Here is a 57,671-nt window from a genome sequence, read left to right as displayed (position 1 = left end):
GGAGCTCCTTCAGAAAGGCTCTCTGCTTATTAAAGGAATCGGCCTCGAGCTTGCCGTCTCCTTCGTCGGCCTTGCTTTCTTCGGCTTGGCCGCCACGAAACAAGTCATGATGTCCCAGTACAACAGAATCCTCGATCTATCGCTGGACAACCTTACGATTCAATTAGAATCGCATGGCGATCATGCCCATGTGGTATTCAAGATAAATGAATTGAAATGGACGGACTTACCTCTGGACGACAGGGAATCCGCGATCAGGACCGAATGGTCGAAATACTTCGCCGATACGATGAACCCGCTCATAGAAGCCGCAGCCGGAGCCGCAGGATTGAAGTCGGCTATGATCTGGAATCAATACGGTGCGCGTATAGCTTACTTAATGGATTACTTAAGGCAGATCGTTCCTGACGGACCCCTGCGGGAGCTTATAGAATCCGATTACAAGCTGCTTGCCGGTATGCCAGGGGAAACCTTTGATCGCAGGAAAAATCCTTTCGATTATACCCCTTGTTACCTCGACAGCCCTTACAAACCCGGCACGCAGATGATACTACGTTCAGCTTGCTGTATGTATTACAAACGCGAAGAAGGAGTAAAATGCTATAACTGCCCGATCCTCAAGGACGAGGAACGAGCCGCGTTTAGGCTGAAGATTGAAGCGGCGCGGCAGGATCATAGCGCTTAGCACAAAAAAAGGGCTCGTCAGGTTTACCTGACCAGCCCTTTTTTTGTGCGAAATCCGTATGGAATGCCCCTGCATAAATCCGCTCATAGAATGGAAAACTTTACGTACAATGCCATTTACGGAGGTGACTACAATTACTACGGATCACTTATTCAAACAATTAATCCACAATCTCCTTCGTCTTCAAGACACCTATCGGCACTGCAGCGACCTAGATATGGTGCAATGGCAATATGGGCCAGGGATGAAAAATTCGGCGGTTTCGGTCTATTTCAAATCGATTATCAATAACAAGAAGATCAATTACATGAAGCGATCCATGCAGGATTTAACTGAGCATATCATAGGACCCGGCACGGAAGTGACGCCGGAGATGCTGATTAAATTTTTCGATTCGCACGGCGCTTCGGCTGAATCGGCAACCCTGGAGAGCGCGTGGTCTCTTATTGACCAGCGCATTCTTGCAGGGTACGTCGTTATTTTCCTCGACGGTTGGGATAAAGCGATATGTTACGAAGCCAACGGCCTAGAAACCCGTCAGGTTATGGAGCCGGAAACCGAACCCGTCGTGCAAGGCCCGCGCGAGGGCACCGTCGAGAATATGCAGAAAAATATAGGAATGATTCGCATGCGCGTCAGAAGCACCGCGGTGAAATTCGAAGCTTTCCAAGCGGGCGGGTATTCGAACACAGCCGTAAGCTACGGTTACTTGGAAGGCGTGGTTGACACCGCCGTGCTCGAGGAGTTCAAGTCGCGAATTCGTACGGTTAATCCCGGGGAAATACTGGATACCTCTTACATAGAAGAGTTGATCGAAGACTCTCCTTACTCCCCTTTCCCCCAATTCCGCTACACGGAAAGAACCGACGTTGCCGCGGCCGCCTTGCTTAACGGGAAGATTATCTTGCTGGTGGAAGGATCCTGCTCGGTTCTGATATGCCCAGGGCTTTTCTTTGAGCTTCTTCAATCCAGCGAAGACTACTATCAGAGAGTTCTTGTCTCGAATTTCATCCGATGGCTGAGATTCATCGCTTTGCTGATCGCGATTTCTCTTCCTAGCTTATACATAGCCATTTCGACATTCCATACCGAGCTGATCCCCACCGTCCTGCTGCTGGCGATCATCGATTCGCGCGAAGGAATCCCTTTCGGCGCTTTTTTCGAAGCCGTAATCATGGTGTTCTTCTTCGAACTGCTCAAGGAAGCGGGAATACGGCTGCCGAAGCCCGTCGGATCAGCCGTAAGCATCGTCGGCGCCCTTGTTATCGGAGAGGCGTCCATCAATGCCGGAATCGCTTCTCCCATCATGGTCGTCGTCGTTGCGTTAACCGGAATCGCCTCTTTCGCCATGCCCCAATATAATTTATCCATTGCTTTGCGTCTGCTGCAATTTCCGCTAATGGCGTTAGCCGCTTTATTGGGAGGATTCGGTATCTTGTTAGGCTATTTGTTTATTTGGCTTCATCTCGTTACCTTAACCTCCTTAAACGTCCCTTATCTAACGCCGATAGCTCCGTGGAATTCACGCCAGTTCCGCGATACGCTCATTCGCAAGAAGCTGCCTGCTCTCATTCGCCGGCCGAAGCCTCCCCCATCGACTTGAAATCCGGTAAGCGAGGAGTTGTTCCTATGAATTACGGCTTGTTCTCGAGACATTTCTATCTCGCTTGCCTCCCTCTTCTTATGTTCAGCTTACTCCTAACCGCTTGCGGGGATCGGGCCGAGCTTCCGCAGAAGGGATTCGTAATGGGGATTGCCCTCGATGAATCCGACAAGGGAAACATCGAGCTGACCGCTCAAATCTTCAAACCCTCCCAAACCGTAACCAGTAAAGGGAAAGTAGGTAAAGCCTATATCAATATCCACACCGAGGATCAATCGGTCTTCGAAGCCATTCGGGATATTACGATCCATCTGGGTCGTAAAGCTCAATGGAGCCATATGAGGGCTATCTTAGTCAGCGAAGCGCTGGCACGGAAATTCCCTTTAATCAGCCTGCTTGAATTCTTCTACCGGGATCACGAGCCTCGCCTGACATCCCATGTGCTTATCACGAAAGGAAGAGCATCCGATTACTTAAACACCCCTCCTTATATCGAGAGCTCCGTCAGTCAGCAATACTTCTTAAGCGAGAAAGCCTCGCATGAGCTCACAGGTAAAACTTCAACTTTAAACTTGCTTGAATTGGCCCTCCAAGCTAGAAGCGAATCCGCCGTAGCTTTAATCCCCTATGTGTACAAAGATAAAATCGGATCGGAGGAAACCACGAATGTCGCGGGTTCCGCCGTTCTTGCGCAGGGTCATGTGAAGGAGATCGTTCCCGTTTCGCTTCTCGAAGGGATTCTAATGCTGAAAGACCAATATAAAATCGGAATTATCGAAGTCCCTTGCAAGAGGAATAAACCCATCGTCCCTACCCTGCAGGAAGACTCGTTGGAAATGGTCAAAGCGAGCAGTTCCATGAAGCTAAAATTGTACGGTGAGCGGCCTCATCTTATTTTCCGGATAAAAGCTTTTGTAGCCATATCCGAGTTGGTTTGCGGAAAAGTACTCATGCCCAACGAAGAGCTCGAACTCCGAATCAGGGTACAAAACACGATAAAGCAGAGGATGGGCGAGAGCTTGGACTGGATGCTTGAAAAGCATTTGGATCTTGTTGGAGCAGGCAATGCCCTCCACGAAAGAAAACCGAGGTTATGGAAGCAGTGGAAATCCGATTGGCCGATGAGATTTGCGCGTTCAAGCTATGAAGTGCATGCGGATGTTACTATTCTGACGTCAGGCACGAATATTGGTAAACCCATTAATTCAAAATAGGTGAGTCTCATGATGTATTTCTTGCTCGGAATAGCATCCGTCGCTTTTCTCGCCCATGATTGGTTCATAGAAAATCTGAGGGGTGCCCTCAATCGGGTAAAGATCGCCTATTCGATCCTATTGCTGCTGTCCGCCTATCACCTTCTGATCTTCAAGAATTGGCTTCGCTCTTTCTCCTTCTACGATACGGCAAGTCTTATATTCGGCCCAGCCGCAAAAGCCATTATCGCCTATTTGAATCCGAAAGGGTGACACCAGCTTGAGAAGTACGCTCACCCCTAACCAAGCCGCCGTGCTATTCTTCATTTTCCTGACAGGTTCTTCAATTATCAATATACCTGCGCCCCTCATATTGTTCAGCCATAACGGCGCTTGGATCAGCCTAATAGCAACAGGCATGTTCGGGCTGCTGCTGTTAATCCCTATTGTCAGTCTGGCCCGCCGTTATCCCGGCATGACTTTCATTCAGTATACTTCTAAGCTAATGGGTAAACCGGCAGCTATTTTTCTTGGCGTTATTTTCCTGTCGTATCAAATCCAAATGGCAGCCGGCATTGTGATGGATATTGCCATGTTCCTCAAAAGCTCCATGATGCGTTCAACCGATTATTCAATATTCATCATTTTCTCCTTTTTGGCCATAGCCATAACCATTCGCGTCGGGGTAGGAAAATTTGTGGGGATGTTCGGATTGTTAATGCTAAGCGTAATGGTCTTCATCGTTTTCAATGTGTTGCTTTCTTCCGCCAATTTCAATTGGCATTTCTTATTGCCCGTTGTCGATGATGGCGTTAAGCCCATTTTGCATGGGATATACTTTATCTCCGGCTTTCCTTATGGGGAAATCGTCCTCTTCAGTATGATTCTTCCGTTCGTCAAGCCGCAATCGTCGGATCGGACCGGGCGCAAAATGGCTCTAGCGCTTCTCCTGAACACGGCGTCTTTACTTATGGTGACTCTCGCAACTTTGCTTACGTTCGGACCCATCGCGGGGGAACGTAAATATTCCATGTTCGAAGTTGCACGCACAATCGAGATTACGGAAATTTTCCAGCGGATCGAAGCCTTGATGGGTTACTCTTTGATTGTCGCTTCGTTCATGAAGGCCTCGATTGTCCTTTTCACCTCGCATATCACTCTTAACCACCTGCTTGGTTTACCCCATGAGAATCGGCAACTCATTTTCCCCCTCGCCTTACTATGCGCGATCATCTCCATATCGGTAGGCATCCGCGGTGAAGCCAATTGGAACTTCATCGTCTCCGGTATCAATCCGCTATGGGGACTAGCCGCTTTTGTAATTCCCATAGTACTCGTTTACTTCGTATCTTTACTGCGTAAGAAGAAAACCTGAAAGTGAACAGGGGCTATCCCATAGGGTCTATGAAGACCTGAGGGGTAGCCCCAAATTATGATACAGCATGGGAGGAAATAAATAACAGTAAAACTCCCGTTAATTTGATTAAATTAAAGCAGGTTTATCGTTTTCAATGTAAATGTCCAGTTATTACCCCATTTTTCTACCTTTACCCCATATCTTGTTAAAATAAAAGGACAATTGCAGTTATTTCCCCAATCATAGCAGGCAGCTATTACTTTACCTGTAGAAATCCCGTTATTTCCAATCGAGACGGTATCGTGCTTTGTTCTTCTCCCCCGCTACTGACTGACTGCGCTCATAAGCCGCCCAATCTCGGCCTGCAAATCCTCCGGTTCGTTCACATAGTTGTAAATGCCCAAGAAGGTCCGGGTTGCTTGAGGATCCGTTCCGACCAAGCCATAAGCAGCTGTTATTTCCGGCGGCACCGGCGCGTTCTTGGTAAATTGGCAGCCATATAACGCGTCATGCAATCCTTGGCCGACGGCAGGATCCTTGAAGCTTACCGCGTCCCCAAGCAATGCCCAGCCCTGCCCCATGCCGGTAAACCAATCATTGTCGTAACCATGCAGTCCTCTGATAGGCTCAACAAATTCAACGCTCTTGAATCGGTCCGCAAAGGTCGTATGCGCAAACCCTTCCTCAATAAGCGCTCGCAGACCTTCTTCCGGCCCGGCTTTGAACCTGTCCATCCACGCTTGGTCATCGAGCGGGAACATATGACCAGTTACCACGGTCACCTTGGCAGTCATGGAAAATATACGCGAAAAAACCCGACGGGCAAGGTCGAGTTTCCTTAAAGGGGCAAAAGAAAAAGAGCACCTCTCGCGGTGCTCTCTTGCATGATCTTGGTTATCCGATTGAGACGCCCTTACGCAGGGATTTCTGATCTCGGTTTGTGTTCACAAGAGCAGGAAGCATCTTAGTTCCGCTTTCCATTGGTTTGTGACACAACCCGCAAGTCGGGATTGTTTCGAACGCGAAGTTATCCCTCATCCACCCATTGCAGCCTTCACTCGTGCAGGACCAGATCGCCGTCATTTCTTCAGGGATCTCCTCTAACGATTTCTTCCGTGAGTACATGGACGAGCCCCCTTTTCCTATAGCATAACCAAAAAAAACGCCCTTAACGTACGTTAAGGGCATTTTTGTTTGTGTTGGATTTACAGTTTAACAACGTTCTCCGCTTGTGGTCCGCGGTTGCCTTGTACCACGTTGAATTGAACGCGTTGTCCTTCGTCCAAAGTTTTGAAGCCGTCACCTGTGATCGCGCTGAAATGCACGAATACGTCGTTGCCGCCTTCAACCTCGATGAAACCGAAGCCTTTGTCTGCATTAAACCATTTCACTGTACCTGTTTGCATGTAATTCACCTCCAACTTCTATTGCCTCATGATCCTTTTTACTCATACGAATAAAAAATCCACAAAATGAAATAGGTTATGTTATACAAAATAATAACCCTTTCATTTGTGAATCCAGGTCACGATTTCGATAGGTCTTATCATAACAGGTTCAAGACTAAAAAGCAAACTGAAAGTCCTTACATCTTCATTTCCACAGCTCCTTTTTCTAAGAACAATCCCCAGCAATGCTTCAAAAACAAGCATTGCTGGATTAGGATAGCCAGTTTTGGATGTCTTATGCTCATTTATTGACTTAGATCAACCGAATTAGCCGTTATTGCCCAATCTTTCCGTTGTTATGAGCCGGCTCCCCCACTATTTATCATTTTAGAACCTACGAACGGGAGCCGCTAACGATTCCTGTCCGTCTTCCCCCTGCAGCATTTGCATGAAGAGAAAGGCGAGTCTCAATTGAAGGAGATCGTTCGATTTCTTGAAATCGATCCGCAGCGTTTCGCTGATTTTCTCCAGCCGGTAAGCCGCCGTATTACGATGAATGAACAACTGCTTGGCCGTCTCTCCGATCTGGGCATCGCTGAACACGTAAGTCTGGAGCGTCTGAAGCATTTCCTGGTCATACACCGATTCCGAGTCTAACAGCGGACCCAGCACGTAATGGCAATAACGCAGCATGGATTCCGCCGGCACGAATTGAAACAGATGAGCCATCTGGATCGTCTCGAATTGCAGCACCCGCTCTTTCATGTGAAGCCTTTCGCCGATCTTCAACGTCTCGAGGCACTCCGAGAAAGCTTCGGCAAGCCGTTCCGGCCTCGTCTTTACAGAACTCAATGCAAACACTTGCCGAGCGTTGCACAAAGCTTGCGTGAACGGAAGCCCTGTTTGGAACAACGCCGCGAGACTCTTACCTGTTCCGATTCCCTCAGCAGGATAAATCGACAAAATCCCGTCCTCCATCGTAAGGTGGTAGCCTTTGCGCTCTTTAATGGAAGGATTGAACTCCAGCTCTTGCCGAACAGCTTTCAAGTTTGCTTCCCGATCCTCGTCCGAAATGCCGTGCAGCGCGCAGATGACGCATTGGTACGCACCTTTCAGCACGTTCACTCCAGCTTTCTCGGCGTATTGAAGCACCGCGTCTATCGAGGCCCCTTTGTGCAAGTACCGCAGCATTATCGTGCTCAGATCGAGGTGGAGGAACGATTCCGTGCTGTTCACCAGCATATTCCCCAGGTAAAAGGCCAACATTTCCGAGGCTTGATGGAACAAGCCTTCCTCTGCCTTGCTCACGAGAGGGGTCGATGGCAGGAAAAGACCAAAGCCGATCGTTTCGTCCTGATAGGAGAGCGGAATTCGAATCAGTTGAACTCCTCCGCGGACGACCTTCTGCACCTGGGACTCCCAAGGCCAATCACTCATGAGCTCGCCGTCGGAACAAGGGGTTTCGTTGTAAAGGATATGTCCTCTGCCGCCTACGACGGCCATGGGAAACTCGATGACGGATGAGATGCGTTCGAAATAATTGCCTCCATCCGTTTGCCGGAGAGCAAGCTGCATTAACTTTTTTTGCTTATCTAAGATGGTATGGAGGATAAGCGTGCTGCGGGAAAGCTCATCTTGGAACAATCCATTGATCTGATCGGAAAATGTAAAGGGATAAGGAAGCTCGATAAGCGGAAATCCGAGCCGGTCGGCTTCTTCGATCAACTCCGCTGGCATTTCCGTCCAGAAACGGCCTAATTTGATGCCCAAACCTGCCGAGCCGCACATCTTCAAGCTGCGGATTAGCTTAATTGCATCGTCCAATCGATCTTTAATGACATAGGCGGTAGTGAAGAACATATCCCCTTCCTTCACCCAGTCAATGAAATCCGGCGCGTCAATGATGTTGACGGACTTGAGAATGCGGGACAGACCTGACTTCCCCGCCACCAGCTTGCCTTCCGAAAGCGGGTAGATTTCTAGAGCTTTTTCGACCGTGATGTGCATTTGATCCCCTCCATCGCCGCTGTTAAAGATTATGTCATATATTATAACGCATAATAGCAGTTTAAATGACGCAATTCGAGCTAACCAAAGTTTCGGCGATCAGTTTTCCTTTTTTGTATACTTTCTCCCTCTCCGAGCGGGTGTAAAGCAAACTTCTCACATCCGTCGCTTGGCATACGACCAAATCCGCATCCGCACCTATCCGCAATCCATAGGAATCGAGCTCAAGAGCGGTCGCGGCGCGAGTCGTGGCCATTTCCACCAATATTCCCGCGTCCTTCTCGCTGCCCATATGACTCGTTTGGGCAACCAATAGCCCAATATCCAGCGGATCCGCCGTCCCGAAAGGCGTAAACGCATTCTGGATGTTATTGCTGCCGAAGACGACATTAACCCCCTTATCCAACAACAACTGAACCGGAGTCAGCCCCCGTCCGGCGGCCTGCTCCACTCCACGCCCATTCAAGTAAAGGTCCGTTGCCGGTAAACACATGACATGAATGCCAGCTTCCGCGATGGCTTCCGCTATCGCTTCCGCACGAACCTTCCGCACTACGCCAAGGGACGTCAAATGTCCTACCGAAACCCTGCCTTGCATACCGAATTTCTCCGTCGTTTTCACCACTTCCAGAATGGCCAACTGCTCGGGCCGATCGGAAAAATCGGCATGAAGGTCGACGGGCAGGCCATGCTTATGCGCCAAACGGAACACGAAATCAAGGTGCTCTTCCAAGTTTCGGTCGTTATAGGTGATGCCTCCGACGACATCCGCTCCCATCGACACGGCCTGTTCCATTAACCCTTGCGTCACGCAGTCTCTGAAAATACCCTCCTGCGGGAAAGCGACGATTTGCAAGTCGATGACGTCCTTTAGCCGCTCTTTAAGAGCCAAAATCGTCTCCATCCCGATCAAGCCGATGACCGGATCGACCTCTACGTGACACCGCATCCGAGTAACTCCGTGAATGACCGCCTGTCTTATCACCCTTAAAGAACGTTCGTTAATATCCGCGGCCGTGAAAAACCGTTTTAGCTCGCCCGACTTGGCTATGGCCCCTTGCAAAGTCGTCACGTCGCCGGACAAACGATCGAGCAGCAACGCTTTATCCAGATGAATATGCGTCTCTACGAGCCCCGGAAGAAGCAGCTTCCCCTGAAGATCGACAACCTCCCTCGATTCGGGAAGCAGTCCATTCGAATGGTCTGCCAGATGAACGATTTTCCCACACTTTACTCCTACATCCCGTAAAAACTTATGGTCGATAGTGGAACATTGCGTAAATAACATATCTAGCATTCAATCACCTTTTTGGACTTCATTTTTGTTAACGCGACAGTAAGATTTAGTCCGATTATTAACCTAAAGCGAATGAGCGTCAAACTGTTATGTAATGTTTTGTTACATATAATAAGAATGCAACTCCTCTTTGTGCATAAAAAACTTTACTAGCCGGGACTGTCCGCAACGCAAATAAGCCCTCCTCACGATGAGAAGGGCGGAATTACTACTTATGAACAGTCCGACGACCTAGCCTACCCGCCAGACACCAGTTGCATAACAAACACCTTATCGCCAGCACGGAGCGGGATATCCAGGCTGTCTAACCAATCGATATTATCCTCGTTGTAGCATATAAGCACATGCTTACGTACTTTTCCAGGTTCGGCGTACACATGGTGCTTAAGCAAAGGATAATCGGCGAACAATCGGTCGAGCGCCTCCTGTAGCGTATCGGCTTCGAGCGGAAACTTGGCTCTTCCACCCGTGCAATCCGCGAGCAACCCCGGCACGCTTACTTCAATCCTCATCCTCAGCCTCAACAATCCAAGGTTTGACGGAGAGAATACGCGAAAGCTGCCCCGGCAACCGCTCCCAGCTTACGCCCCGATCCAAGGAACAGAACAACTCGCCTGAAGTGGTGCCGAAGTAGATGCCGTAAGGGTCCAGCGAGTCGACCGACATCGCGTCCCGGAGTACGCTGACATGCCTTTTCTCTTCGGGAAGAACGTCTCCGATCGGCAACCAACGCGATTCGTCCCTATGCCTGCGATAGACGATCAATTTGCCGTCTTTCATCGAACGCTGCTCCGAGCTTTCGAGCGGAATGAGGAACAAATCGCCCGTAGGCGAGACGCAAAAAGGAAATCCGAACGGCTCATCCCCCTCTTTCAAGGTCAGGCCTTCTTCATCCGGCGTCCAATTGTCCCCGCCATCCTCGGATTTGAATACGCCGCAATGTTCTTGCATGTACAGGATATCCGGATTGTCTGGATCCGGGGCCATTTTATGAATGCAATAACCGACCTCCTCGAAGGGCTGTCCTGTTGGCACGCGCGCAAGACCTGCATTTTTAGCTTCCCACGTCTCCCCTCCGTCTTCGGATCGGAACACGCCAACGGCGGACATTGCCACCCATATTCTCTCGGGACGGTTCGGATCGATGACAATCGTATGCAGGCACATGCCTCCGGCTCCCGGAAACCAACCTGGCCGCGATGGATGGCTGGTTAGTCCGCTTAATTCCTTCCACGTATGTCCGCTGTCATGACTCACGAACAATCCCGCTTCTTCGACGCCCGCGTACAGAGTATTCGGTTGGGACGGCGCCCCTTTGACCAATTGCCAAATCCGGTTCAACGAGAACCCGCTCTCCTCGGAGTAACGAGGTCCCTCTTCAATCTGCGTCCACGTTTCGCCGAAGTCATGGCTAACGCGGATAGACGGCCCGTAAGCCGCATGGGAAGTTCCGGCGAACAGCGTATGTCCGTTCCGGCTGTCCCCAAGAACGCTGTAAGCTTCCCAACCGCTCAAGAAAGGGCCGCTCAGCTTCCAATCCTTCCGGTCTTCATTCGTGGAATAGACAAATACGCCTTTGTTCGTTCCTACCAACAATTTCACTCGTTTGGCCAAGAAATTCCCTCCAGACAGCTTATTTGCTCTATACATAACTTCGGTAAAAGGTAGGAATTTCCTGTCTGCGCGAGTATTTCTGAGGAAAATTTTACTGTATACTTGTTGAATGGAATGCAAAGGAGCGTGAACTTTAGCATGCAAGCAATCGAAAGCAAGATCGTTCGGTCCGTCTGTCCTTTCGACTGTCCCGACACTTGCAGCTTAAACGTGAAAATAGAAAACAACCTTATCGTGTCCATTGACGGCAATCCCGATCATCCGGTTACCCAAGGCGCGATTTGCAATAAAGTACGGCACCTAAACGAGCGAGTCTATCATCCGGATAGACTTCTCTACCCGATGCGCAGAACTGGCCCCAAAGGCACACTCGAATTCGAACGGATTAGCTGGGATGAAGCTTATGAGGAAATCACTAAACGGTTTAAAGCTGCGATGGATGACAATCGCCCGGAATCGATTCTCCCTTATAGCTTCTACGGAAACATGGGAATCCTGAACGCCGAGGGAATGGACCGCCGGTTTTTCCACCGGCTCGGCGCAAGCCAACTCGAGCGCACGATATGCAATGCCGCGGGCGCGGCAGGCTATCGTTATACGATGGGAGCCGCCGCCGGAATCGATCCCGAAGACACGGTGCATTCGAAATTCGTTCTCGTCTGGGGCTGCAATATCGTCTCGACCAACATGCACCAAGTTATGTATTTGAACGAAGCGCGTAAACGAGGAGCCAAAATCGTTCACATCGACGTTCACCGGAACCGGACTTCGATATGGGCGGACCAGTTCATACCGATCTTGCCGGGTACGGATACGGCTTTAGCGCTCGGAATGATGCACGTGCTTATCAAGGAAAAGCTAACGAATAATGAGTTCATAGCCCAGTATGCGAAGGGTTACGAAGAGCTTGTCGCCCAAGCCGAACAATATCCTCCGGAGCGGGTTTCGCAAATAACGGGCATTCCGCCCGAGGATATCATCGCACTTGCTCGCGAATACGGTAACGCGACCCCTTCTTTCATCCGAATCGGCAACGGCTTGCAGCATCACGACAATGGCGGGATGGCTGTTCGCGCGATTGCGTGCCTGCCGGCTTTAACCGGACAATGGGGCATTCTCGGCGGCGGCGCGCTTAAAGGCAACAGTTATTATTCCGCGATGAACACCTTTAAGGTGGAGCGCCCGGACCTGATGCCCGATCGGAACGTCCGCTCCATTAACATGAATCGTCTTGGCGAAGCTTTGCTCGCTTCCGATCCCGCAGTCGACTTTCTTTTCGTATACAACAGCAATCCCGCAGTCGTCGCGCCCGATCAGAATCAAGTACGCCAAGGCTTGATGAGAGATGATTTATTTACGGTTGTTCACGATCTGTTCCTGACCGACACGTGCAAATATGCGGACTTGGTCCTGCCGGCTACAAGCCACTTCGAGAATCGGGATTTATTCTCTTCCTACTGGCACTTATACCTTCAATTGCATGAACCGATTATCGACGTGATGGGCGAGTGTAAATCTAATTTCACCCTTTTCAAGGAACTTGGCCTCCACATGGGGTTTGAGCCTGAGGTATTTGACATTACGGAGGAGCAGATGATCCGGCAAGCGTTGGATCGCAACTCGCCATTCCTAGATGGACTAACTTACGAGGAGTTGGAGCGTGACGGATGGGCGAAGATGAAGCTAGATCGTCCATCCCTTTTCCCGGACCGAATCCCGACGCCTTCCGGCAAAATAGAGCTGTATTCGGCTGCCATGTTACGAGCCGGGCTCCCCCCGGTTCCCGAATATATTCCGATTAACGAACCGGAAGAGTGGCCTTTCCTGCTCGTCACCGGCCCGAACCACAGCTTCATCAACTCGACATTCGGCAATCAGCATCGACTGAAAAAGCTGGAGAAACAACCGACGATCGACATGCACGCCGAAGACGCTGCGGCCAGGGGGCTGCAGCATGGGGACATCGTTCGTATCTGGAACGCGCGGGGCGAATGCCGTATAACCGTCAAAGTCGCGAACAACGTGTTGCCCGGCGTACTCGTAAGCCAAGGCTTATGGTGGGAACACGGCAACGACGGCGTTCAAGCGGTCAATGCCCTGACGAGCCAGCGCCTGTCCGACATGGGAGGCGGAGCGACCTTTTTCTCGACCCGCGTGGATATCGAGAAAGTTTAGCGTTTGTTGGACTATCTTACCTTTGAACAGGCTGCCGATTATGCCGGCAGCCTGTTATTGTTTGATCTTTTTTCTGCAAGGCTGTCGCGTTTTTACAATGCTACGTTTTCAAAGATTAATATAATAACTAATATCTAAATTCAGTTAGAGGTGATCCTATTGAGCAGATTCGGAATGTACGTTAAATTCACGGCTAAACCCGGTCAGCGAGACGCTCTGGTAAACATTCTGTTAGAAGGAACGGATTCCGAACAGTTGGGTAAGGAATGCGATTTATATATCGTCAACGTCTCGGATACCGAACCTGATACTATTTGGGTAACAGAGATGTGGAGTCATCCGGAAGCGCATGAGGCGTCCCTTGCTCAAGAAGCAACAAAAGCATCCATTAAACGCGCAATGCCGCTAATAGCAGGAGTCGAAGCAACCAAGGTAAGACCAGTTGGCGGTAAAGGACTTTAGTTTGATGTTATTGATTGACTAGAAAAAACGGCTTCGTCGTCCTTGACTAATTAGACCGCGCGACTCTGTAGGTCCAGAATCTGAACATATTGGTGTTTTTGGTGCTCCACGATTTAAAGCGACTCAGACGCTCTATTTCCACCACAAGTGCCTCATCCGACGATTTAAAGCGACTCAGACGCTCTATTTCCACCACAAGTGCCTCATCCGGAGATTTAAAGCGACTCAGACGCTCTATTTCTGCCAAAACGACTTCGTCGTACCTGGGGACAAAGATTGTCGTTTTTATCGGAGACGATTCAGACGAGGATAGCGAAAAAACGCAGACTTCAAAGCCTGCGTTCCACGCTTCTACATCATACATTCTTCAAACAAGAGGCGCCTGAATCAATGTCGCGAAATTAAATCGGTGCACATGACCATCATTTAATGTCGTTTGGCCTGTTACAAAATGGACGTGTTTGCCATTTCCGACCGGAATAGCCGGTCCTGTTCTTATCCTCCTCAGATTATGAAAATGGTTCAAGAAATCCGTTTTCGTGAGATCGATTTCATGGACATGACTATTTCCTACGCGAATCGCTTGCCCCGTAACGCCTGCGAAGCGATGGTTATGTCGATCTGCGCCTTCTTCAGCCAGTTTAGTGCTGCCTTCAAATTCATGCACGTGCCTTTGCGCCTGTCGGGAAGAAGCTGCTTTCTTGCTTATTGTAAGCTTTCTCCTTTGCATCCGTTGCTTGCCTCCTTAGAATGATGTGGCTTCACAACATTCTATTTAAGCGAATATAAGTGCTAGACACTATCCACGACCCGAATGGAAAAGGACTGCCCCCTAAGTCACCCTGAGGCAGTCCTTTTGTCGTACCGTATTATCCGATCATCGATTCGGCAATTTTATGCCCTTTTTCAATGACCGCCATGCGCTCCAACAGGAAAATTCCGCTTAATTGCGCGCTCAACGTTACCTTATCCGGGGAAGGCTTGGATGACCAGTCGGTGCTAAACAATACATTCCCTTCACCGCGCCCCCTGTCCCACATGGAAACGGCATTGATCCGTAGCGTCTCAATGGCTTCCTTCTCGTCCGGCTTCTCCGCCACCAGCTCTGCCAGGTATCGGACGAAGATGCCCTTGAACAGCCCGCCGTCGCCATCCTCTTCATCCGGAAGCAAGCCGGTTACGGGGTCCGTCAGCTCCGCGATTGCCGCCTTCGCGGTCCGCGATGCATCGTGCAAATAAGAGAGATCGCCAGTCACCCGGTACAGTTCGACCGCAGCTCCGATAAAGACGCCTTGGCAGTAAGTGAACTTCCAATCCTTGTCGATTTCTCCGTCTCCGTTGCGGTTCATTCCGTCCCAGACAAAACCCGTTTCCGGGTCGACCAGGTTATTCTTCAGCCACACATAAATTTTCTCGGCCCAGACGAGATCATCCGGATCTCCTAATTGACGCGCTAGTCTTGCCGCCAAAATGATTGCCGGACCATTGGCCGGCGTATTCTTATACCCCAACTGCTCCTTATGCCAAGCGATTCCTCCACCCATGGCGGGATTCCACCCGGTCTTGATATCTTCCCACAACTCCAACACCGTTTCTTTGAAAACCGCGTTGCCCGTAGACTCGTAAGCCCTTAACCAGGAGATCCCCATCCATTCCATGTCATCATACAGCAAGTTTGGATATGAACCGCCATTTTTGGCGCGGACGCCTGTATGCAATTGCACAAGACGTTCGGAATAACCCCTGTCTCCCGTTCGGTTTAACCCGTCTACTAACGCGTCGGCTGCATGCGCCATCCACCAATAATGAAATATCGTGTTGCAAACCCCGTTCGGACAAGGCACTTCGATGTCATACATGGAAATGCCGGGGTTCCAATAAAGGTTTTCCAATGCTTGCTGCGCTTGGTCTGCCCGGTTAGCCCATATCATGGTTGTCGCACTCTCCCTATTCATCCAACTTTCCATCTCTCTCTAACCGAGCCATCGTTTCAAGCAGCATTACGCCGCTTAGATAGGCGCTAAGCTGAACGGGAGACTCCGGCGTTTGCCCCCAAGAGCTTCCGAAGAAAGCCTTGTCTTTCTCTTTGCCATAAGTCCATAGGCTTTCCGCGTTCGCCCGAATCAGCTTGACCCATGGTTCGGGTTGCTTGTCGACCTGAATGAGTTCTCCCAAATAACGAATGAGAATGCCCTTGAACAACGCGCCGTCCCCGTCCCCTTCGGACGGAAGCATACCCGTCGTACCGTTGGCGAATTGCCTGACAACGAATGTCGCCGTCTTCTTGGCATCGTCCAGATAACGTTCTTGTCCCGTTGCCCTGAATAGCTCCACCCCGGCGCCAATAAACGTTCCTTGGTTGTATGAAAATTGCCATTCCTTATCGATATGGCCATCGCCGGTCCGGTTCACCCCATCCCATACGAGTCCCGAATCCGGATCCACTAACGACTTCTTTTGCCAATCGTAGATCTTAGTTGCCCAATCCAAATATTGCTGATCCTTAAAGCGTTCATACAGTTTTGCGGCCAAAATGGATGACGGCGCGTTGGCGGGCGTGTTTTTGTAATCCTGTTGTTCTTTTCTCCAGGCGATTCCCCCGCCTTGGCTATCGTTCCAGCCCGTCTCGATATCTTTCCATAGGATAAGCACGGCTTCCTTGTACCTATTGTCTTCCGTGACGTCGTACGCTTTCAGCCAGGCAAGACCCATCCAAGCCATGTCATCGTAATAGTCGTTTGGAAAAAAGCCAACATTTCGATCCAAAATCCCTTGGTACAGCTGGCTTAATCGTTCCTTATATCCTTCATCTCCGGTACGGCCGTAAGCATCGGCTTGGAGCTCGACGGCATGCGCTAGCCACCAATAGTTAAAAGGATGATCGCAAGTTTGAAGCAAGCACGGAGACGCATTGTTGTATAACCGGTGTTTCTCATCCCAGAAAGATTCGCTCAGTTGCAGCTCGGCTTCTTCGGCCCTTTCGCTCCACACCGTCGACTCAGACACTGGCTTATCCCAAATACGGTCTAGCCATCCGATTTTCCAGAAAACTCCCGCAAGGCAAATAACGAGTACGATTACGACCAACTTCCAAGCTTTTGCTGCATTCATCGCTTCACCTGCTTAACCTTTAACTCCGCTAAAGGCGATGCCCTGCACGAAATATTTTTGTAAAAACACGAACAGGATCAAAATAGGTAAAATCGCAACCATAGCCCCTGCCATTACGGGTCCGAAATCGGTTTTATGGTTATACGAGAAAGCCTGAAGTCCCATCTGAATCGTCGCTTTATTCGGATCGTTCAGTACGATCATCGGCCATAAGAAGCTGTTCCAGCCCGCCTGAAACGTAAAGATACCCAGTGTTGCCAGTGCCGGCTTGGTCAGGGGGAGATAAATACTCCGGAAAATGCGAAATTCGCTGCTCCCTTCAAGACGCGCCATCTCCATCATATCCGAGGGGAGCGTAAGGAAAAATTGTCTCATGAAGAACACGGCAAACGACCCGGATGCCCCCGGCAAAACAACTCCCCAGATCGTGTTCAGCAAGCCGTTGCCGCCCGCGCCGTACCAATCGTTTCCTCCAATGAAAGGAAAATGTTTCAGCACGTAGAAACTCGGAATCAAAGTAACAACGCCCGGTATCATCATGGCCGACAGCAGCACGAGAAACAATATTTTGTTCAGGCGAAAAGGCAGTTTGGCGAAAGCATAGCCGCTTAAGGAGCCAAAAAAGAGGTTTGCGATAACCCCCAAAACCGCCAAAACCAAAGTATTCCAAAAATAGAGTCCGAACGGAACGGTAGTGAAAGCGGTCCGATAATGCTCCAAAGAAATTTTAGAGGGTAACCAACGGATCGGCATTGAGAAAATATCTTCACTCGGCTTGAAAGAGGTGATCAGACTCCAAAAGAAAGGCAGGAACATGAACACTGCAATACCGATACTCAACACATAGAACAGGACATTCCATAACAAGCGAACCGTCAAGAAACGTCTTTTCATACGACCGACTCCTCGGATTTGTTAATGCGCATATTAATGAAAGAAAATATAAGAATCGCCACAGCGAGAATGAACGCCTGAGCGGATGCATAGCCCATTTGCAATTGGTTAAAGCCTTGCTGGTAAATCAGATACACGGGTGTTTTGGTCACGTTAGCAGGACCGCCTTCGGTTAGGACGAAAGCTTGGTCAAACAGTTGAAGCGCGCCGATAATGGACATTGTGCTCACCAAAAACGTCGTAGGCCGAAGCTGCGGCAAGGTGATGTACCTGAATCGGTGAAAAGCATTGGCGCCGTCCAATTTGGCCGATTCATACAAGTAATCCGGAATACCTTGAAGACCTGCAATATAGATGATCATATTGGAGCCGATGGATTGCCACAAAGTAACGAGTATGATCGAAAACATAGCCGTCTCCGTTTGCGCCAGCCATGCCGGACCGACGATACCTAAATATCCAAGCAATGCGTTGACCAGGCCGAATTCCGGATGTAGAAGCCACACCCATACCGTTGCGGCAGCTACCGCAGAAGTTAACGTAGGCAAGTAGTTCATCGTACGGAACAGCTTTACTCCCGTTTTACGAAAATTAAGAAGAAGGGCTATCCCCATTGAAATGATAATATTCAGCGGAATAAAGACGACCGTATAGTAGCTGACGTTCCTGAAAGTTTTCCAGTACAAGGTGTCTTTCCATAACCTTTGATAATTGTCCAAGCCTACCCAGTCCATTCGGCTCAGAACATCATAATTGGTAAAACTTAAATAGAAAGCCATGAACACCGGAATGACCGTAAAAATAAGGAACAATAAGATGGTAGGTGTTATGAAAAGGTATCCTGTTCTCGCTTGATGTCGGTACAATTTACCCATGGAAGCCATAAACGGTCCCCTTTCCGAAAGGTGGAAAAGGGAGGATCTCCTCCCTTTTCCCTGTCATCGTTATTTCGCTGTCGCGTTGTCTTGCAATAATCTATCTCCTTGCTCCTGCGCCTTTTTAAGCGTTTCTTCGGCGCTTTGCTTGCCTTGCTGGAACAATTGAAGGTTCGGCACGAGAGCGTCGCCTTCCATGATGGAGTAACCAGGGTGCTGCGGACGGATTTTCGCGAAACTGAGCGTATCGATGAAAGGCTTCCAAAGCGGATCGTCCTTGAAGAACGAATCTTCGAGCGCCGGTTTGTAGCCCGGCAAGTTCAGACTCATTTTAGCCCACTGAAGAGCGCCTTCCTTCGTACCCGTCCACCATTTGATGAATTCCCACGCTTCGGCTTGATGCTTGGAGCCTTCCGGAATGACGAGTCCGAAACCGCCCATGCCCGATCCTTTGTCACCATTCGGGCCGGCAGGAGGCGGTACGATGCCGAAGTCGAGATCTTTGCCGTATTTCTTGTAAGTCGTGAGCATCCACGGACCGGTATAAGTCATAGCCACTTTGCCGGTAGCGAAGGCATCCGTTCCTTCTCCAAGTCCTTGCTCGAAGCCGACTTTGTAAACTTTATCTTTATTAAGCAGGCGATCCCAGTATTCCAGAACGGCTTTGCCTTTGTCGTTGTTGAAGTTCGTTTTGCCGTCGTCCGTCAGGATTGTTCCACCTGCTTGCTGGAGGTACATATTGAACAGTCCGTTGTCGGCCAAGGAGAAGCCGGCAACTTCGAGCTTTTTACCGTTCCACTTCGTTGTCTTGATGGCAGCCTGCTCCAACTCATCCCAAGTGGTCGGAGGATTCGTTATCCCTGCATCTGCGAACAGTTTTTTGTTATAGAACAAGGCGCGGGCATCAACCGTAAGCGGCAACCCGTACAGCTTGCCGCCGCTGGAAAGCTCCTTCATCGCTTCATCGTAGAAGTCGCCAGCATTTACGCCGTCTTTAGCCATAAAGTCATCGATCGGATGCATGACGTTTTTCGGAGCGTAAAGCGACGTGCGCCAGCGATCCCAGAATAGGATGTCCGGGGAACCACCGGAAGTCGCGGCCGTCAGAAACTTGGTGATCATGTCTTGCTGAAGCACGTACTTAACCTTGATTCTATCTTGGGATTTGTTGAAGGCGTCTGCCATCGCTTCGAATTGCTTCTGGCCTTCGCCGCCCCAGTCACCCCAAAAATTTAATTCAACGACCTCGGCAGGTGCAGCCGGCGTCGTTTCGCTTGCTTTAGTCGTCTCGGAAGGAGCTGCCGTTGTTTCTTTACTGCCGGCGGAGCTGCTTGCGTTGTTGCCGCCATTGTTTCCGCCGCAAGCGGCGAGGGTTACCATAACGAGTATGGTCAGGGTTACGATAGAAATCCACTTTTTCACTCTTGTTGCCTCCCTTTTATTATTCCGTTTATTCATTATTTCAACGGGGCGAACCCCGGTTGAAAACCAGATAGATCGATTATGCCGTCCGAACGCGAATGCCGCAGTAGTCCATCAGAAGCTCGCAGAACATCATATTGGCCCAGGAGAACCATGGTCGGCTAAACTCGGACGGATCATCCGCCGAGAACCCTTCGTGCATCATTCCCGTACCGGCGTCCGTATCGGCCATCAAACGCAGAAGCCGAAGCTTCTCCTCCGGATCGGTTGCCGTCAACCCTTGCATCGCCAGAGCGATATGCCAGACGTATCCGTCCGGGGTATGCGGGCTTCCGATTCCCTGTGCGGCTCTGCCTTCATAGAAGTAAGGATTTTCCCGGCTTAGAATAAAGCTGCGAGTGTTCCGATAGATCGGGTCGGACTGTTCCGCGTAACCCAAGTAAGGAATGGAGAGCAGGCTAGGAACGTTGGCGTCGTCCATCAGGTTGTGATTGCCGTTGCCGTCGGTTTCGTAGGCGTACATCTTTCCATGGACCGGGTGTTCTACGATTCCATAAGCTTCGATGCCTGCCGAGATTTGCTTGGCAAGCTCGCTCGCTTCGGACTCCAGGTCGCTGTCCGCGAGTACTTCGCGGGCAATTTCGCCTAAATAGTTAAGCACGACAACGGCGAACATGTTGGCAGGCACCAAGTAGCCGTAACGACAGGCATCGTCGCTAGGCCTAAACCCGGACCAGGTCATTCCCGTGAAAGCAACTTCGTTCCCTCGCCCTTGCCTTGGCAACGTGTCGCTAGGCGGACAGTCGGACCTTTGGAAAGAATAGGCGGACTTCGTTTCGTGGTGCTGCTCCGTCTTCCAAGTGTCCAGGATTTGTCTGGCGGCGGAACGAAATGTCTCGTTGAAATGGGATGTCCTTCCCGTGTTTTTCCAGAGCAGATAACTTAACTGCAGCGGATAGCAGAGGGAGTCGATCTCGTATTTCCTCTCCCACAACCAAGGAGACATATTCGTTTCATCCGCTTGGTGTCCTTTGCCGCTTGGGCTGTCGTTAAAAGCGTTGGCATAGGGGTCCAAGAGAATGCATTCCAACTGTCGTTGTACCAGCCCCCCGATCATGTCCGCCAATGCCTGATCTTCGCCTGCCGCCACGAGGAACGGCCTGACTTGCGCGGCGGAATCCCGAAGCCACATCGCGGGAATGTCTCCCGTAATGACGAACGTCGTCCCGTCGGGCTTCGACTGAATGGTCGTATTCAAAGTATTGGCAAGCGCGTTGCGGTATATCTCGACCAGCTTCGGTTCGTTCGCCAGATTTGCCGATATTTTCTCCAGCAAACCGGATAGAACGGGCGAATTCGTTGTCGCGAATGTCATGGGTTAAACCTCTCTCCCCTCTTGTTGTTCATTCTTCTTTGCTAGAGATATGGGCCGGAAGAGAAGCGACCATCTCGATGAGCATCAACCCGCTGAGTTGGGCGCATAATTGCACTGCCGGTTCGACGGGCGCTTGCCAGGAGCGGCTGATCAACCCTTTCCCATCCCTGCCCGTGTTCCATAACACGCTAGCGTTATGGACAATCATGCGGCGTACTTCAAGCCGATCGGGACATAGTTCCAGCAGTTGCCGAAGGTACCTGACGTAGATCCCCTTGAACAATCCGCAATCGTCCTTCCCTTCATCCGGCAGCACGCCGCCGTCCGCGGGAACCAACCGTTTCATCGATTCCGCCGTCGTGCGAAGCGCGTCGTTCAAATACTTTCTGTTACCCGTTATCCGATATAGCTCGATGCCCGCTCCGATGAATACGCCTTGGCAGTAGGTATACTCCCACTCATAGTCGATCTTTCCATCCCCTAGCCGATTCATACCGTCCCATACGAAGCCGGTCTCGGGATCGACGAGGTTCACTTTGTTCCACTCGTAAATCTTCGCTGCCCAATCATAGTCCTGCCGCTTCCCGAAACGCTGATACAACCTAGCCGCCAGAATGGCAGCCGGCGCATTCGCCGGAGTGTTCTTGTAGTCGAGCTGGTCTTTGCGCCAAGCCATCCCCCCGCCCATATGGTCGTTCCATGCGGTTTGGATGTTTTCCCATAAGACAAGCACTTTTTCCATGTAATCTTCATTCTTCGTTACGTCGTAAACCCTTAACAAAGCTAACGCCATCCACTCCATATCGTCGTAAAAATTATGAAGGAGCGTGCCGCCGTTGAGTTGATGAACTCCCGCGAGCACTTGATCGACCTTTTGCAGGTAAGAACGTTTTTTCGTACGCTCGTAGCCGTCGACCAAGACGTCAATGACATGTGCATGCCACCAGTAAACGAAAGAGTCGTTACACGTTCCGTCTTCGCAGGGAGCGCATTGATTCATGATGCTTTGGCGCTCATTCCAGAAATTATAGAGCAACTCTTCTTGGGCGGTTTCCGCCCGGATGTTCCAGTCTGGTGCCAATTCCAAAAGCAGAACCCCCTTCTCAGGATGGCTGGACTTATTTGTGAAACGCTTACATGTCTAAATATAATGTCATACCAATTACATGTCAATATATTTAATTCGTTATTTATTAAAAAATTTTAGATTGACATATCAGTTAATAGGTTTTTTGGTCGGAATACGTCGACAACCCCCTGCCCGAAGAGCAAAAAAACCTGCCGTATCGTCCGACAGGTTCAGTTGTATCACGCAGGAGCAAGTTGATTTAACTTTGCGCTATTCTTTTTGCAGCAGGGCTTGAAGTAGAATCTCCCCGAACTAGCGAAGCATCCAGCAAAATTTTAGACGGCAAAGTTTCCCCTTCTTTTAATCGGACTACGTTCTCGTAAGCCAAACGTCCCATTTCCTCTTGGTTCTGCCTTAAATGGGTGAACGGATAATTCCCATCTTGTTCCGGACAGTCGAAGCAAATGATGGAAAGGTCCTCGGGAACTCTAAGCTTCAGCTGTTTGGCCGCTTCCCTGGCCAGAAGAGCAATATTATACTCCATGGAAAAGAGTGCCGTAATGTGCGGATGATCCTTCAGCAGCAGCTTGATTTTCAGAATATCTTTGGCTTTGTTCTCTTCGATGAATGCGGTGGGCAGCGTTGAAACGATATCTTCGATCCACAAGTCGCGATCTACGACGATTCCCTTTTCCGCATGCGCTTGAATAAAGCCTTCTATCCGATCCTCGATAGCCGTCGTATCAATAGGCGGAGGCGTCAACAAGCCGATATGTTTATGGCCCAAATCAATTAAATAATCCGTTCCCAGCTTGGAGCCAGCCACATTATCGGTGCTGATGGAACCGGCTGATATTCCCTTCAAATGCCTGTCCACCAGAACGAATGGGAATTTATCAATGACGAGCTTAAGAATTTCCGCATTAAAATATTCACCCTGGGCCGGAAAAATAATGAGTCCGTCTACGCCGAAGTCGAGCAACCCTTTGATCGCTTCTTCTTCATAAGAAGGGATGCCGAACGTACGCCTGACAATTAAATAACTGTCGAATTTACGGGAAGCCTCTTCCATGCCGTATATCAATCCCGTGCCATAACTATCCCCGAAATCGGTCATGATAAGTCCGACGAGCATTTTGCCGTCGTCTTTGCCTCTTCCGGAGGCATTCTTATTGACACCCGTTTGAGCGTTAGCGGCCGCAACCGCCGAAGCCGGATCCGCTACGAAAGATCCTCTGCCCGGCCGCCGAACGATCAAACCTTCTCCCGCTAATAGCTCCAACGCTTTTTTGCTCGTAATGCGGCTGACGCCGTACTCATCGGCTAATTCCTTCTCCGAAGGTACGCGGTCGCCGATCTGGTATTGCCCGGTTACAATTCCGCTGCGCAACGCATCGAATATTTTCTCGTACATCGGACTCGACATATCCATTGCCTCCCTGACGCCCATACAAATACGTTAAGCTTACATAATAATATATCATGATATAAAATTTATGCCAATATAAAAATGCTAATAATTTGGACAAGGGTTTAGTTCGGTACCAGAACTGAATGCTGCGTAACCGTATGCAAATCTCGCCATATTCGGTTAATCAAGTTATCTTCCATTAGCACAGCCATACCAAGCAGCGGGAAAATGGCATGAGCGCACGCCAAGGAAACTTTTGCAACATCTTGACTGCATTGTCCGACCTCTAGCTCATCTTGTTCCGAAATTCGACCTCCGCTCGTAAAATCTGCCCACGATCGTTCAACAACCTCGTAAAACTTCAGAGACACAGCTTCAAAAGATATTTCCTGTTCCTCAATCGCCTTAAATAATGTCGCGATTCGCTGAGGACGACTTTGCGTCCAATCCGCTTGGCGGGCAATGGCGAAGGAACGGGCCTCCTCCAGAAAATGCCGGCAAACACCGAGACACACTGCGGCGAACGAGGTTTGCGCAAACGGCAGAAACGGATAACGGAATATCGGATCGTCATAATGGGGATTGCTCATAATATCGAATGTGCGCTCCGTCGGAACAAAGGTTTGCTCCACGGAGATGGAGTGGCTATCCGTCCCCTTGAGTCCGAAAGAATTCCAATCCCGGATAATGCTCACCTGCTCAGGCATGAACGCAAACGAGCGGATGATCGCTTCTTCTCCAGGCTCTCCTTCTATTCGGCAGTTCGCGGTAAACAGGCTGGCGTAAGTTGACCCGCTGCAATATTTCCATTGCCCGCTGACGATATATCCGCCGTCAACCGACCGAGCGATCCCGTTCGGATGACCGCTGCCCGCTACGACGGAATTATCGTTTCCAAACAAAAGCCGAGACTGCTCGGGCGGCAAAGCCGCGGAGAAAAAACCGCCTCCGGAGCCAATCGTAACAAGCCATCCGAAGCTTCCATCGATCTGCGAAGCCCGTTCAAAAACACGCAACGCTTCGGGAAAAGGAAGCATTAAACCGCCCAAATCCGACGGAACGAACAGTTTGAACAGCTTCGCCTCATACATATAGTCCAATATTCGCGTCGTTAACGTGCCTGCGGTTTCATTGTTATCGGCGTTCGCCCTAACCTCGTAAACGATCTTTTCTGGAATAATCGGCATTTTATTTCTCCCCTTCATAGACATTTGTTTAACATATGGACATTTGTTTATAAGTGTATTATGCTATCTCTGTACTAAAACGAAGTAATGTCTTAAACATCCAAAGGAGCGGGCGGAAAATGGATCGCGAGCAGCAAATTTTAGACCTCATACGCCACAATCCTTTTATTTCCCAGAACGAGATCGCCAGCAGCATCGGCATCTCGAGATCCGCCGTAGCCGGCTATATCGCCGCTTTAACTAAGAAAGGCGTCATTCGCGGACGGGCCTACGTGACGGCGGAAGAGAACTCGGTTCTCTGCATCGGCGGCGCCAATCTCGACAGCAAAGCGACCAGCAAGCAACGAATCCGTCCCGCCTCCTCCAACCCGGCTACCGTTACGGAATCCTGCGGAGGCGTCGCCCGCAACATCGCGGACAATCTGGCACATCTCGCTTGTACGGTTTCTCTGCTGACGGTCGTCGGCGACGATCAGGCCGGGCAATGGGTACTAAAGGAAAGTGCGCGCAACGGCGTTGATACCGGCTTGTCCTATGTGCTGCCAAACGAGAAAACCGGCAGTTACACCGCACTGCTAGATGAGTCCGGAGAAATGTTCGTGGCCTTTGCCGATATGGACATTTACGACAAATTCACCCCTCGCCTCATCCAGGAAAAGTGGCCGCACATCGCGGCTTCCAAGCTTGTCGTCGCGGATACGAACTTGCCGGCGGAAAGCTTGGACGAACTCGTGAAACGTTGCCGTGACAGCATGCTGCCGCTTTTCATCGATCCCGTATCATCGGAGAAAACGAAGAAGCTGCCGCGGAATTTATCCGGGGTAACCGCCATTTTCCCGAACTTGGAGGAAGCGATTGAACTAGCCGGAGTCGGTGCTGGTGCTGGTGCTGGTGCCGGTGCTAGTGCCGATACGTCGAACGTACCGGACTTCGCCAAGATAGCCCAGGCGATTCGCGAACGCGGCGTGTTGAATGTGTTCATCACCTTAGGCGAGTCGGGCGTTCTGTATTCAGGAGAAGAAGGCAGTTTCCTTCTCCCTCCGATTCCGGCCGACATTATCGAAGTGACAGGCGCAGGGGATGCGTTCGTCGCCGGAGTTGCCTATGGGTTTCTTCATAATCAACCTTACGTTGAAGCTTGCAAACTCGGTTTAGCCGCTTCTTATCTCACTTTGCAAACAGCCGAGTCCGTATCCGGGCTCCTAAACGAACAAACGATACGACAAACCGCCAAGGAGAGATTATCATGAATAACTATTTAACTTATACGGAAGAAGTCCAAGAAGCTCTCGCGAACAACAAGCCTGTCGTCGCGCTGGAAACGACGATCATTTCACACGGCATGCCTTACCCGCAAAATATCGAGATGGCTCGCAAAGTCGAGCAAATCATTCGCGAGAATGGCGCTGTTCCTGCCACGATCGGGATTCTGGACGGACGTATCAAGATCGGTTTAAACGAGCAAGAGCTGGAAGCATTCGCGACGACCAAACAGGTGGAAAAAGTAAGCCGCCGCGACTTCCCTTATATTTTGTCATCCGGCAAGATCGGAGCGACAACCGTAGCCGCTACGATGATCGGCGCGGCATTAGCCGGCATCGATGTATTCGCGACAGGCGGAATCGGCGGTGTGCACCGCGAAGGCGAGACGACAATGGACATCTCCGCCGACTTGACGGAGCTGGCTCAAACAAATGTAGCTGTAGTCTGCGCAGGGGCCAAATCGATACTCGACATCGGCCGGACTTTAGAATTTCTGGAGACGCACGGCGTACCGGTCGTTGGATATAAGACGGACGAGTTCCCGTCCTTCTATGCCAGAGAAAGCGGATATGGCGTAGACTTCCGATTAGATGAGCCTTCCCAGGTCGCCGATGTTCTCCGGACGAAATGGGAACTGGGTCTTAACGGCGGCGCCATCATCGCCAACCCCGTTCCGGTCGAAGCGGCGCTTCAGCAAGAAGACATCGAAGGCGTCATTCAACAGGCGCTCTCCGAAGCCAAGGAACAACACGTTACAGGGAAAAAAGTAACCCCGTTCCTGCTTGCCCGCATTAAAGAGTTAACGGAAGGTCGCAGCTTGGAGACGAATATCGCCCTTGTATACCATAACGCGAAAGTCGCCGCACAAATTGCCGTGGCTCTTAAAAACAAATAAGGCGAGTGACTATAGCAGGGGGCTTCGGCCATCCTCTTTGCTAATAGTTGCTTTTTCCGACTATAGCAAGGTACTTCCGCCTTCCTCCTTGCTAATAGTCGCTTTTTCCGACAGCATTGTCCGGCATTAAGGTGGGAGTGTTAGCCCGCAGATATGATTCTAGACTGAAAAGTAGACACAGGTCAAACTGATGAAATGAATCAGAATCGGAGGACTGTGTCGGAAGTCGCCCGCGAACTGAAGATCAAGGACAATAGCTCTACGGCTGGATGAATAAATATGGCGGAGAGCCGGAGATCGTTGCCTCACAAGCTTTTAAGTCCGACGATCATCAGCTCAGGGAATTGCAAAAGCAAATACGTGATCTGCAAGAGGAGAACGAAATCTAAAAAAAAGCGATGCACTTCTTCGCGACGTTCAACCGCGAACACCGCTCCGAGTACCGACTGGAGAAGATGTGCTGCGTGCTCCAGGTTTCTCGTAGCGGATACTACAAATGGAAGGATCGCCCCGAAAGAGATCGAGCCCGTCAACTCAGAGAATGGACCGATCAGGTCAAGGGAGTCTACGATCAGTCCAGTCAGCTCTACGGCAGTCCCAAGGTCGCCGAGAAGCTTCATCAGCAAGGGGTGAGCGTCTCCACGCGAGCCGTGATAAGGATTATGAACAAGCAGCAGTGGCGGTCTAGGACCATCAAGAAATACAACGCCACAACGAACTCCAAACATCATTTTCCGGTACAAGTAAACGTGCTCAATCAGGAATTTACGGCCAGTAAGCCCAACGAAAAATGGATAACGGACATTACCTACGGTACGCCCATCTAACAAAGTTCCTAATCGGAACTTTGTTACTTGAGCATGTTTGGAATGCATGTCCAGGGAAGCGGCTCGCATCACTCTCGCTTCAAGTGGAGCCCGAACGCCGGGCTTAGATGGCTTAGATAAGCGCAAGCTGGAAGAAATGCTTGATCTTGAACCGGAAATGTTACGCTATGAATTGCTGACCGGAAATTACTGTCCGCAACCTGCCCGTCGAGTATAATGCTGATGGCAATGGAGCCGATATGGGAAAGTGATTTCCATCCGGTATCTTATGGTTTCAGACCGGCGCGGAGTGTTCATCATGCAATTAGAACTGTCAAAATGCAACTGCAAGATGGAAACGAACAAACGAACGCAACTACCGGCCGTTGGGTCATTGAAGGTGACTTGGCGCATGAAGTATTTGTGCTAAAGAACCAAGCGAGGCAAAAGCTCCGCAGCAAAGAAGGTTATGCCATAGCCGTGAGGCGCATGATCAAGCCGGAGCCCGTGTTTGGTGATGTGAAGAACAACTGAGTCTTTAAAAGATTCCTGATTAGAGGCTTACCGAAAGTAAGCCTGGAGGTCAGCGAAGCGATATCCTTGCTTGTTCGTTCCACCTTTTCATGATTGATGATAGAATACACGTAAATACCCGTAACTAACATCGGAAACAACACAATGACCACGGTCAGGACAATGAAACGCTGTCTTAGAGAGTATTTAACTGAGAAAGACTCCTTCATGGTATCCTAGCTCCAATCATGCAAATGCAGATAGCGTTTGACCCGCTGTACCAATTGCAATCCGCAGTCGTTATAATGAATATTGTATAAGATACTGCCTCGCTGCGGATAGAGGGTGAAAGGAATGATGCCAATGTTTATTCGCGAATATGAGAAAATTACTTCCCTGCGTTCTAAGCAAATTATGGGCGGCGGCATTCACCCCTATTATGAGCTGCTCTACATCTCCGAGGGAGCATTTAAAATCCAATGGATTGACAGCGCATTCACAGCAAGCGGCCCCGCCCTGTTTATTGTTACACCTTCTTCGCCGCATCAGATTGAACAGCTTTCTCCGGTGCTGGACTGCTGGTTTGTCGAGTTCCGGCTTCAGCATGCAGAATTCGTCCCCTCGCTGGACGTCCTGCGAATTTGGAATACATCGCAAAGCCTTATGGATTGGAATGCAGACAGTTTATCCGACTTGCGAGACACCTTGCAGTCGTTGGACAAAGCGATTTGTGCCAACCTCCCCAGAACGTCAGGCGATATTTTTTACCGGATCATGGCCTGCGATATCCAGAAGCTGATGCTCCAAATCGACCATTACGCGACGACTACCCTAACGGCAACAAAAAAAGCAGTCCTCTCTCCTCCTTCGGAAAAATGGTCTGCTCATAGTCATATTTACGGGCTGATCCGGTTTATGGAAGATCATTATATACAGGAAATTACGTTGGACGAGCTCGCCAAGCGTTCGGGCTATACGCCTTCTTACATCATTCGCTTGTTCAAGGAAATGACGGATTCGACGCCATTCCAATATTTGAACGAGCTTCGCATGTTCGCCGCCACGTCCTATCTGCAATCGGGCGAGAAGAGCATTCAGAATATTGCCGAGTCGATCGGTTTCCCGAACATTCATTATTTCAGCCGTATGTTCAAAAAGAAGTTCGGCGTCAGCCCGACGGAATGGAAAAAAACGCACGTTTGACTTCATAGACAAAAGACGGCTGCACCAATGCGATCTCATACGTCCCTGCGCCGTTCGAAAGGATTTCCCCTTCGTTCGTCTCGGGAACGGAGGCGCTTCTGAATCGCAGGGTCCCGCTTCCTCCGGCACAGGTCGCGACCCGAATGCAACCCTTGTCGGCATAAACAGATATAACGCCATGAGGCGTCGGCACCGTTCCTTCCAGCCATTCGAGATCGCCAAGCTCCGGTTCGAGCAAGTAACGGGAGTACCCGGGGCCAACGGGTCGGACGCCGATCAAATATTTGCCGATTAAATAAAGCGGCGCAGCCCCCCAAGCGTGGCATAAGCTTTTGCGATATTTGTCGCCGTACATGTCATACTGCGCTTCGGCAGGCAGCTCGGGGTCAAATTGCTCCCAGAAGGTAGTCGCCCCCAAATCAAGCATGCCTCCCCAATATTCGCGGATTTCACGGAGTACGCGCTGCTTTTCTCCAAGCTCGCACATGGCTTCCAGTTCGTAGAAGCGCATATACGGAGTCGTGATTTTCTGCACCGCCTCGTTAAGCATGACGTTCCGTTTCACCGCCTCGATCCGGCTCTCGTTCAAATAACCGAACCGCAGCGCGAACATGCTCGGATATTTCAAAATTTGCCCGATCCTGGTGCCCTGAAACGTGCCGGAAATAAAAGCGCCTTCCTCCTCGTCCCAGAACCGCTCCATAATCCGTTCATGCATTTCCGTCGCAAGCTTCGTAAAATTGCTCTCGTTGTCGAGGTCGCCCAGTTCCTTAGCGAGCAACGCGATCGTTTCCAGGCTGCGGCAGAATAGAAGCTGCTCCGTGCTCACCTCGCCGCGCAGCTCCATCGGCGCCCAATCGATAAATACCCAATCTTCCGGGAAGCCTTCCATCATTCCTGCGTCGTTACGCCGTTTCAGGCAAAAATCGATCAGTGACAGCATTTGCGGATAGCAATGCCGGATAAAAACAAGGTCTCCGGTATACATATAGTAATCGTAAAACGCGATGAACCAGTAAAACGTATAGTCCATAATCGTATTGATGTGCATCTCGACCGGCTCTTTGCCCCGCAGCGCAATCAGCGTCCGTTTCGTGACGTTCTGATCGAAAAACACGTAATTGTTCATCAGGAAGCTTTGATAGGCGTCCCCGCTCCACACCCAGCGGTCGCGCTTTAACCCGTCGTACATAAATTCGCGGGTATTCATATGCAAGGTGCGCACCGCTACATCCCAGATTCGGTTCAGACGTTCGTCGGAGGAGCGGAATTCACCCGACTGCGTCACAGGCAAATATTCGTAATCGTGTACAATCTCAGACCAGACGAGCCCGGGATCCGCTTGCACGTTCACGTAACGAAAGGCGCGGGTTACGGTCGTCTTAACTGTCTGCGGAAGCTCATTGTCGATCATCAACTCGTCGAACGTTTCCGCCATCTCGCCGGCCATCGCCTCCGGCAAGGACTCTCCGTAATACAAGCGCAGCTTGCCCCGGCCGGTCAATTGCAGCAACTGGACAAACCCGAATGTTTCCTGTCCGAAATCGACGACGACGCCCTCTTCCGTTGCGATCGTGTCCACTGGCCGTCTCGTCTCGTAGGCGAACGGGAAGTCTGCCGGCGGACTGGCAATGTCGTCAAAGCCGACCGCTGCCGCAGGAACCCATTTGCCGTTATGGCATGTCGCTTCCCAGGAGGCATCCGTAACGAATGACGGGCTTTCCGCATAGATGGAAGGAACATTCTGATCGTTGAACACCTTAACCAGAAGCTCGTGCTGTCCCGCGGGAACTTTAACCGACGTCACCCGAGTCTTGTCGTACGGAAGGGGAATCATGCTGCCGTCCAGGTGCAGCACAAATTCGCCCTGCACCGACAGCGTCACCGTCTCCTCTTCCGCGATTTCAAAGCTTTTGCGGAACATCACGTTCGAATAAGCGCCGTCCAGACGCCAGAACGGCGGACAGATGTAGCCGCGAAATTGGCGTTTCACGGATGCCTTGGCATGCAGCCAGTGCTCGTAGTCATTCGGATAACATATCCATGTCGCTTGGCTGTTCGTCATGTCATTGTCCCGACGGCAAGCCGTTTAGAAGAATCGAAAACCACTTTGAAAACATAGCGTCCGGAGCCGACTTGAAATTGCAAACGATGCGGCTGCACTTCGACGCCGTCCATATAAACGTGCGAATCGATCCAGGCAGGCAAAATGACTTCCGCCGCCGTATTAACGGGCACTTCGACATGCAGTGTGAACGTGTCATCTTTCAGTTCCCAAGCGCTCTCTATCCAGCCATACAACGTTTGGTAGCGGCATTTCGCTTCCGTGAACCCACCGCCCGGACAAGGCCGAATTAGGAATTTCCGGAAGCCGTACGCCTCTTCCTTCAGATCGATGCCAGCCAAATAACGATAAATCCATTCGCCGACGGAACCGAGTGCGTAATGATTAAACGAGTTCATCTCCGGATCCTGAAACCCTCTGTCGGTCGCCCACCCGTCCCATCTTTCCCAGATCGTCGTCGCCCCGTTCACGACGGGAAACAGCCATGACGGAAACGATTCCTGAAGCAGCAGCCGGAAAGCCGCATCGATCTCGCCTTGCTCGGTCAACACCGACAAGATGTAACCGACTCCCATAAAACCTGTCGTCAAATGCCAGCCGTTGCTGCGGATATCCTCCAGCAAATATTGCGTCGCCGCAAGTTCCGCCTCGGTCGGCAGCAAACCGATTTTCAGAGCCAGCACGCAGGCGGTTTGGGTACGGCTAGCGAGGTGTCCGTCCGCTTCAACAAACTGCTGCTGAAAAGCCGCTTTCAGCTTGGCAAATAAACCCGCGTAGTAAGCCGCATCCTCCGCTTGCCCGACGATGCCGGCCATTTCCGCCATCAATTTGACGCTATACGCGAAAAAGGCTGCATTAATGAGCGGCTTCAGCGTATCGGCGCCGAAGCTCAGATGGTCGGCATAACTTTCCGATCGTCTGCGTAGCTCCTCGTCGCAATCCGCAAGCAAAAACGCAATATACTGCTTCATGGAAAAATAGGAGTCCTGAATAAACCGCAGGTCACCGTATACTTTGTACATCGTCCACGGGATAATGACGCCGGCGTCCGCGAAAAATACGTTTCCTTTCCCGAAGTAGTCGAGGACGGGCGCAATATCGGTGTAAGCGCCGCTCGTCTGCTGCGCTTCCCGGATGTCCGCAAGCCACTTCTGATAGAAGCTTGCGCAATTCATGTTATAGGTGGCCGTTCTGGCAAAAACGTGCGCGTCCCCCGTCCACCCGAGACGTTCGTCCCGCTGCGGACAGTCCAGCGGAACGCTGAAGAAGTTCCCGCGCTGGCTCCAGCGAATATTGTCGAGCAAGCGATTAACGAGCGGATGGGAAGTATGAAGCTCTCCCGCTTCCTCTAAGTCCGAGCCGACGACGATCCCCATCACTTTGTCTGCGGTAAGCTCCCCCGGATAGCCTTCTATTTCTGCGTATTGAAAGCCGTGATACGTGAAGCGCGGCTCGTATTGCTCTTCCTGGCCGCCCTTCATCACGTAGACGTCCGTCGATTTGGCCGTCCGCAAGTTCAGGCGATACAGCTCGCCTTCCCCCGCGAGCCTCTCCGCATAACGAATGACGATGGTCGTTCCGGCAGCGCCGGTCGCTTGGAGACGAAGCCACCCGACCATGTTCTGGCCCATATCGACAAGCCAGACCGAATCGCTCCGGCGGGTAACAGCTTTCGGCGCGAGCTCGCGATTCGCCCGAATCGGCGGGCCTTCCTGCGCTTTCATTGCGCCTCCCGGCAACCGGTCCAGCGCGACCGCGCTTTGCCAGACGGGGGACATCAACTCCCGGCGCGCATCGTAATTCTCGCCCATATAGAAATCCGCGCTGACGACAGCACTAGCCGCAGCCTGCCACGTTTCATCCGAAAACAGAACCGAGCTGGACCGATCTTCGTACTCGATGATCATTTGCGCCCGGCAGGCAACCGTCGTTCCGTAATGATACGGTCCCATAATGCTCAAGTTGCCCGCATACCAGCCGGAGCCGACGAGCACTTCGATCCGGTTGTCTCCGCCCGTTAAGTATGGAGCGATGTCATACACCCGATACGGAATCCGCTTCCGATAATCCGTCCACCCCGGCGCAAACAGCTCGTCGCCGACCGGGACGCCATTCAGCGCGCTTCGGTATACGCCCAGCGCCGAAATGTACAATCTCGCCCTCGCAACCTTTTTCTCCACGCGAAACGTCTTTCCGAAGACAGGGTTGGGACCGTAAGCGGTATTGACCGGATACAGAATGCGGTTATACGATTGCCAGTCTCCGTGCCCGAACTTTCCGATTGCCACAACAGGTCGCCAGTTCCCGTCATCCATGGAAAGAGAAATCCAGTCCTCACCCGGAAGATCGGTCGTTTTCCAGCCGTCTGCGGTCGTGAACGATTTCGTTCGTCCATCGGCATACGTCACGTATACGGCGACAATAAATCCTTGTTTCTCGCCGTCCGCCCGGCAGGCGATCACATTGCGTCCGGCTTGCAGCCACAAAGCGATATCGAGCGCGACCGATTGGGAATAGGGAAAAATCAGCCCTTCATCCTGCCCGTTGACGTGGATATGCACGGCGTCCGCAGCGTAGATTTGCAGCTTGGCATCGGCGAGCGGTTGATCGTCCAGTTCGAAAACGAAGCGGAAATAACGAACAAGTTGTTCCTTGCGCTCTGCCGGGCCGGCATAACTATCCCACACGACGGGAATATCCCGCAGCATATCCGGCTCCGGCTGCGGGTCCAGGAGGAAGGGCGCCGTAATCCATTCCGCCTGCCATGCGGACAGTTCCAGCAGCCCCGTTTCCCAAAACCCGTGCGCGCTCCATGCTCCTTCTCTCCCGTGCTGATCCCATGCCTTGACTTTCCAGTAGTAACGCGTCCCGGCAGCCAGCTTAGCGCCCTCGTAAATGACATGCTGCGATTGGTCGGACGCGACTTTACCGGTGTCCCACACATCCCCGACATCCTCGCGAAGAAGCTCCTCGCTCCGGGAAACGATAATATGATAGGCCGTCTGGCGGCTATTGCGCTCCGCCGCCTGCAATTGCCAGCCTAATCCCGGCTGCTCCCGGTCGTTACCGAGCGGATTTTCCATGTACTCTACTGTTAAACGTGTTGCGGTCAGCACATTCTCCACATCCTTTTATCTTTCTACTGCACAAGCAAACCCGTGATGAATTGGCCGTACCAACGCGACAAGAAGTCGTTCGGATGGTTGACGTTGTTGCCGGTCATGTCGCGAAACGGCTTCGTTTGCAGCAACGTCTGGTGAACGCCTGTCATATTCGCGGTCACAACGCCCGTTTTCTCAGCGGCAATCTGATCGAGCACGGTAATGTATTGAGATTGCAAGGAAGAGAAGTTCGCAGCCTCGGAATTGGCCAGCGTCGTGCCGACCAGAATAAACTCCGCTTGCGGCTTCGTCGCGCGCACCGTGTCGATTATTGAAGCGATGTTGCTTTTGAACGTGGCGGGCGACACTGCGCTGACCGCTGTTCCGTCGTTCATGCCGAAGGCGATAATGACGAGATCAGGATTTTCACTTGCCACATAGGTCGCCGCATTGTTTTTACCCCACAGCGACTGCTCGCCTCCGACCGAAGGGTTGACGAATGAAACGTTCGAGCCATAAACTTTCTCGAGCGAACGTGCAACTTGCTTACCCCAGGACGCCATATAAGGCACTACTTTCATGAACGCGCTTGTATTGGCTCCGACCGAAATGCTGTCCCCGTACAGAACAAGCTTCAAGTTGCTATGATTGTTCAGCTTACTCATCGTATTAACGAGCGTGCTGCCGGCGAAGGTCGGCGTCGGGCCGGTCCACGCGTTAGCCGCATGCGTATAGGTGATGACAATCTGCTTATCGAACCAGAACGTGTCGCCCCCGTACCGGATATATCCGCCTCCTGTTCGCGGTTGCGTATACGCGCTCGAAGTTGAAGGGTACATATCGGCGTAAGTCACGTATGGGATGCGGGAATTGGCCGTGCGCGTCAACTTCCCGTTGGCATACGTCCAATCCACATTTTCCAAGTATTCAATGTCCAGCCTGCTGCTCTTAACGGAGATAATGCTTGTTGGTGCGAATAGCAGCGGCGCGCTGGCCGGGCTTCCGTCGGGAGAATACAGGAGCAGCGTCTCGTTGTTCATCGTCGTACCTTGCCAGAGCGGCTTGGCGGCCAGTTCCTCGGGATCATACGTATACTTGAAAACATCCAGATCGAAGCCGATGCTGCTCGAAGCCGCGTTTTTCTGATTTTTGCAGACGATTTTGATTTTATGGGTTCCGCTGGTCGTCCACGTCTTGGTGAAGAACACGTACTGCCATTGACGGCTCGAACCGTACGTATCCACCGTGGCCGCGAACACATCGTCGATATACACGTCTACGAAGCCGTGATCCGTATTTTTGGTGCCGACATATTGAATGGAATTGCCGTAAAAAGAAAGCTCGGCTGACGCGTTCGCCGTTGTCGTCCAGTGCATCGAGCCGTTCAGGGGGCCCGCCAGCGCGGTAGAGCTGCTAAAAGCGCCGCTTGTGTACACGATGCTTTTGTTGTAATCGTCATAGAGCGATTGGGCGTCGTAGTACACTTTCAACGCATCTACCATCATGTACGTCCCGCCCGTCTTGACTGCCTTGAAAGTATGCGTGCCCGGCGCTAGCCCGACTTTGCTGTACACGGTCTGCTGCGCAAGCAAAGAGCCGTTGTAGCAATTGACGGTCGTCTGGAAGACGCCGTCGATGTAAATATCAACGGTGCCAAGCCCCGCGTCCTTCTCGGAAATGTAGTCGATGCCGGTGCCCTCGAACGTAAACTGAAAATAGTCGTTGTTGTAAATCGTGGCGTGAACATCGTTGTCGTAATCCCCCACGCCCCGGTTTTTGTAGTGCTGCCAAGAGCCGGTATACGCAATTTCATAAGAGCCGACAGCGACCGAAGTGGCATTGTTTACATACACCGAGCCGATCGGATAAAATTTCATCGCGTCGACGATCATGTAAGTGCCGTTCTTCTTAACTGCCTTGAGCGTATGCGTGCCCGGTGCCAATCCGGTTTTGCTGAAAACCGTCTGTTGCGACAAGCGCGTGGCGTTATAACAGTTAACAGTGGCTTGAAGGACATTGTCGATATAAATATCAACGTCGCCCAGCCCGCTGTCCTTCTCCGTCACATATTCGACACCCGTTCCCGTAAAAGTGAACACGAAATAATCGTTGTTGTAGATCGTCGCATGCACATCGTCGGCGTAATCTCCGACCCCTCTCGCGCTATATAGCTGCCAGGAGCCGGTGTAGGCGATCGCGCTCGTAACGGTGTCGTTGATGACGGTCGGTGTTGCGTACTGAGTGGCCGCCAACGCTGTACCTCCTCCCTGGAAAACACCCAACATGACAAACGCCAGCACATAGAAAATCGATTGTCTGATCATTTTCATCATGGGCCTCCTAGTAGATTTCCATTTCGCTCAATTGCAGACGATAGCTGTTGCTGTCGTTCGGATTCGACCGCAAGCTCGTCGCCTCAAGCTTCACATAACGGGCAGATGAGGCAGTGAACGCGAAGCTTTGGACGGCATTGCCCGGCTTGGCGTAGCCTGTTCGCGTCACAACCGTTGTCCAGTTCACATTGTCGGACGACACCTGGATCGTAAAGTCGACTGGGAACCCGTACCCTGTATTGACGCCGTCATTCCGCGGATACAGATCGACTTTGGCCACAGTTTTGCTAGCGCCCAAATCCAGCTTGATAGATTCCGTATGGTTCGTCGCCAGCGAATTTTGACTGGTGTAGCCGCTGGATCCGCTTACCGAATTCAGCTGACCGTCATTGATCCGGCTAATGCCCCAGTCGCTGCTTTCCCCTGAGCTGGAGGCGGTCGGAGTCGCGCCGAATGCCAGGTTGCCAAGCCGCTTAATATACGTTTTGGTCATATTCCAATACATGAAATTGTCGATAACACCGCTTTTGTTGTACCATTTCTCCGTCGTACCGGTTACATTCGAGGTGTCAGTTACGGCCACGATATTGTCTTCCCTGTACTCGTTGTATGACGTAATCATGACGATTTTCGGCTTCGGATTTTTCTGCATCACTCTGTCCCAAGCCTTCAGCGAATAATAATCGCCCTGCTCGCGAGAGATCGGCGTAAAACCGGACACATGGTTATTCCAGCCCGGCATGACGTTCATGACATTGTCGTCCGCAATCGTCCCCGAAGCCGGCGTATACCACCCGTAAAATCCGGCAGGGCTTTCCCCTTCGGCATAACGCACTGTAAATTTATTGGAATTGGTTTTGTTTCCCGTCCAGTTCTGCCATGCCGACCGGTCCGTGCTGTTGCAATACAGAATCAGGAGCGGCTTGCCGTCCAGGTAGAAATAGTTTTGCGTGCCACCGTTGGCCGTGTTCACGAATTTGTCCCATACTTCGCCCGCTTCGAATTCCACGGATGCCGGGTCGTGCGTATACTGGATGTCGCCGATCGCCAGCGTGTACTTGATCGATCGGTTGCCCGCGGTGTTGTTCCAATTATTGATTCTCGAAGTTACGGTTCGTGCGCGTTCGTAAATATACCCGTCGTCCACGTAAATGCCGTTCGTTTCGTCGAACAACAGGAAATCAATGCCGGCACCGGATATCGTCGCCAAATGCTCGTCGATCACGGCCGGGTCGTTGCTGTCGTAAGTTTGATAGGAGCCGAGTGTAAGCGGTCTGTACTTAATATCCCAGGCCGTCCAGCTATCATGAAGATTGAGCTTGAAATAATGGTAAGGTTCAACTTTCCACGTTCCCGTGGCGGCATAGTAGGCAACAGATGCCTTCCAGTTGTAGGCGTCTCCCGTTACATTCGCCTGGAACACTTTCGTCGCGCCATTGCCGAATCCGGAATTCACAACATGAGAGCTGCTTGATAAGCTCTGCGTGAACTTGTTATACGTAGCGGCGTACCAATCCCCGCTTTTCCCGTCCCCGTTCATATCCGAGTTGAAAAATACGTAAGCGTCGGCGTACCCATCGCCATTACCGTCGGAGACGAGTTGGGCTTGCGAACCGACCCCGTGCCCTGTCTTCCATTGCGTATACGATTGAAATGACGTTCCCGACGACCGGGCGGAGAACCAAGTGCCTGTATCGCCGAAGTACACGATCGCATCTTGTTTCCCGTCTCCGTTCACATCGCCGAATAGTTGATTGTTGGAGCCCGTGCCGTGCCCGGTGATCCACATCGTGTAGCTGTTAAATCCTGTTCCATTCGAGGTTGCGACATACCAGCTCCCCGCCGCATTAAAAAAGACGATCGAATCGGCTTTGCCATCGCCATTTACATCCGCCATGAACTGTTTGGCTGAGCCGATGCCGTGACCGGTAATCCATGTCGTCGGCGTATTAAAGCCGGTGCCGTTCGACAGCGCGACTTCCCAAGTCCCCGTAGACCCGGTATACGCGATCGCGTCCAGCTTGCCGTCGCCATTGGCATCGGCCAGAAACTGGGCAGTAGAGCCGGTGCCGTGTCCCGTTCTCCAAGAGGAACCCGTATTGAATCCGTTTCCATTCGAAAGCGCAACCGTCCACGTCCCTGTGCTTCCCGCGAAAACAACCGCATCATCCTTGCCGTCGCCATTGACATCGCCTACAAGCTGATTCGTGCTCCCGCTTCCTAGACCGGTCGCCCAAGTCGAGGCGACTGCCGGTTTCTTGGCGTACCAAGTGCTGTACCACATGCCGACTGTCGGTACGGCGGCGGCCGCACTTTGCGCTGCGGCGGCAATACCTACAATTAATGAAAAACTAAGCAGCACAGCCATTCGCATTTTTCTCATCATCATGAACCTCCTCGCAAAAATGTTTGGATAGCCATCACCTCCCCCTGCCTGGCGCCAAACGGCCAAAGCAGGGAGCGGTGCAAAACAGGTTATTGCGCTGTCTTCGAGGCTACGTATTCCGTGAGTTGGCGATTGATTTCCGTTTCGATTTTCTCAAGTCCTGCGGCTTTCAGCCTCGCGACGAGATCGTCAACCGCTTTGTCTACATCCTTCACCGCGCCAAGCTGGATCGGATAAGCATATTGCTTGATGACGCTTGTGTAGTTGGCGAGTTCGGTTTTGAACGATTCGGCATCGATGTTGAAGCTGTCGGGCAAATACGATACTGCATGTTCCTGCAGCGCTTTTTTCATGTCGATATAGCCTTGCGTGTAGTTTTCCAGCGGCGGCCATTGATCGCGGTTGTTGGCCCACCAGCCTGCTCCGTACATCGGATAAGGATTTTTCGCCGTGTCGATGCCAGGCCCGAGCGCTAGCTTGCCGTCGTCTTTGATGACATAGTTTTTGCCTTCAATACCGAACGCGAGCAGCATATTGTAGGATTTATCCTCGTTGAGCAGGTCAAGCGCCATGAGCGCGCGCTCGTAGTTTTTGGATTTCGGCGAGATTGAAAATCCGTTGCCTGTCGACGGCCGCTGCAGCGCTGTGCCCTTCGATGTTACTTGCGGCAGCGCGCCGACCTCCCAGCCTTTGCCCGCCATGTCGGTGGCATACTGCGGATAGTTCTCGAATGCATTGGCCCACATACCCGTTTTACCGGCTTTTCCGAGATCGCCAGACGACGTTTTTTGCGCGAATGCGTTTTTCGGAATATAACCCGCATCGCGGAAACGCTTCATCACTTTGCCGGCATTTTTGAAGTTTTCGACATAGTCGGGGTCCAAGAAACTTTTGACCGTGTTGGACGCATCGTCAGGGTTATACCAATACGTGTCTTGCTTGTTATTGCTGAACATGTAATCGCCCATAAACATCGAGAACAATCCTCTGACATCATCGGCGGTTCCGTCTACCGGAAGCATGGACTTCTCGTTGTCTTTCAGCGCTTTGAAGTACGCTTCCAAATCTGCCGGCGTCTTGATCTCGGGCACATTGTACTTCTTGCGAAGATCCTCCCGGAAAAAGATCGAGCCGACGCCAAGCTCCTTAAAGCTTTGCGGAATCATGTACAATTTGCCATTGACGAGCGCATCCCCCCATACCGATTTGGTCGATGCGGCAGTCGTAAGCGGCATGTACTTCTCGATATCGGCCATTGGAATTTCGCGATAAGCGCCCTTGGTCGCGTTGCTGCCGTAGTCGATGCTGCCGTAGATGACGTCCCAATCGCCCGGAGACGCCAGCACAAGCGGGTATTTCGTCTTAATGTCGCCGAACGGAATGTACGTCAGCTCGATCGTCGCATTGATGTCCGCCTCAAGCTTCTTGTTTACCTCAGCCATAACGGCCGCTCCGTCCTGGGGCTGCTCGCCTAACAGCGTAAACTTGAGCGTCACTTTCTCCAGCGACGCATCCTTCGACGACGCGGGCTCGCTCGCGCTGGCAGAAGGCTGAGTGGAAGCGGACGATGGCGGATTGCTGCTCCCGTTGCTGGCGTCGCCGCCATTGTTGCTTTTGCTGCACGCTGACAGCGCAAGCGTGGCGCACATGGCCGCCGCTAGCATTAGACCTAACCCTTTATTCATGCGATACTACCTCCCAAGTGTAAGCTGTGTAATATGTTAAACCGCCACGTTCGCGGGCTTAACCTTTCACTGCGCCGATCGTGAGTCCGGCGACGAAATGCTTCTGAACGAACGGATAAAGAAAAATGATCGGGCCTGTCGCGACAATCGTCAGCGCCAGCTTTAACGTCTCGCCCGGCAAATCGATGACGGCCACCGCTGCGTTCTGAGACAAAATTTGCTGTGAGAAACGGGCAAACGTTAAAATCTTGTAAAGCAAATATTGCAAAGGGATGATTTTATCGTTGGTGACGAAGAGCAGAGAAGTGTACCAATCGTTCCAATAGCCTAGCGCGATGAACAGCCCTATAGCTGCCAGCACCGGCTTCAGCAATGGTAGAACGATGCTCATGAAAATTTTGAAATCGTTGGCGCCGTCGATTTTGGCTGATTCCGAGATCGAATCCGGGACGCTGCCTGCGATATAGGTGCGGATAATCAAAATGTAAATGACGTTAAACATGCCGGACAGCAGCAAGATCGTAAAGCTGTTGTCGATCTTCAAATAATTTTTGATCATTAAATAATAAGGAACCAATCCGCCGTTAAACAGCGTGGTGAAAAACAGATAGAATGCCAGCGCATTCCGATATTTGACGTCCTTCCGCGCCAACACGTAAGCGGCCATCGAGGAAAAGTAGAGCGAGATAAGCGTTCCTGCACCCGTGATGAAAATCGATACGCCATAGGCGCGCAATATGGCAGCAGGGCTGTCGAAGACGTAACGATAGGCGGTGAAATCGAGTTGCTCGGGAATAAGCGAGAACCCGTTGCGCAGAACCGAATCTTCCGACTGCAACGAGCCCATGAGCACCATCAGAAAGGGGATGACGCAACCTGCGGCGATCACGCCGATCATGATATAAGCAAATACGTTCAGAATAATTTCGTCGCGTCCTCTTGACATCCGCATATCCTCCTTTGAATAAATAACGCGTGATTAAAACAGCGCGTTATCGCTATTTTTTCTTTTGACCAGCCAGTTGACAGAGACGATGATGATAAAGCTCAGCACGGATTGGTAGACGCCGGCGGCGGAAGCCATCCCGAAATCGTTCATTTGTACGAGCGAACGGAATACTAGAGTGTCGATAATATCTGTCTTTTCCAGCAGCAATCCGTTATCGCCGATCAATTGATAGAACATATCGAACTCGCCGCGCATAATTCTGGACAAGCCAAGCAGCAGCAAAATGACAATGGTCGGCCAAAGCATCGGAAGCGTAATTCGCCAAATGCGTTGAAAAATATTCGCGCCGTCTATTTGGGCCGACTCGTAGCTTTCATGATCGATGCCCATAATCGCGGAAAGATAAAGCACCGTCGTAAACCCGATTCCTTTCCAGACGTAGAACAGGGGCAGCAAATACATCCAGGCGTTCGGATTTCCGTATATATCGACCGGAACGAGATCCAGTTTTTTGAGAATCGTGTTCAGCACGCCGTAGTCATAGTTGAAAATGTTGAACGCGATCGCGGCAACCGTTACCCACGAGATGAAATAGGGCAGGAACATAAACGTCTGCGCTATTTTTTTGAAGTATTTCCCCGTCATTTCGGCGAGCAATACGGCAGCGAACACCGATGCCGCCGTACTAAGCGCAAGGAAAACGATATTGTATAAAACCGTATTTTGCGTGACCTGCCACAGCTTGCCCGATTCGTAGAAATACCTGAAGTTCGTCCAGCCGTTCCACTTGCTGCCGAATATGCCGCCGTTATAGGTGAACTCCTTGAAAGCGATCACAATTCCCGGCATCGGGAGATACGCCATCACAAGAAAATAAAGGCCTACCGGAAGAAACATCATATACAACACTTTGTTTTTCAATAGCTCATAGAGAAAGGCTGATCTTTTCGCTGATTTCATTACGGAGCCTCCAGTTGCACGTTATGGAAACGCTTAACCAAAGTGTATACGATCGCTTAGCGGATGTATTTAGCACATATCCGTTTCCAAGCACGCATATTTCTTAAGCCGTTCAAGAGTTTCCTCGCCGAATTTGCACATTATTGAAAAACCGCCAAGGACGATTCGCATCGCCTTGACGGTTTGTTACAGCCGGATCCGTAATCCGTGTATCCGAAGTTGTCGACCTGGAACCGCTATTGTTAAAACCCTTACTGCGCCGTTACCTTAATGTTGTCGATAATGCCTTCCTCGACAGCGGTGTCGACGCGGAAGCCAATGTTGCCGCGTGCGAACGTCGTATCGGTCGTTGTGTCGACCAGCACACCGTTCACATACGTCTTGATCGTGGAACCATTGGCTTCGATCTTGACGTTATACGTTGTGTTGGCGACGAAACCGGCATTCACTTCCTTGATGAGCGTCCATACGCCGTTCACCTTCTTATGCGGACGCAGCTTGCCGTTCGCCGCCACTTGCCACATATAAAAGTTGTTATCGTCCGTGCTGCGGAAGACGAGGCCGACCGCGCTCTTCGTGACCTTGACGTCGGACTCGAACGCGTAGTTCGTCCAATCGTAGCCGCCTTTCGCGTTGCGGATTCGCTCGTTGGCGGTTACACGGAATTCGCCGTTCTGGATAGCGCTGCTATCCGTGTATACCCACTTGCTCAAGTCTCCGCTGAAATCGTCGGAGAACAAGCCGGTCGTAGCGGTTTCAGACGTGTTGTGGTACAACTGGACTTCTGCAAACTGCATGCGATAGCTGTTGCTGTCGTTCGGATTCGCACGGAGGCTCGTTCCGTTTATCCTGACATAACGCGCTGCTTGTCTTCCGAACGTAAAGGCTTGAACGGCGCTGCCCGGATTGGCGTAAGCGGTGCGCGTTACGACCGGCGTCCAGTTCGTATTGTCGGCGGAAATTTGCACCTGGAAGTCGACGGGGAAACCGTAGCCCGCATTGACGCCGTCATTGCGCGGGAACATGCGGATTTCGTTGACGACGTTAAGCGCGCCCAAGTCGATAGTGACCCACTCCGTATGGTTCGACGTCAGGCTGTCGTTGCTCGACCAGCCCGCGGAGCCGGCAACCGTGCCAGTTTGTCCGTCAACTAACGCCGATCTGGACCAACCATATGCCTCGACTGAACTAGAGGAAGATACGCTGCGGTTCAACGCCAGATTGTATTCGGGGTTGAAGCCGACCGGCAACGCGTACAATCTGCCTTCGCCCGGAGCGTAGGTGGAGGAAATCACTCCCGTCGTCGCGTTGTAGTTCGTGGCCACTTCCAGTCCCGTCGATTTGGAAACTTCGGTTACTGTGGACGGCTTTGGATTCAAGTTGAAGGACAGCGACAGCGTATCCGTCAACGTTCTGTTGACAACCATCACATAGTGCCTGCCGTTCGGATGTTTGAAATGCGAGACGATGACGTTGGCGCTCGAGTTGGCAGGCTTCCAGAAGAAATTGTCCGGAATCGGCACGGCATTGCTCGCCATGACGCCGTTGTGGTAGACGCTTTGGGAAGTCAGCTTGACGAGCGTCGGCCCGAGCTGCTCGATTTCTCCGTTGATCGTCTGAATCGGCGCGTACAAATCCGTCTTATTGCCGTTCGGGTCGATAATGGCGTTGGTGAACGGTTCGGGGCGTCCGGTCGGGGTCCACCAAGTGAACCAGTACAGCGCCTTAATGCCGTAAGCTACGTTCGTGTATACGTTGTATCTCAGCTCGTTGACATTCGGCCTCCGTAGCGAGTTCGGGATACCTACCGATTGGAGGTAAGAGCCGGTGCGCACATTATATTTTAAGCCGGCTTGCCGAATATACTCCAGGTTCTGAAAATAATCCGCTCCGAACGACCCAACTGCAGCTTTCCAAGGATAGTTATCGTACGCCAACGTCTTCAGATTGGAGGCGCCTACCGCTTCAACCCACTGGTTCAAGTATCCCGGATAATCCACGAAGCCGTAGTAGGTCGGCAGCAAGTTGACGTAAGGCTCCGAACCGGGGTGGTTATACAAGAATCGGTTATATGCCCGGGCGAATCCGGCGAACGTAGATGGCAAAGGCTCGTCCTTGACGTAGTAGCCAAATGTGGCCGCGTTGCTCTTATAATCACTGGCAATCGCATCGATTTGCGCGTTCGTTGCACTGTCGAGCGAATGGCTTCGGGAATCAGCCACGGAAACCTGGATGCCTCTCGTGCTTGCGAGGTTCAGCATATTGATGTTCTCGGCGACCGTATCCAGATCCGTGGAATCCACGTTGTGGATGAGATTGATGTGCGCGTCGCGGATATAGTCGAGCTGGGTAGCGTTGGAATAGGCGCTGGTCGGCGGCCAGAAAATCCCGATTTGAAAATCCTCTGAAGCCGCGCTCGCGTTGGACGGTCCTGCGAACACGAACGCTGACGCCAATAGACATACGGCTAGCAGCGAGTTGATTTGTTTTCTCATTACGGATTCCTCCCATCATTTATTTGGGGCATGCTCCATGCAGACTTACGACAAGCAACCACTCGTTCTTCGATAAATGGCGACACCTCCAATCGTTAAATGAAACGAGTACAAGCCTGAAAGCGCTTTACATCCTTAATATGAGAGTATAGCGCGCAAATGAACAGGCTGCATAATTCAGAAATACCCCCTTTTATTCGGCATTGTTGCGCGCGGCAGGAAAAAACCAGGGAATACCGAGCCATTTTCTGTTCGAAGGCAACGGTTATTCCCTGGCGAAAGCTTCACCTCTTGAAAATTTCAAAACTGTATAAGGAGTACCCCCAGGCTGTGCCCCTTTCTATCCCGTACATCCTGACGTATCTGGCATTGGTGTCCTTCAGACGAATGACGTCCAGCCCGCCGTCTCCTGATACGTTCTGGTATACGTCTGTCCAGGTCGAGGCGTTATTGGACACTTGAATTTTGTAGTTTTTGCCGTAAGCCGTCTCCCAGAGCAGTCTGATTTCATTGAAGCTCTGCTCCGAGCCCAAATCGACATAGATCCATTGCGGATCAACACCATTCGGGCTTGACCACCTGGTCGTCGCATTGCCGTCGGTTGCATTGCTCGCCACCAGACCGCTGTCAACAGCCGAAGAGGTCGCAGGTTTGGAAAGCGCCATATTGGCCGGAGTCGGGTTGTCGCTGTATACGCCGAATTCATAAAGCGAATATCCGTATGCCGTTCCTCGTTCCGTGCCGAGCATGCGTACGTATCTGGCGCTCGTGTTGGCGAAAGAGATATCGTCAATGCCGCCGTTGCCGCTCGTCGTCGCATAGACGTCGGACCAATTCACCTCATCGGCCGATACCTGGATTTTGTACGATTTGGCATTGGCCGTTTCCCAATGGAGCTGCACCCGGTTAACGGTCATCGTTTGCCCCAGATCGATGCTGACCCATTGCGGATCGACGCCTTCCGCGCTCGACCATCTTGTCATCGCGTTACCGTCCAGTACTTTGTTAGCGCTTGTCGATGACGGAAATACGGAGGACGCTTTGGCTGTCTTGTTCAACGCGTAATTGTCTTCCATCGGCGGGTCGTAATATACGCCGAATTCCCAAAGCGAATATCCATATGGCGTCGCTCTTTGCGTACCATGAACCCGCACATACCTTGCCGTTGTCGTAGGCACAACAACTTCATCGATCCCGCCGTCCCCCGAAGCGGTTGAATAAATCGTGTTCCAGTTCGTCGCGTCGTTAGACACTGCGATCGTGTAGGCCGAGGCGTATGCGACTTCCCATTTCAACTTAATGCGGTTAAGGCTGGATGGCGACCCCAGGTCTACGTAAATCCATTGCGGATCAACTCCCTCCGCGCTCGCCCATCTCGTTTGGGCTGATCCGTCGACTGCCGCCATGCCGGGATAGTTGCCGTTCACCGTCGACGAGACGGTTACCGGTCGCGTCAATGCCAGATTGACGGACGGATCGTTGCCTAGCGTCGTCAGACCGGGCGCTGAACCGACTAACGCGGTACGGTTGATAAACGCCGGATAGCCTTCGACGGAACGCGGCCCGCCCCAAGTGAACTCGGCCACCATCTTGATCGGAGGAGCGATCACCTTGTCGATTTCAAGCTCCGTAAAGCCCTTGTTTAATGAAATGTCGTTCCAGTTGTTGAATTTCGCCCCCAGAATATGCGGGTCGCTCGGCGAAAGCTGGCTTGACGTGCCGAATGCGTCGAACATATACGGCTGCCAGCTCGGATACAAATTGACGTTGTTCGGCTGCCATTCCGTACCCGGCACGCTGTACAGGTTCGCGGCCGAGGAGTTGATGATAGAGAACCCTCGCTGCGATACGGATTGAATATTGGTTGCCAGCCAAGCGTCATAAACGATATCGGTATCGATCGGAATGTTGCCGGGAAGCGTGTCGAACCAGGCCCATACGCGCGTATGCTTCCCTTTGCTTTTCAGATAGGTGTTATAATCATTGATGAACTTGCGATACAGCTCCCCAGCGGTCGAATAGCCTTGAGACAACGCGTAATTATGCGTGCGCGGATCCGAGTCCACATTCGCGTCTCCATATGGGAACCCCCTGGCATCGTTCGGGGTTTCATCCGCTCCGATATGGAAGTCCGGAGCCTCGAACAGAGGCACAAATTCGTCAAGCAAATTGTTCACGAATGTAAAGGTTGCCGGAAGCGACAAGTCGATCACATTGCTCCAGGTTTGATTTTTAATCGCAGGGTTATAAGTCGTCATGGATAGAGCATGGCCAGGCAAGTCAATTTCTGGCGTGATCGTGACATGGTATTTGCGTCCTGCATCCTGTATGGCGGCAATATCGGCATGACTGTAGCTTTGTGCCGCAGCCAAGCCCGGATAGGTCGTGCTTTGTAGACGGAACGCGCTGTCATCGGAGAAATGAATGTGAAGATCGTTGATCTTGTGGAAGGATAGAAATTTGATATAGTCCTTAATAAAATCAACGGTGAAGTACTTGCGTGCAACATCCAGCATAAAGGCGCGTTCCGGATAAGCCGCATAGTCCCGGGCCGTCCCATTGGGCATGCTGATCTTGCCGGGGCTTTGATTCAGCAATTGCAGCGCGGTTCGCGTGCCATAGAAGACGCCTTTGGCGGTGTTGGCTTTAATGGTTGTGTACCCGGCGACCTGCAGAATATATCCTTCGTTCCCGATTCCGGTATCGGAATTGTTTAAGGTCAGGAATATATCCCCCGCCTGAGGAGTCGTCGTTGTTACAATGCTAAGCGTATGGCCGTTCAGTGCCAGAACATCATCGCGGAACGTCTGGGCCGTATCCGTCAACGCAGAAATGTAAGCGCTGTCAATAGCAATCCGAGAACCGGTTACAAGGCTGAAAATCCCCGTGGAGCTCGCCCATTCCCGCAAGCTTGGCACAACGTTCGGCGCTTCTCCTAATGTGTAAATTTCGGAAACATAATCATATCCCTGCAGCCCTGTCGTACTGCCTAGATAGTAGGCGGTTGCAGAATGCGTGCTGGCTGCATACGCCCATACGCCGACGTTCTCCGTCGCTCCGTTTAGCACCCACAAATACGAACCGGCCGGCAAATTGGCGAAATTCAGCGTCAGCCATGCATTGTCGGTAAAGTTCGTATACGTCTGGGCGGCGACCGGTGTTCCGGCGACCGTCGTCGCGTAATCGGAGCGCCACTTGTACAGACTTAACGTCAGATTGCCGATGTTGTTCGAATAACTCGGACACAATACCCTGAGCGAATTGAACGTTTGATCGGCGTTAAACTGCTCGCCTCTCGACTGACCTGACCCGATGGCCATCGCGGTGAACGTGCCGTCGTTTGAATAGAGCTTGCTCCAACCCGCTTGCCCTGCGGCACTACCGGTATCCGGAAACCAAAACAGGAGGCCCGTTAACAACAGAGATGCAAAGATAAGTAGCCGGAACGAGCCAAACAACTTGGACAACGCGCAACATGCCGAATTTTGCTTCATCATTTTCCTCCTTTGTGGTCGTGCGTGAACCTAATCATAACAGATAACGGAATATTCGAATTTATCAGATTTCTTCTTCTTTGTTTCTTCCAATTGCCTGAAATGACGGTATTAACCGGGCATGTTTTATATTAAAGTGAACAACCGTTGCCTTTCAAAACAAGATTGCCGGCCAGCAAAAACTCAGCGCCCCTGCTGCTTGACAGCAACAAGGGCGGCTGAGTAACAAATTATCGTTCGCGATACCGCCTTTGCGGTTCAGCATCCGTCTCATCAACTTCGAGGTTGATCGCTTGGACTCAACCAGCGGCTTCTGTCGCTGCCTGCTGATGGCCGGCATTATCCCCTGTATCAAAACCAGATCAACCCCAAGCGCCATAGCCAAAAGTATCATCAATCTCTATTCCGTTTTGGTAACGTAAAGTCCCTATGTACCGTTACAGCAATTACCTTATCGCACGCCTGTTGATTAATCAAAATAAGGTATCGAAAAAGTCTACCATGTTTACAACCATCGTTCAGACCCTTTTGTCCGAAGATGATGTATCCAGCATCCTGAAGGAGCTGAAGTATGAGCTTCTATTAATCGATTCGACGACCATCACCGTGGGAAAAACGCGCTTGCCATGGGCGCTGTTTCATGGCGAATGCGCAGGAATCAAGCTGCACGTTGCATTCGAAGCGGCTACCGAGCAGCCTGTTCACGTCATCGAAACGATCGGTACGGTACACGACAGTTCGATCGGCGAAAAGCCTTCGCTGGGTTCAAGACCTTCAAAGAACCGATGGTCTATCCCAGGTGAAAAACCCTAAGAACCGGAGGGAGTCGCTTTTTCCGATCATAGCAAGGCGCTTCGGCAATCCTCACTGCTCATAGTCGCTTTTTCCGACCATAGTGAGGTGCTTCATTTTCTGATAGTGCAACGAAAAACAAGCGGTCGGCAGGTTTCCGTTTACGACGGATTAACCCGCACGGCCGCTTGTTTGCCGCTCACTTGAATGCCCGTTTCCTTCTTGCCGCTCGCTGCCAGATCCTTGAGCAGGCGCTCCAGCAACTCCTTCGCCTTCGGTCCCTCTTTGCCCTGAATCTTCACGACCAGTTGGACGGCGTTCCCGGAAGCGAGAAGTTTCTCGGCTTGCCGCTGCTTCGTTTCGTAATCATGCTCCTCGATATTCGCGGTAAGCCTGATCTCCTTAAGCTTTAGTGGTTGTTCCTTTTTCCGCGTGTCTTGCTTCTCCTTGGCTGCCTCTTGCTTTGCCGCACCTCGCGCGACTAGCTTGCAAGGCGGCGGGCTGCTATACAAGGAGGTGCATACGAGATCCACTTTGTGCTTACGGGCAAGCGCCAAAGCCTCGTCCCGCGAGACAACCCCTAAATTTTCTCCGTTAATACCCGTCAACAAAACCTCGGATGCTTTTATTTTCTCGTTCATCACGATCATTTTAGTATCCTCCATGCGCCTAGTCACGGCAACCTGTAGATGATGCAAGTTCTTTCATCCGCTCTTTGCTAAACACGTTCGAGCACCAATTCTCCAGTATCCGCGTTGTTCAGTACGATACGAGCCTCGAACGCCTCTTCATCGCCATTACCTGCGAATTTCAGCTTTGATGTTTTGCCCTTCTCGATGAGGGCTTTAACCATTGTGTCGGTTAATGTGCGATCAAAGCTTTCCTTCCAGATGACGAAACCGCAGCCTGTCTTGTAGTTACTGCAGCCGTAACCTTTGCGGCCCATGAAAATTTGGCCGCCGCAGCCCGGTCTAGGACAGCTGCCGATCGTGCCGGGTTGAGCGGCAGACTGCGGAGAAGACGCCGTATCCGCCGCCGCAGAACTTCGCGCCTTCTTCGGCGCGGATGACTCCGCTTTGCCGCCGCTGTCTCCCGCCGGCTTCCTCTTCCCTCTCGCCTCTTTAGCGGGAGGCTCCGGTCTTGCAAAAGCGTTCTTGGCAGCCGGACGCTGATGATTAACCTTCTCAATAATTTGGCAGGTAAACTTCTTCACGTTGCCCATGAACGCATCCGCCGACGCTTGTCCACGGGAAATTTCCGTTAGGCGCCGCTCCCAGTGTCCGGTCATCTCCGGTGAAGTAAGCAGTTCCACCCCTGCACCGCGAATGAGCTCGATAGCCGTTCTGCCCTTGGGCGTGATGACGATTTTCTTCCCTTGCATATCGATGTAACCGACCTGCTTCAACCGTTCGATCGTCGCCGCCCGCGTGGCTGGAGTGCCTAGCCCGGAATCCTTCATCGCGTCGCGCAGCTCCTCGTCCTCGATCTGCTTGCCCGCGCTTTCCATCGCTTTAAGCAACGTACCCTCGGTAAAATGTTTAGGAGGCTGCGTTTCCTTTGCCTTCACCTCGACGTCGCTGCAGACAACGGGTTGCTGCGGGTCGATCTCGAACGGAGCATCCGTCTCCTGCTCTTCGTCTTCGGGCGTACCCGCTCCCTCGTCTTTGCCATTGTCTTTACCGTTATCTTTGACGGCTGAGGACTTAGACGAATCGGCATAGATGACCTTCCACCCCAAAGACAGCAGCTGCTTAACGGTCGTCTTGAAGCTTTCCTTCTCCACCTCGGTCATGACGGTATGCACTTTGTACTCCGCCGCCGGGTAGAAGTGAGACAGAAATCTTTTGACGATTAAATCATACAGCTTGCGCTCATCCGGGCTTAGCCCCTGAGGTTTCTTCATCGTCGGCATGATCGCGTGGTGATCTTCCACTTTAGCAGGATTGCATATGTTCTTGTTGCTCGTGCTTACGAATTTCTTGTTCGCGTCCTTCACGAAGTCTCCGTAATCGGGGGAGCTCCGCATGGAATCCAGAATCTTATGCATCTCCGGAATGTTCTGATCATTAACATAGTTAGAATTCGTGCGCGGGTAGGAGATGACCTTATGTTTCTCGTAAAGCGCCTGCGCCGTGTCGAGCGTCTTCTTGGCGGAAAAGCTGAACTTGCCGTTCGCTTCCCGCTGCAGCAGCGTCAGATCGTACAGCTTGAACGGGTACTCCTTCGTATCCTTCACTTCATAGCTCGTTATGCTGCCCGTCTTATCCTTAACCTTGGCGGCGATGACTTCCGCTTTCTCGGGATCGGTAAGCCTTTCTCCCTGCCATATTCCTCGATAAGTGGTAGCCTGCTGAGTAAACTGCCCCGTAATATCGTAAAATTTCAACGAATCGAACGCTTCGATCTGCTTCTGGCGATCATAGATGAGCGCGAGTACCGGGGTTTGCACCCGTCCGACGGACAGCAATTCATTATGCTTCGTCGTAAAAGCCCGCGATCCGTTCATCCCGATTAGCCAGTCGGCTTCGCTTCGCGCACGGGCTGCTTGCGTTAGATTATCGTATTCGGTATTGTCCTTTAATTGGTCGAAGCCTTTGCGAATCGTCTCCGCCGTAAGGTCGGAAATCCACAGCCGCTTAACCGGCTGACGAAGATGAAGATGCCTCACGATCAGCGAGAAAATATGCTGCCCTTCCCGCCCGGCATCGCATGCGTTCACGAGCGCGTCACTCCGAGCAGCCAAGTCCTTAATGACTTCGAGCTGGTCTTTCGTGCGCGGGTTCGGCAACAGCTTAAACGTCTCCGGAATAATCGGCAGGTCGCCGAATCTCCATTTCTTGTATTTATCATCATAAAGATCAGGCTCTGCCAATCCGATGAGATGGCCGATCGCCCAGGTGATGATATAATTGTCGCCCTCCAAATAAGAGCGTTTATTCTGAGCTTTCGGCTCGATGACGGCGGCAATATTGCGGCCCATGTCCGGTTTTTCCGCGATGACCAACGTCTTCAAAAGGGCGTCGTTCCTCTCCGATAGGGATGCGATAATTGACGTAAGTAATGTACGTTCAATATTATACTACACTCCCAATTCGGATAGATACGATCACAGCTTGATTCACGTCAATATCGCGCATCGGCTGGGTAATGAGGAAGAAAATTCATGATCCCGTCCCCCTGTCCGTTCATACCTTGAATTATTGAGCAGGTAAGTGAACGGACGATGAACGGAAAATTACAAATGGGGGAGCGTTACGGTGAAAGCCGTCCCGACGCCGTGCTCGCTTCGAACTTGGATATCCCCTTGATGCAGCGAAACAATTTTATGAACGATGGCCAGTCCCAAGCCGCTGCCCGTGGAGGAACGGTTTCTTGCTTTATCCGCTTTATGAAATCGCTCGAATATAAACGGTACTTCCGCTTCCGGTATTCCGATGCCCGTATCGCGGATTTCCACGATGACTTCGTCTTTATCCAGAATCTCGATAGTTATCGTGTCACCCGGTTCGGAAAAGTTGATGCCGTTGGATATCAGGTTTAGCCACACTTCATACAGCAATTGGGAATCCGCCGTAATCGATATCTCAGGCAAGTTGAGGTCTAGGTGCAGCTGTTTATCCGTCCATTGCCACTCGAGCATTATGATGATTTGCCGGATTTGTTCATCGAGTCGGAATGTCGTTAATTGCAGCTCCTTATTTTCCTTATCCAGCGCGGCTAGCTTTAGAAGCTGTTTGCTTAAAGAGGACAGCCGGCTGCTCTCCGCTTCGATGATTGCCAAGTACTGGTCGGATTGTTCGGGAGTCACTTCTTTATGCAAAACAGCCCTTGCGAATCCTTGTATGGACGTTAAAGGCGTCTGAAATTCATGGGAGACGTTGGCGACGAATTCTTGCCTCATCTGGTCTAGCTGCCGGATCGATTGGGCCATCTGCGCGAAATGGTGGGACAAATCGCCGATTTCGTCCTTCCGGTTCCGGAAAGCCTCTAAACCGACATTGAAGTTGCCTTTGACGATTTGCAGCGTGGCTTTCTTCAGCATTTTGATCGGTCTTACGATTAATCTCGTCAACACCACGATCAGTACGAGACTCGCGATGAAGGTAACGCCAAGCAGAACGGCCACGATAATACGAATTTCTCCGATCTGCTTCTCCAAGTCAGGACGCACGAACAAGGCTATTTTACCGCTTCTTGTTTGCAGTGGCATCCCTACGGTATTTCGCATGCTATTCTCGAAAAAGGAAAAAATCTTCAGACGGGTGTTCTCTTCCCTCATCCCGTAATAGATCGATCCGTCGAGAACTGTCCTAATTTGCGCAGAGCTCAGCGCCCCATGCTTAAATGCGGCACCGTAGACATTACCCTTCATATTTTCATCGACCGCATAAATTTGAAATCCCAGTGCCGCGATTCCCCTCAAATACGCATCCAAATTGATTTCTGGATCCTGTTCATACATGGAGCGAATGCTCTGCCCCATTTCGACTATTTTCCGCTCGTTGTTCGCTTCTAACTTGTTCTCGTAATACAAACTCGTCAGCAGCAATCCCACGATTCCGCTTATGACGGCAATAACCACAAAAGTGAAGACGATGCGCACGTATAACGATCTCACTCTTCCCTCACCTCTAACTTGTACCCCAATCCACGAATCGTGGTAATGAAGAAATCAGCCCGTCTATCCGCGAACCGCTCCCGCAAACGTTTGATGTGGACGTCGACCGTTCTGCTGTCACCGCCGAAGTCTGCCCCCCAGATCAGTTGAATTAATTGCTCCCGGGTATAAATTCGGCCTGGCTGGCTCGCCAATTGCGACAAAAGCTCGAACTCCCTTAGCGGTAAAGTGATCAGCTCTTCCCCTACTCTGATCTCGTAGCTTTTCCGGTCAATGCTGACATTGCCCAATCGGATCACTTCCGATGAAACAAGCCGGTATCTTCGAAGCAGCGCTTTAATTCGGAACAGCAGCTCCTTCGGTTCGAACGGTTTGACCATATAGTCATCCGTACCGGCCAAATAGCCTTGTTCTTTATCCTCAAGCTGCCCCTTGGCGGTTAGCATCAAGACCGGAATGTCATAATGCTCGCGAATTTCACGGCAAAGCTCGAGTCCGTTCATCCCGGGCATCATCACATCGACGATAGCCAGATGCACTTGCTCGTTCTCAAGAATATCGGCAGCTTGCTGTCCATTCTCGGCTTCCAGCACCAAATAGCCCTCTTTACTCAATACGAGCCGAAGAAGCTCTCTAATCGGAGGATCGTCATCCGCAATAACGACGTGAATTCTCATGCCTGTTCTCCTGACCCAGCGGATTTCGCGAGATTTTCGCCTCATTATAACACATGGCTATGAGAGGTTTCTCATGGAGCGCCAAGATGCCCTTACAAATAAAAGAAGCTGTCCGAAGCGGATTAAAACCCGCAACGAACAACTTCTTCTCATTCTCATTATTACCAAGCCAACAACACGGCTATCAATGCCGCCGCTGCAGGGACGCCTTGAACGTAGAGGATCGACTTCTTCGCGGTCCATCCACCATAGATGGCGGCGATCCAGACGCAGATGAGGAAAAATGTCTGAATCTGATACCCGGTCGAAGCATCCGGATGAAGCAAGCCCCATATAAGCCCGGCAGCCAAAAAGCCGTTGTACAGCCCTTGATTAGCGGCAAGCGGCTTAGTCTCGCGCGCGAAGGCTTCCGTCGTTCCGAAGGTTTTCCGTACGCGGGGAGTCGTCCATAGGAACATTTCCATTATGAGAATGTAGATATGCTCCAACGCGACAAGACCCACCAATATCGCAGCTATAACCACCGGTCAACAACCTCCATAAGTAATCGCAAATATATCAACCTGAACTCAATGACACCATTATAATCTATTTTTGTTGGAGACAGTAACAGGTTTATTTGCTCTTTGGCGTCCTTCCGAAGGATTTGCCTTTTCCCTACGACCGGGAAACCACCAATTGAATCGGCCCAACAGCTTCATCGCTACCGGAACGAGCAGCATCCGGATGATCGTCGAATCAAGCGCAATGGCGATTGCCATCCCGAAGCCGAGCATCTGGATCGGGAGCACACCGGAGAAGGCGAAGCCCGAGAATACGGCAACCATCAATACCGCTGCGCCCGTAATGAGCGGACCGGTCTTTTCCATCCCTTCGGCTATGCTGTCCTCATGATTTCCAGTGCGGTCATACTCTTCTTTAATCCGGCTCACCAGGAACACCTCGTAATCGGTACTGAGGCCGAACAGAAGCGCAAGCAGCAGAACCGGAACGAAGTGGATAATGTAGCCGTTGGATTCCACGTCGAAGATTTGGGAGCCGTAACCAAGCGCGAAAACAAACACCAGAATACCGTAAGTCGCGGCCACGGAAAACAAGTTCAAAATAATCGCCTTCAAAGGAAGCAATAAACTCCGGAACGTTAGAACCAGAATAAAGAAAATCAGGACAAGCATAATTCCGAGCGCCGGCAGCAGGCTGTCGTTGATGGCTTTGGAAGTATCCATGCCTTGGATCGTTTCCCCGCCGATGCTGAAGGTGGTCCCTTCCGGCAAATCGGATGCAGGCAACACTTTATCCCGCAAGCTCTTCACAACAGCCCTGCCCGCATCGCTTGAACCGTATTGGTCCAGTTCGACTTCCAACAATCCGGTATGCCGATCGCCGCTTAAGTAACGCTTAACCATTACGTTCACATCCGCAGGCAAAGCGCTTCCTCCGGCTTGGAGAAGCCCGGAAACCGTATTACCGTCTATATTCGGGAAAAAGGAAGCGACGGAAGCGACTCCGGCGACGTGCGGTTGTTTTCCTAATTCGGCTTGCAGAGCAGCGATCTTAGCCAGCGATTCCGGTGTGCTTAGATCATTCTTTTCGTTGCGCAGCACGATACTGATCTGATTGGCCGCGCCGACACCGAACGATTTCTCCATAAGCGTAAAGCCTTGGCGAACGGACGTATCCGCGGGAAGCGTCCGTATATCCGGCGAATCCAGCTTCATGTCGAGCGCCGGAACAGCGAATGTCGCCAAAACGCACAAGGTGAGGACGAGAAACAATACCGGACGGCGCATAATCCCTTTCGTCCATCTTTTCCATCCGCTGACTTTCCCGCTTTGACGTGGGCGCAAGAACGGAAGGCTGCCCTTGTTGATGCGAACTCCGAGAATAACTAGCACGGCCGGCAACAGGGTCAAGCTGGCCAATCCAGCAACCAATACGACGACGACCCCGCCGAAAGCGATCGCTTTAATAGCAGACATCGGGACGATAAAAAGCGCCGAAAGCGCGGCAATGACCGTAATCGCCGAGAAAAAGACGGTGTGTCCAGCTGTTTCCATTGTTTTTACGAGAGCGTCTTGTTTGGTATTGCCCTTAACTTCCAGCTCCGCCTTAAACCGACTGACGATGAAAAGCGAATAGTCTATTCCGACGCCCAGTCCCAGCATCATCGCCGAGTTGGTTACGAACACCGAGAGCTCCGTCTGCAAGGCGACCAAGTAAACAATGCCCATCGCGACCAGCACGGAAGCGATCGTAACGATTAATGGCGTTAAAGTGGCTACGATCGAACGGAACACAAGGAGCAGGATGA

At 51.4% G+C, this 57,671-nt stretch carries 45 protein-coding genes and 2 pseudogenes (2 of these 47 only partly in view); 15 read left to right on the top strand and 32 right to left on the bottom strand.

The features are described from left to right. The 5 genes from K7P76_RS01440 to K7P76_RS01420 all read left to right on the top strand — a co-directional run. A protein-coding gene (locus K7P76_RS01440) for a (2Fe-2S)-binding protein (protein WP_232182294.1) crosses the window boundary here: on the top strand, window positions 1–685 show its 3' portion. The gene continues 107 nt to the left of window position 1, outside the view; 685 of the gene's 792 nt are visible here — the last part of the coding sequence; its start codon lies off the left edge, out of view; it ends in the stop codon at window positions 683–685. A gap of 109 nt (window positions 686–794) precedes the next feature. Next, window positions 795–2,288 (top strand): spore germination protein, encoded by a 1,494-nt coding sequence (locus tag K7P76_RS01435; RefSeq protein WP_232182293.1) that lies wholly within the window; start codon window positions 795–797, stop codon window positions 2,286–2,288. Between the two features lie 26 nt (window positions 2,289–2,314). Next, on the top strand, window positions 2,315–3,502 hold the full coding sequence (locus tag K7P76_RS01430) for a Ger(x)C family spore germination protein (protein WP_232182292.1): 1,188 nt from the start codon (window positions 2,315–2,317) through the stop codon (window positions 3,500–3,502). A gap of 9 nt (window positions 3,503–3,511) precedes the next feature. Next, a complete protein-coding gene (locus K7P76_RS01425) occupies window positions 3,512–3,754 on the top strand; it encodes a hypothetical protein (protein WP_232182291.1) in 243 nt (80 codons plus the stop codon). A gap of 7 nt (window positions 3,755–3,761) precedes the next feature. Then, window positions 3,762–4,856 carry a GerAB/ArcD/ProY family transporter gene (locus tag K7P76_RS01420; RefSeq protein ID WP_232182290.1) on the top strand — a complete coding sequence of 365 codons (1,095 nt, stop codon included), beginning with the start codon at window positions 3,762–3,764 and terminating at the stop codon, window positions 4,854–4,856. 305 nt (window positions 4,857–5,161) lie between these two features. Here the strand turns inward: K7P76_RS01420 and K7P76_RS01415 are convergent, their stop codons facing one another. From K7P76_RS01415 to K7P76_RS01385, 7 genes are all read right to left on the bottom strand, one after another. Continuing rightward, entirely contained in the window at window positions 5,162–5,632 is a 471-nt protein-coding gene (locus K7P76_RS01415; protein WP_232182289.1) for a hypothetical protein, read from the bottom strand. Window positions 5,633–5,732: 100 nt separating this feature from the next. Then, window positions 5,733–5,963: a cold-shock protein gene (locus K7P76_RS01410; protein ID WP_232182288.1), complete on the bottom strand. Its 231-nt coding sequence runs from the start codon at window positions 5,961–5,963 to the stop codon at window positions 5,733–5,735. A gap of 80 nt (window positions 5,964–6,043) precedes the next feature. After that, window positions 6,044–6,244: a cold-shock protein gene (locus K7P76_RS01405; RefSeq protein ID WP_232182287.1), complete on the bottom strand. Its 201-nt coding sequence runs from the start codon at window positions 6,242–6,244 to the stop codon at window positions 6,044–6,046. 369 nt (window positions 6,245–6,613) lie between these two features. Continuing rightward, window positions 6,614–8,233: a PucR family transcriptional regulator gene (locus tag K7P76_RS01400; RefSeq protein WP_232182286.1), complete on the bottom strand. Its 1,620-nt coding sequence runs from the start codon at window positions 8,231–8,233 to the stop codon at window positions 6,614–6,616. Between the two features lie 61 nt (window positions 8,234–8,294). Further along, window positions 8,295–9,530, bottom strand: a complete 1,236-nt coding sequence (locus K7P76_RS01395; protein WP_232182285.1) for an amidohydrolase family protein — start codon at window positions 9,528–9,530, stop codon at window positions 8,295–8,297. A 236-nt stretch (window positions 9,531–9,766) separates the two neighbouring features. Next, complete coding sequence (locus K7P76_RS01390; protein ID WP_232182284.1) at window positions 9,767–10,042, bottom strand: MoaD/ThiS family protein; 276 nt, start codon at window positions 10,040–10,042, stop codon at window positions 9,767–9,769. Beyond that, window positions 10,032–11,144: a WD40/YVTN/BNR-like repeat-containing protein gene (locus K7P76_RS01385; RefSeq protein ID WP_232182283.1), complete on the bottom strand. Its 1,113-nt coding sequence runs from the start codon at window positions 11,142–11,144 to the stop codon at window positions 10,032–10,034. Before K7P76_RS01385 ends, K7P76_RS01390 begins: the two co-directional genes overlap by 11 nt. A gap of 138 nt (window positions 11,145–11,282) precedes the next feature. Here K7P76_RS01385 and K7P76_RS01380 point away from each other — a divergent pair, with 138 nt between their 5' ends. Then, complete coding sequence (locus K7P76_RS01380) at window positions 11,283–13,319, top strand: molybdopterin-containing oxidoreductase family protein (protein WP_232182282.1); 2,037 nt, start codon at window positions 11,283–11,285, stop codon at window positions 13,317–13,319. Between the two features lie 150 nt (window positions 13,320–13,469). Further along, a complete protein-coding gene (locus tag K7P76_RS01375; protein WP_232182281.1) occupies window positions 13,470–13,781 on the top strand; it encodes a putative quinol monooxygenase in 312 nt (103 codons plus the stop codon). Window positions 13,782–14,148: 367 nt separating this feature from the next. Here the strand turns inward: K7P76_RS01375 and K7P76_RS01370 are convergent, their stop codons facing one another. The 10 genes from K7P76_RS01370 to K7P76_RS01325 form a co-directional block, all read right to left on the bottom strand. Beyond that, window positions 14,149–14,511, bottom strand: coding sequence for a YmaF family protein (locus K7P76_RS01370; RefSeq protein WP_232182280.1), 363 nt, complete (start codon window positions 14,509–14,511; stop codon window positions 14,149–14,151). A gap of 139 nt (window positions 14,512–14,650) precedes the next feature. Next, entirely contained in the window at window positions 14,651–15,712 is a 1,062-nt protein-coding gene (locus tag K7P76_RS01365; protein WP_232182279.1) for a glycoside hydrolase family 76 protein, read from the bottom strand. A 16-nt stretch (window positions 15,713–15,728) separates the two neighbouring features. Next, entirely contained in the window at window positions 15,729–16,892 is a 1,164-nt protein-coding gene (locus K7P76_RS01360) for a glycoside hydrolase family 76 protein (protein WP_232182278.1), read from the bottom strand. 12 nt (window positions 16,893–16,904) lie between these two features. Further along, window positions 16,905–17,786, bottom strand: a complete 882-nt coding sequence (locus K7P76_RS01355; protein WP_232182277.1) for a carbohydrate ABC transporter permease — start codon at window positions 17,784–17,786, stop codon at window positions 16,905–16,907. Next, window positions 17,783–18,670, bottom strand: a complete 888-nt coding sequence (locus K7P76_RS01350) for a carbohydrate ABC transporter permease (protein WP_232182276.1) — start codon at window positions 18,668–18,670, stop codon at window positions 17,783–17,785. Before K7P76_RS01350 ends, K7P76_RS01355 begins: the two co-directional genes overlap by 4 nt. Before the next feature lie 60 nt (window positions 18,671–18,730). Beyond that, a complete protein-coding gene (locus K7P76_RS01345) occupies window positions 18,731–20,041 on the bottom strand; it encodes an ABC transporter substrate-binding protein (protein WP_255678131.1) in 1,311 nt (436 codons plus the stop codon). A 121-nt stretch (window positions 20,042–20,162) separates the two neighbouring features. Next, window positions 20,163–21,458: a glycoside hydrolase family 125 protein gene (locus K7P76_RS01340; RefSeq protein WP_232182274.1), complete on the bottom strand. Its 1,296-nt coding sequence runs from the start codon at window positions 21,456–21,458 to the stop codon at window positions 20,163–20,165. 28 nt (window positions 21,459–21,486) lie between these two features. Beyond that, on the bottom strand, window positions 21,487–22,545 hold the full coding sequence (locus K7P76_RS01335; RefSeq protein WP_232182273.1) for a glycoside hydrolase family 76 protein: 1,059 nt from the start codon (window positions 22,543–22,545) through the stop codon (window positions 21,487–21,489). Window positions 22,546–22,786: 241 nt separating this feature from the next. Beyond that, complete coding sequence (locus tag K7P76_RS01330; protein WP_232182272.1) at window positions 22,787–23,953, bottom strand: GntR family transcriptional regulator; 1,167 nt, start codon at window positions 23,951–23,953, stop codon at window positions 22,787–22,789. 107 nt (window positions 23,954–24,060) lie between these two features. Further along, the gene (locus K7P76_RS01325) at window positions 24,061–25,125 is read right to left on the bottom strand and encodes an acyl-CoA dehydrogenase family protein (protein ID WP_232182271.1); all 1,065 of its coding nucleotides are present in this window, start codon (window positions 25,123–25,125) and stop codon (window positions 24,061–24,063) included. 119 nt (window positions 25,126–25,244) lie between these two features. Here K7P76_RS01325 and K7P76_RS01320 point away from each other — a divergent pair, with 119 nt between their 5' ends. The 7 genes and pseudogenes from K7P76_RS01320 to K7P76_RS01290 all read left to right on the top strand — a co-directional run bounded on the left by K7P76_RS01320 (window position 25,245) and on the right by K7P76_RS01290 (window position 29,805). Further along, entirely contained in the window at window positions 25,245–26,375 is a 1,131-nt protein-coding gene (locus K7P76_RS01320) for a carbohydrate kinase (protein ID WP_232182270.1), read from the top strand. After that, complete coding sequence (locus K7P76_RS01315) at window positions 26,372–27,283, top strand: pseudouridine-5'-phosphate glycosidase (RefSeq protein WP_232182269.1); 912 nt, start codon at window positions 26,372–26,374, stop codon at window positions 27,281–27,283. The genes K7P76_RS01320 and K7P76_RS01315 overlap by 4 nt, the downstream gene beginning before the upstream one ends. Before the next feature lie 398 nt (window positions 27,284–27,681). Continuing rightward, a pseudogene (locus K7P76_RS33595) lies at window positions 27,682–27,927 on the top strand (IS3 family transposase); the annotation flags it as partial. Window positions 27,928–27,972: 45 nt separating this feature from the next. After that, a pseudogene (locus tag K7P76_RS01305) lies at window positions 27,973–28,095 on the top strand (IS3 family transposase); the annotation flags it as partial. A 61-nt stretch (window positions 28,096–28,156) separates the two neighbouring features. Continuing rightward, window positions 28,157–28,327, top strand: coding sequence for a hypothetical protein (locus tag K7P76_RS01300; protein WP_232182266.1), 171 nt, complete (start codon window positions 28,157–28,159; stop codon window positions 28,325–28,327). Window positions 28,328–28,332: 5 nt separating this feature from the next. After that, entirely contained in the window at window positions 28,333–28,623 is a 291-nt protein-coding gene (locus K7P76_RS01295; RefSeq protein ID WP_232182265.1) for an RNA-dependent RNA polymerase family protein, read from the top strand. A 333-nt stretch (window positions 28,624–28,956) separates the two neighbouring features. After that, on the top strand, window positions 28,957–29,805 hold the full coding sequence (locus K7P76_RS01290) for a helix-turn-helix domain-containing protein (RefSeq protein ID WP_232182264.1): 849 nt from the start codon (window positions 28,957–28,959) through the stop codon (window positions 29,803–29,805). Here K7P76_RS01290 and K7P76_RS01285 read toward each other — a convergent pair. From K7P76_RS01285 to K7P76_RS01245, 9 genes are all read right to left on the bottom strand, one after another. Further along, window positions 29,771–31,870, bottom strand: coding sequence for an alpha-L-rhamnosidase-related protein (locus K7P76_RS01285; RefSeq protein ID WP_232182263.1), 2,100 nt, complete (start codon window positions 31,868–31,870; stop codon window positions 29,771–29,773). The two genes, K7P76_RS01290 and K7P76_RS01285, sit on opposite strands and share 35 nt — an antisense overlap. Next, window positions 31,867–34,986 carry a family 78 glycoside hydrolase catalytic domain gene (locus K7P76_RS01280; protein WP_232182262.1) on the bottom strand — a complete coding sequence of 1,040 codons (3,120 nt, stop codon included), beginning with the start codon at window positions 34,984–34,986 and terminating at the stop codon, window positions 31,867–31,869. Before K7P76_RS01280 ends, K7P76_RS01285 begins: the two co-directional genes overlap by 4 nt. Before the next feature lie 23 nt (window positions 34,987–35,009). Further along, window positions 35,010–37,295, bottom strand: coding sequence for an SGNH/GDSL hydrolase family protein (locus K7P76_RS01275; RefSeq protein ID WP_232182261.1), 2,286 nt, complete (start codon window positions 37,293–37,295; stop codon window positions 35,010–35,012). A gap of 16 nt (window positions 37,296–37,311) precedes the next feature. Beyond that, the gene (locus K7P76_RS01270; protein WP_232182260.1) at window positions 37,312–39,693 is read right to left on the bottom strand and encodes an FG-GAP-like repeat-containing protein; all 2,382 of its coding nucleotides are present in this window, start codon (window positions 39,691–39,693) and stop codon (window positions 37,312–37,314) included. An 86-nt stretch (window positions 39,694–39,779) separates the two neighbouring features. Continuing rightward, window positions 39,780–41,375 carry an ABC transporter substrate-binding protein gene (locus K7P76_RS01265; RefSeq protein ID WP_232182259.1) on the bottom strand — a complete coding sequence of 532 codons (1,596 nt, stop codon included), beginning with the start codon at window positions 41,373–41,375 and terminating at the stop codon, window positions 39,780–39,782. 58 nt (window positions 41,376–41,433) lie between these two features. Then, window positions 41,434–42,321 carry a carbohydrate ABC transporter permease gene (locus tag K7P76_RS01260; RefSeq protein ID WP_232182258.1) on the bottom strand — a complete coding sequence of 296 codons (888 nt, stop codon included), beginning with the start codon at window positions 42,319–42,321 and terminating at the stop codon, window positions 41,434–41,436. 33 nt (window positions 42,322–42,354) lie between these two features. Further along, entirely contained in the window at window positions 42,355–43,284 is a 930-nt protein-coding gene (locus K7P76_RS01255; RefSeq protein ID WP_232182257.1) for an ABC transporter permease, read from the bottom strand. 251 nt (window positions 43,285–43,535) lie between these two features. Beyond that, window positions 43,536–45,779 carry a discoidin domain-containing protein gene (locus tag K7P76_RS01250; RefSeq protein ID WP_232182256.1) on the bottom strand — a complete coding sequence of 748 codons (2,244 nt, stop codon included), beginning with the start codon at window positions 45,777–45,779 and terminating at the stop codon, window positions 43,536–43,538. Window positions 45,780–46,063: 284 nt separating this feature from the next. Beyond that, entirely contained in the window at window positions 46,064–49,276 is a 3,213-nt protein-coding gene (locus K7P76_RS01245) for a discoidin domain-containing protein (protein WP_232182255.1), read from the bottom strand. A 498-nt stretch (window positions 49,277–49,774) separates the two neighbouring features. Between K7P76_RS01245 and K7P76_RS01240 the strand changes: the two genes are divergently transcribed. Continuing rightward, complete coding sequence (locus K7P76_RS01240) at window positions 49,775–50,086, top strand: transposase (RefSeq protein WP_232182254.1); 312 nt, start codon at window positions 49,775–49,777, stop codon at window positions 50,084–50,086. Window positions 50,087–50,226: 140 nt separating this feature from the next. Here K7P76_RS01240 and infC read toward each other — a convergent pair whose 3' ends face one another. From infC to K7P76_RS01210, 6 genes are all read right to left on the bottom strand, one after another. Next, window positions 50,227–50,715 carry a translation initiation factor IF-3 gene (infC, locus tag K7P76_RS01235; protein ID WP_232182253.1) on the bottom strand — a complete coding sequence of 163 codons (489 nt, stop codon included), beginning with the start codon at window positions 50,713–50,715 and terminating at the stop codon, window positions 50,227–50,229. Between the two features lie 68 nt (window positions 50,716–50,783). Continuing rightward, on the bottom strand, window positions 50,784–53,078 hold the full coding sequence (locus K7P76_RS01230) for a type IA DNA topoisomerase (protein ID WP_232182252.1): 2,295 nt from the start codon (window positions 53,076–53,078) through the stop codon (window positions 50,784–50,786). 222 nt (window positions 53,079–53,300) lie between these two features. Then, window positions 53,301–54,683: a sensor histidine kinase gene (locus tag K7P76_RS01225; protein WP_232182251.1), complete on the bottom strand. Its 1,383-nt coding sequence runs from the start codon at window positions 54,681–54,683 to the stop codon at window positions 53,301–53,303. Next, window positions 54,680–55,360, bottom strand: a complete 681-nt coding sequence (locus K7P76_RS01220; protein ID WP_232182250.1) for a response regulator transcription factor — start codon at window positions 55,358–55,360, stop codon at window positions 54,680–54,682. The genes K7P76_RS01225 and K7P76_RS01220 overlap by 4 nt, the downstream gene beginning before the upstream one ends. 161 nt (window positions 55,361–55,521) lie before the next feature. Further along, on the bottom strand, window positions 55,522–55,884 hold the full coding sequence (locus tag K7P76_RS01215; protein WP_309244714.1) for a DUF1304 domain-containing protein: 363 nt from the start codon (window positions 55,882–55,884) through the stop codon (window positions 55,522–55,524). Between the two features lie 57 nt (window positions 55,885–55,941). Then, window positions 55,942–57,671: the 3' portion of an MMPL family transporter gene (locus K7P76_RS01210; RefSeq protein ID WP_232182249.1), read on the bottom strand. Its footprint extends 592 nt past the window's final position; 1,730 of the gene's 2,322 nt are visible here — the last part of the coding sequence; its start codon lies off the right edge, out of view; the stop codon is at window positions 55,942–55,944.

This window comes from Cohnella silvisoli, from assembly GCF_021190915.1.
Taxonomy (GTDB): Bacteria; Bacillota; Bacilli; order Paenibacillales; family Paenibacillaceae; genus Cohnella; species Cohnella silvisoli.
Note: the sequence above shows the minus strand (reverse complement) of the source record. Positions and strands in the feature narration are given on the sequence as shown.

What these genes read in the sequence shown, in the direction of transcription:
- K7P76_RS01345 (WP_255678131.1), bottom strand. Translation starts at nt 20,041, where the DNA reads ATGGTAACCCTCGCCGCTTGCGGCGGAAACAATGGCGGCAACAACGCA.
- K7P76_RS01290 (WP_232182264.1), top strand. Translation starts at nt 28,957, where the DNA reads ATGATGCCAATGTTTATTCGCGAATATGAGAAAATTACTTCCCTGCGT.
- K7P76_RS01240 (WP_232182254.1), top strand. Translation starts at nt 49,775, where the DNA reads ATGTTTACAACCATCGTTCAGACCCTTTTGTCCGAAGATGATGTATCC.
- K7P76_RS01245 (WP_232182255.1), bottom strand. Translation starts at nt 49,276, where the DNA reads ATGATGAAGCAAAATTCGGCATGTTGCGCGTTGTCCAAGTTGTTTGGC.
- K7P76_RS01300 (WP_232182266.1), top strand. Translation starts at nt 28,157, where the DNA reads ATGTCCAGGGAAGCGGCTCGCATCACTCTCGCTTCAAGTGGAGCCCGA.
- K7P76_RS01425 (WP_232182291.1), top strand. Translation starts at nt 3,512, where the DNA reads ATGATGTATTTCTTGCTCGGAATAGCATCCGTCGCTTTTCTCGCCCAT.
- K7P76_RS01430 (WP_232182292.1), top strand. Translation starts at nt 2,315, where the DNA reads ATGAATTACGGCTTGTTCTCGAGACATTTCTATCTCGCTTGCCTCCCT.
- K7P76_RS01360 (WP_232182278.1), bottom strand. Translation starts at nt 16,892, where the DNA reads ATGAATGCAGCAAAAGCTTGGAAGTTGGTCGTAATCGTACTCGTTATT.
- K7P76_RS01320 (WP_232182270.1), top strand. Translation starts at nt 25,245, where the DNA reads ATGGATCGCGAGCAGCAAATTTTAGACCTCATACGCCACAATCCTTTT.
- K7P76_RS01275 (WP_232182261.1), bottom strand. Translation starts at nt 37,295, where the DNA reads ATGATCAGACAATCGATTTTCTATGTGCTGGCGTTTGTCATGTTGGGT.
- K7P76_RS01400 (WP_232182286.1), bottom strand. Translation starts at nt 8,233, where the DNA reads ATGCACATCACGGTCGAAAAAGCTCTAGAAATCTACCCGCTTTCGGAA.
- K7P76_RS01270 (WP_232182260.1), bottom strand. Translation starts at nt 39,693, where the DNA reads ATGATGATGAGAAAAATGCGAATGGCTGTGCTGCTTAGTTTTTCATTA.
- K7P76_RS01265 (WP_232182259.1), bottom strand. Translation starts at nt 41,375, where the DNA reads ATGAATAAAGGGTTAGGTCTAATGCTAGCGGCGGCCATGTGCGCCACG.
- K7P76_RS01330 (WP_232182272.1), bottom strand. Translation starts at nt 23,953, where the DNA reads ATGTCGAGTCCGATGTACGAGAAAATATTCGATGCGTTGCGCAGCGGA.
- K7P76_RS01350 (WP_232182276.1), bottom strand. Translation starts at nt 18,670, where the DNA reads ATGGCTTCCATGGGTAAATTGTACCGACATCAAGCGAGAACAGGATAC.
- K7P76_RS01315 (WP_232182269.1), top strand. Translation starts at nt 26,372, where the DNA reads ATGAATAACTATTTAACTTATACGGAAGAAGTCCAAGAAGCTCTCGCG.
- K7P76_RS01260 (WP_232182258.1), bottom strand. Translation starts at nt 42,321, where the DNA reads ATGTCAAGAGGACGCGACGAAATTATTCTGAACGTATTTGCTTATATC.
- K7P76_RS01340 (WP_232182274.1), bottom strand. Translation starts at nt 21,458, where the DNA reads ATGACATTCGCGACAACGAATTCGCCCGTTCTATCCGGTTTGCTGGAG.
- K7P76_RS01325 (WP_232182271.1), bottom strand. Translation starts at nt 25,125, where the DNA reads ATGCCGATTATTCCAGAAAAGATCGTTTACGAGGTTAGGGCGAACGCC.
- K7P76_RS01415 (WP_232182289.1), bottom strand. Translation starts at nt 5,632, where the DNA reads ATGACTGCCAAGGTGACCGTGGTAACTGGTCATATGTTCCCGCTCGAT.
- infC (WP_232182253.1), bottom strand. Translation starts at nt 50,715, where the DNA reads ATGATCGTGATGAACGAGAAAATAAAAGCATCCGAGGTTTTGTTGACG.
- K7P76_RS01250 (WP_232182256.1), bottom strand. Translation starts at nt 45,779, where the DNA reads ATGAGAAAACAAATCAACTCGCTGCTAGCCGTATGTCTATTGGCGTCA.
- K7P76_RS01295 (WP_232182265.1), top strand. Translation starts at nt 28,333, where the DNA reads ATGGCAATGGAGCCGATATGGGAAAGTGATTTCCATCCGGTATCTTAT.
- K7P76_RS01405 (WP_232182287.1), bottom strand. Translation starts at nt 6,244, where the DNA reads ATGCAAACAGGTACAGTGAAATGGTTTAATGCAGACAAAGGCTTCGGT.
- K7P76_RS01255 (WP_232182257.1), bottom strand. Translation starts at nt 43,284, where the DNA reads ATGAAATCAGCGAAAAGATCAGCCTTTCTCTATGAGCTATTGAAAAAC.
- K7P76_RS01355 (WP_232182277.1), bottom strand. Translation starts at nt 17,786, where the DNA reads ATGAAAAGACGTTTCTTGACGGTTCGCTTGTTATGGAATGTCCTGTTC.
- K7P76_RS01395 (WP_232182285.1), bottom strand. Translation starts at nt 9,530, where the DNA reads ATGCTAGATATGTTATTTACGCAATGTTCCACTATCGACCATAAGTTT.
- K7P76_RS01220 (WP_232182250.1), bottom strand. Translation starts at nt 55,360, where the DNA reads ATGAGAATTCACGTCGTTATTGCGGATGACGATCCTCCGATTAGAGAG.
- K7P76_RS01370 (WP_232182280.1), bottom strand. Translation starts at nt 14,511, where the DNA reads ATGCAAAGGAGAAAGCTTACAATAAGCAAGAAAGCAGCTTCTTCCCGA.
- K7P76_RS01435 (WP_232182293.1), top strand. Translation starts at nt 795, where the DNA reads ATGCCATTTACGGAGGTGACTACAATTACTACGGATCACTTATTCAAA.
- K7P76_RS01410 (WP_232182288.1), bottom strand. Translation starts at nt 5,963, where the DNA reads ATGTACTCACGGAAGAAATCGTTAGAGGAGATCCCTGAAGAAATGACG.
- K7P76_RS01365 (WP_232182279.1), bottom strand. Translation starts at nt 15,712, where the DNA reads ATGATATGGGCTAACCGGGCAGACCAAGCGCAGCAAGCATTGGAAAAC.
- K7P76_RS01390 (WP_232182284.1), bottom strand. Translation starts at nt 10,042, where the DNA reads ATGAGGATTGAAGTAAGCGTGCCGGGGTTGCTCGCGGATTGCACGGGT.
- K7P76_RS01285 (WP_232182263.1), bottom strand. Translation starts at nt 31,870, where the DNA reads ATGACGAACAGCCAAGCGACATGGATATGTTATCCGAATGACTACGAG.
- K7P76_RS01380 (WP_232182282.1), top strand. Translation starts at nt 11,283, where the DNA reads ATGCAAGCAATCGAAAGCAAGATCGTTCGGTCCGTCTGTCCTTTCGAC.